Raw genomic sequence first — 57,671 nt, 5'->3', positions numbered from 1 at the left:
CAGCTCTGGAAATCACCTGCCCCGGACCCGAGGCGGCACTCGCGCTCGTCGGTTCGGCCCGCCGCCTCGGCATCTCCGCCAAGGCCCGCGAGGTGCGCGGGGTCGACCGGGTCGTCATCCGCGATGGCGAGGCGGTCGGCGACCTGCTGACGAACATGGGTGCCGAGGCCACCCGCCTGGTGTGGGAGGAGCGGCGGATGCGCCGGGAAGTGCGCGCCACCGCCAACCGGCTGGCGAACTTCGACGACGCCAACCTGCGCCGGTCGGCCCGAGCGGCGGTCGCCTCGGGCGCACGCGTCGAACGTGCCTTCCAGATCCTCGGCGACGAGATTCCCGAGCACCTCAAGTACGCCGGCGAGCTGCGGCTCAAGCACAAGCAGGCGTCGCTGGAGGAGCTCGGCCAGCAGGCCGACCCGCCGATGACCAAGGACGCGATCGCCGGGCGGATCCGCCGACTGCTCGCCACCGCCGATAAGAAGGCTGATGAGCTCGGCGTGCCCAACACCGAATCGAGCCTGACGCCGGACATGCTTGAGGATGCCTGACACAGTTCATGTGAACTTCACATCCACGCCCCGCTGAGCCTGCAGAGGCGCATGAAGCGTGACTAGGATGAATACCGGAACACTCGCCGAACCCCAGGAGGAATCGGAATGTCCATTCGTGTAGGCATCAACGGCTTCGGCCGAATCGGCCGCTCGTTCCTGCGCCAAGCATACGAAGTCGACACCGATGTCGAGATCGTTGCCATCAACGATCTGACCGACAACAAGCACCTCGCCCACATGCTGCGCTACGACTCCGTGTGGCGGAAGTTCCCCGGCACCGTCGAATACGACGACGAATCGCTCACCGTCGACGGAGACCGCATCCACGCCTCGGCGGAGAAGGACCCGCACGACATCAACTGGGGAGACCTCGGAGTCGATGTCGTCGTCGAGGCCACCGGCAAGTTCCGCACCCGCGAAGCCGCCGCAGCCCACCTCGAATCCGGTGCCGAGAAGGTCATCCTCTCGGCACCCGGCAAGGGCATTGACGGCTCGTTCGTCATGGGCGTCAACGACAGCACCTACGACCCGCAGAACCAGCACATCATCTCCAACGCCTCGTGCACGACGAACTGCCTGGCACCGCTGGCGATGGTCCTCGACGACGCCTTCGGCATCGAGGCCGGCCTCATGACGACGGTGCACGCCTACACCGGTGACCAGAACCTCGTCGACGCCAACCACAAGGACCTGCGCCGGGCGCGTGCGGCCGCGATCAACATCGTGCCGACGACCACCGGCGCCGCCAAGGCCGTCGCCGAGGTGCTGCCGCAGCTCAAGGGCCGCCTCGACGGATTCGCCGTGCGCGTGCCGGTGCCCACCGGTTCGCTCGTCGACCTGACCTTCAACCCGAAGAAGCAGGTGACCGCGGAAGAGGTCAACGCCGCGGTCAAGAAGGCCTCCGAAGGCGACCTCAAGGGCATCCTCGGCTACACCGAAGACCCGATCGTGTCCTCGGACATCGTCATGAGCGAGTACTCCTCGATCTTCGACGCCGAGCTCACCCGCGTTGTTGGCAACCAGGTCAAGGTCGTGTCCTGGTACGACAACGAGTGGGGCTACTCCCAGCGTCTGTTCGAGATGGTCGAGTTCGTCGGCAAGACCCTCTGAACCACACCAGCATCGCGCCTCGCCCGGCGGCTCAGCGACCGCCGGGCGGGGCACAGTCATAGGAAAGGTACGACAGTGAAGAAACTGGAGCAGCCGGCCGAGCTGGCCGGCAAGCGGGTGCTCGTCCGCAGCGACCTCAACGTCCCGATGGACGGCACGACGATCACCGACACCGGCCGCATCGTCGCCTCAGCACCGACGCTGCGCAGCCTCGCCGAAGCCGGCGCCAAGGTCATCGTCATGGCCCACCTCGGCCGCCCGAAGGGCACCCCTGAGGAGAAGTACTCGCTCAAGCCTGTCGTCGCCGCCCTGTCCGAAGCCGTCGGCCGCGAGGTGCAGTTCGCCTCCGACACCGTCGGTGAGGACGCCAAGACCAAGGCTGCCGCACTGGAAGACGGCCAGATCCTGCTGCTGGAGAACCTCCGATTCAACGCCGGCGAGACCTCCAAGGACGATGCCGAGCGTGGCGCATTCGCCGATGAGCTCGCAGCTCTCGCCGACGTCTATGTCTCCGACGGCTTCGGTGTCGTGCACCGCAAGCAGGCCAGCGTCTACGACATCGCCCAGCGTCTGCCGCACATGGCCGGTGGTCTCGTCGCCGCCGAAGTCGAGGTGTGCGACCGGCTCCTGCACGATCCGGCCCGCCCCTACGTCGTCGTGCTCGGCGGATCGAAGGTCTCCGACAAGCTCGGCGTCATCGCCAGCCTGCTCGAGCGCGCCGACACCCTCATCATCGGCGGCGGAATGCTCTTCACCTTCCTCAAGGCCCAGGGACACGCCATCGGCTCCAGCCTGCTTGAGGAAGACCAGCTCGACACTGTCAAGGGCTACCTCGCCGCTGCCGAGGAGCGCGGCGTCGAGATCCTGCTGCCCACCGACATCGTCATGGCCTCCTCCTTCGCCGCCGATGCCGAGCACTGGACCGTCAGCAGCGATGCCCTCGAATCCACCCCGGCCGGAGCCGACGGCATCGGCCTCGACATCGGACCGGAGACCGCACGGACCTACGCTGAGCGGATCGCGGCAGCCAAGACCGTGTTCTGGAACGGCCCGATGGGCGTCTTCGAGTTCCCTGCCTTCGCAGCCGGCACCCGGGCAGTCGCCGAAGCCCTGACCGACCAGCACGGCGGACAGGCTGAGGGCCGGCTCACCGTCGTCGGCGGTGGCGACTCCGCAGCCGCAGTGCGCAGCCTCGGATTCGCCGACGACCAGTTCGGCCACATCTCCACCGGCGGCGGCGCCAGCCTCGAATACCTCGAAGGCAAGACGCTGCCCGGCCTTGACGTACTCGCCGATTGAATAGAGGAACGATGAGCACGACTCGCACCCTGCTGCTGGCCGGGAACTGGAAGATGAACCTCGACCACCTGCAGGCGATCTCCACGGTGCAGAAGCTCGCCTGGTCGCTCAAGGACCACCGCGTCGACATCGAGAAGGCCGAGGTGGCGGTGCTGCCGCCATTCACCGACATCCGGTCGGTGCAAACCCTCATCCAGGGCGACAAGCTGCCGATCGCCTACGGCGGGCAGGATCTCTCAGCCCACGATGAAGGCGCCTACACCGGTGAGGTGTCCGGGGCGTTCCTCAACCGGTTGCGCTGCACGTACGTCATCGTCGGGCACAGCGAGCGCCGGGCCTACCACAGCGAAACCGATGAGGTCGTCGCCTCGAAGCTGCGCGCAGCGCTGCGGCACGAGCTCACCCCGATCCTGTGCGTCGGCGAGTCTCTGGAGACCCGTCAGGCCGGCGAGCACGTTCAGTTCACCCTCGGCCAGGTGGAGAAGGCTCTCGACGGGCTGAGCGCAGATGAGCTCTCCGGTCTCGTCATCGCCTACGAGCCTGTGTGGGCGATCGGCACTGGGGAGACGGCCACCGCCGGTGACGCTGCAGAGATGTGCTCGGCGATCCGCTCCCGGCTCGAAGAGCTCTACGATGCCGGATTCGCCGGCACTGTCCGGCTGCTCTACGGCGGCAGTGTCAAGACGGAGAACGTCGCTGAGATCGTCGCCCATGACGATGTCGACGGCGCACTCGTCGGCGGAGCGAGCCTCGACCCGGAGAGCTTCGCCTCTTTGTGCCACGCGGCTTCGTCGCAGTAGACTCTCTGACAGCATCTTTTCCTCAACGTACGCAAAGGCAGACAACTGTGGACTCCATCCTCACCTGGACATTGACGAGCATTCTTGTGCTCACCAGCGTGTTCCTCACCCTGCTCATCCTCCTGCACAAGGGCAAGGGCGGCGGCATGTCGGACATGTTCGGCGGCGGCATGAGCTCGAACCTCGGATCGTCAGGTGTCGCTGAGCGCAACCTCAACCGCTTCACCACGCTCGTGGCCATCGTGTGGGTGTCCTCGATCGTGCTGCTCGGACTCATGGTCCGCTTCCAGGGCTGAGGACAAGACAGACAAACGGTGTGGGGCCGGCGGATATCCGCGGCCCCACACCGTTTTCGCATCCGTCAGCAGACGGCCATCTCAGCGCGCTTGGCTCACACGTCCTCGAAGCCGAACGCAGCGAGGATGTCAGCGATGCCCTGCGCACGATCGCGCAGATGCAGACGCAGCACCGGCCGGCCGCGATCGGTGAGCACATCGGCGTCACCGGCGGCCTGCGCGGCCTGCAGCTGACCGAAGCTGTACGATTCGCCCGGAATCAGCACATCAGCCCGTGGGCTGCCGGTGATCTGCAGGAACACACCGTTGGGGCGTCCGCCCTTGTGGTACTGGCCCGTCGAGTGCAGATAGCGCGGCCCGTAGCCGAAAGTCGTCTGCAGTCCGGTGCGCAGCGCGGCCGCCTGCCGGATGAGCTCGGCACGCCGGTCGCTGATCCGGTCGAGGAAGGCCTGGACTGCCAGGTATCCGTATTCGTCAGCTGCGGCCGCCAGGGCGCGCAGCGCCTCTTCGAGCGTGTCGACACCCTCGAGCAGGTGCGGTGAGCCGTAGACCTCGACGGAGCCGACAGTGAACAGCGGCTCTTCGCTGTCGATCGGCGAATCGGATTCCAGCAGTGCGCGTGCACTGGCCTTCGCCGCCTCGACATCGGGCTGGTCGAAGGGATTGATGCCGATGCTGTAGCCGGTGATGGCGGTGGTGTACTCCCACAGCAGGAACTGCGCCCCCAGCGGATAGTCGACCGCACAGGCGAAGCCCGACGGGGGAGTGGCCTCACCGGTGACTTCACCGACGAACAGCAGCATCGCATCAGCCCGCGCGTCGGAGAAGCCGGGTGCGTCCGGTCCTTCGACGACGACCGGGAGGATGCCCTCGCCGTCCTTGCCGGTCGATTCGGCCAGCAGCTGCTCCAGCCAGGCGCCCAGACCAACGATCGAGGAGGTGGTGCGGGCGATGACGAGCTTGTCGGTCTCCCGGGCGTGGGCAACACCGAGGAACGCGCCGAGCTGGACGGCAGGGTTGTCCGGTGAGTCGTGTTCAAGCTGCGGAGCGATCTCGCGCGCCTCAGCGAGCAGTCCGGCGATGTCGGCGCCGGCCAGGCCGGCCGGCACGAGGCCGAAGGCACTGAGAGCGGAGAACCGGCCGCCGACGCGCGGATCAGCGTAGAAGACCTTGCGGTAGCCTTCCTGCTCGGCCAGCTGCGCCAGCGGCGATCCGGGATCGGTGACGACGACCATGCGGGAGGCGGCTGGAATGCCGGCGGCCTCGAACGCCTCGGCGAAGGCACGGCGCTGCGCCTCGGTCTCGATCGTCGAGCCTGACTTCGATGCCACGACGACAACACTGCGCTGCAGGTCCGTGCCGATGGCTTCGGCGATCTGGCCGGGATCGGTGGTGTCGACGACTTCGAGGAACACACCCGCGGTGGCGCAGATGACCTCAGGGGCCAGCGATGAGCCGCCCATGCCGCAGAGGGTGACATGGTCGATGCCCTCGGCGGCGAGCTCGGCGCGCAGCTTCTCGATCTCGTCGAGCAGCTCGACTGACGATTCCGGCAGGCCCACCCAGCCCAGCCGCTTGGAGGCCTCCGCCTCGGCGGCGTCGCCCCACAGCGTGGCATCACCGGAGGCGATGCGCGAGGCGGTGCGGGCGGTGACGAGATCGCGGACCTCGTCCTCGAATTCGGCGGGGGAGGGATAGCCGAATGACAGTGTCATGACTGTGCTCCTTCAAGCTGCTGGGTGACGGTCTCGACGAGTTCTGCCCAGCTGGCGTCGAACTTCTCCAGGCCCTCTCGCTCAAGGACGTCCATCACCTCGGCGTAGTCGATGCCCATGATCGCCAGCGTGTCGAAGAGCTCATCGGCCTCGGTGTGCCGATCGACGACCGTGTCGCCGTGCAGCTCACCATGGTCGGCGAAGGCCTCCAGGGTCTTCTCCGGCATCGTGTTGACCACACCCTCGGTGACGAGCTCGCTGACATAGAGCGTGTCAGGGTAGGCAGGATCCTTGGTGCCCGTCGACGCCCACAGCGGCCGCTGGCGGTGCGCACCGGCAGCCTCGAGGACGTCCCAGCGCTCACTGTCGAACAGCTGCGTGCAGATCTCGTAGGCCAGGCGGCAGTTCGCGATGCCGGCCTTGCCCTTGAGGCTCAGCGCCTTCTCCGAGCCGATGGCATCGAGGCGCTTGTCGATCTCCGAATCGACGCGGGAGACGAAGATCGAGGCGACCGAGTGGATGCGGGAGATGTCGCGGCCGGCCTCGCGGGCGCGTTCGAGACCGCTGATGAACGCCTCGACGACCTTCCGGTAGCGGTCGAGAGCGAAGATGAGGGTGACGTTGACGCTGATGCCCTCACCGAGGGTGCGGGCGATGGCGAGCATGCCCTCCTCGGTGGCGGGGATCTTGATGAGGATGTTCGGCCGGTCGATCATCTCCCACAGCTTGCGCGCACACTCGACGGTCCCCTCGGTGTCGTGCGCGAGAAGGGGAGGCACCTCGATCGACACCCGTCCGTCGACGCCGCCGGAGGCCCGGTAGATCGGTGCGAGGATGTCGGCGGCCTGCGCAACGTCGTGACAGGTGAGCGCATCGATGGCCTCGTCGACACTGGCGCCGAAGGCAGCAAGCTCGCGGACTTGCGCATCGTAGGCTTCGCCGTCGGCCAGCGCGGCGGCGAAGATCGTCGGGTTCGTCGTCACACCCACAACGCTCCTGTCGACGATGAGCGAGCCGAGCGACCCGGAGGTAATCCGGCCGCGGGACAGGTCGTCGAGCCACACCGAGACCCCGGCGCGGCTGAGCTGGGCGAGTCGATCAGTCATCATCGTCCTTCCACTGCTGAGATGCTGTCTTCTGCTGCTGCGACGACGGCTTCGGCGGTGATGCCGAACTCCTCGTACAGGCGCTTGTAGTCAGCCGAGGCGCCGAAGTGCTCCAGCGAGACAGCCCGGCCGTAGGTGCCGAGGAACTGGTGCCAGCTCTGGGCGGTACCGGCCTCGACGCTGACCCGCGCGTGGACCTCTGCCGGCAGCACCGAGTTGCGGTAGTTCTCGTCCTGGGCGGCGAACCATTCGAAGCACGGCATCGAGACGACGCGCACGGCGCGGCCCTGCTCGGCCAGCGTCTCGGCGGCAGCCAGGGCGATCTCGACCTCCGAGCCGGAGGCGAGCAGGATGACATCCGGGGTGCCGGTGCAGTCCTTGAGGATGTAGCCGCCCTTGGCCGTCTCCGAGGCGGGGGCCAGGGCGGTGCGGTCGAGCACCGGGACGGCCTGGCGGGTGAGGACGAGGCCGGAGGGCCCGTCAGCGCGTTTGAGGATCTGCTTCCACGCCTCGGCGGTCTCGTTGGCATCGGCGGGACGCACGACGTCGAGGCCGGGGATCGCGCGCAGCGAGGACAGGTGCTCGACCGGCTGGTGGGTCGGGCCGTCCTCGCCTAGGCCGATCGAGTCGTGGGTCCACACGAAGATGTTGGGCACCTGCTGCAGTGCGGCCAGGCGGACGGCCGGGCGCTGGTAGTCGGAGAAGACGAGGAAGGTGCCGTTGTACGGGCGGGTCGGGCCGTGCAGGGCGATGCCGTTGCAGATGAGGCCCGCGGCGAACTCGCGGATGCCGAAGTGCAGGTTACGTCCGTAGAGCTCGCCTGAGAACATCTCCGAGCTGCGCTCCGGCGGCAGGAAGGAGGCGGCGTCCTTGATGAGTGTGTTGTTCGAGCCGGCGAGGTCAGCCGAACCGCCCCACAGCTCCGGCAGTGCCTCGGCGATCGCGTTGAGCACCTTTCCGGAGGCCGCACGGGTGGCCACACCCTTGGCATCGGCGTCGAAGACCGGGAACAGCTCATCCAGGTTCTCCGGCAGCTCACCGGAGACCAGCCGGTCGAGCAGAGCGGCGCGATCGGGCTGCTCGCTGCGCCACTGCTCGAAGCGCTTCGACCAATCGGCGTGCGCTTCGGCTCCGCGGTCGCGGACCTGGCGGGCATGGGCGAGGACATCGTCGTCGACGGCGAAGTCGGCCTCTGGGTCGAAGCCGAGGATCTTCTTCGTCGCTGCGATCTCCTCAGCGCCGAGGGCCGCGCCGTGGGAGGCGCCGGTGCCCTGAGCGGTCGGGCTCGGCCAGGCGATGATCGTCGACAGGCGGATGAACGACGGGCGCGGATCGGCCTTGGCGGCCTCGACAGCGGCGTGCAGGGCGTCGATGTCCTCGGTGTAGTCACCGTCGTTCAGGAAGTCGACGTGCTGGACGTGCCAGCCGTAGGCCTCGTAGCGGGCGGAGACGTCCTCGGTGAAGGCGATCGAGGTGTCGTCCTCGATCGAGATGCGGTTGTCGTCCCAGATGACGATGAGGTTGCCGAGGTTCTGGGTGCCGGCCAGGGAGGATGCCTCTGAAGACACGCCCTCCTGCAGGTCGCCGTCACCGGCGATGACGAAGACGCGGTGATCGAAAACCGACTCACCGGCAGCAGTGTCAGGATCGAAGAGGCCGCGTTCGCGGCGTGCGGCCATCGCCATGCCGACTGCGGAGGCCAGTCCCGAGCCGAGCGGGCCGGTGGTGATCTCCACACCGTCGGTGTGGCCGACCTCCGGGTGGCCGGGAGTCAGGGAGCCCCACTGGCGCAGCGCCTTGAGATCGCCGAGTTCGAGGCCGTAGCCGCTGAGGTAGAGCTGGACGTACTGGGTCAGGCTGGAGTGACCGGCAGAGAGGACGAAGCGGTCACGGCCGATCCACTGCGGGTCCGCCGGGTCGTGGACCATCGCATGCTGATAGAGGTAGTAGGCGACCGGAGCCAGGCTCATCGCCGTGCCGGGATGACCGTTGCCGGCCTTCTGCACGGCATCGGCAGCGAGCAGGCGGGCAGTGTCAACTGCAGTGCGGTCCGCAGCGAACCAGGGGAGGGAGCTCATGTGAGTGAATCAATCCTTCTCATCAACGGTAATCCACCACCGACTCTACCCGCCGAGATGAGCTGCGCGGAACCGCGCAGGCCCCCTTTCGGCACCGGCTGACAGATACCTCACACACGGCGCGCGCGTACACCGGCTGACCACGCACGAAGTCTGGCAGCAGGCGGACACGGCGGCAGCGGGCGGAAGTGGAATTTAACTCGACGACGAGTAGAATAATGTCCGTTGGCTGACAGCCGCCCAAAGCGCAGCTGAACAGCCTCGCCCCTGTTCGAATGAGGAAGTGACTTGAGCGACGTGACTGCCGACCAGAACCGTGCCGCCCTCTCTGAGGAGAAGCCGCTGCAGCGGATCGCCGATGAGACGACGCGTGGGTCGAAGCCCCGCAGCCGGTTCATGGCCTTCATCGCGCTGACGAAGCCGCGCATCATCGAGTTGCTGCTCGTCACCACCGCCCCGGTGATGTTCCTCGCCGCCCAGGGCCTGCCGAGCCTGTGGCTCGTGCTCACCACCCTCATCGGCGGTTCTGCTGCCGCCGCCTCGGCGAACGTCTTCAACTGCTATCTCGACCGCGACATCGATGCGAAGATGCACCGGACCGAGAACCGCCCGCTCGTCACCGGTGAGGTCTCCGCCCGTGAGGCGCTCGTCTTCGCCTTCGCGCTCGGCATCGGCTCGATCTTCTGGATGGGCGGCTTCACCAACTGGGTCGCCGCCGGCCTGACCGCCACCGCGATCCTGCTCTACGTCGTCTTCTACACGATCATGCTCAAGCGCCACACCACCCAGAACATCGTCTGGGGCGGCGCCGCCGGCTGCATGCCGGTGCTCATCGGCTGGTCGGCTGTCACCGGTTCGGTCAGCTGGGAGCCGTTCATCCTGTTCCTCGTCGTGTTCTTCTGGACGCCGCCGCACTACTGGCCGCTGGCCATCAAGTACAAGGCCGACTACGACGCCGCCGGCGTGCCGATGCTGCCGTCGAAGGTCCCGCCGACGAGCGTGGGCCGGCAGATCATCTGGTACGGCTGGGCAATGGTCGCCGCCAGCCTCGCGCTCATCCCGGTCGCCCCGATGGGCCCGATCTACATCGCCACCGCTGTACTGGCAGGCGCCTGGTTCATGTACCAGTGCTACGCCCTCGTCAAGCGAGCGAAGAAGGGCTTCTCCGGCACCCAGCTGCGCGCCATGAAGGTCTTCCACGGCTCGATCACCTACCTGTCGGTGCTGTTCCTCGCCGTCGCCGTCGACCCGTTCTTCAACCCGTTCTTCGGCTGACGCACCACTCCAGCTCTCATCTCAGGTCCGGCTCCGATGCCGGGCCTGAGTCGTGTCCGGGGGCCGATATACTTCAAGCACCGACCGCACCGAACCCCGACGCTGCGGCGCAACGAGCACTGGAGAGTCTGTGAGCGAGCACGCTGGTTCCCCTGCCGATTCCGATGTCGCCGAGTCTGACGCCGCCGCTGGCCCCGCCGCCGAGGCGGTGGTCGCCGCTGCAGAGTCCGAACGGGTCAGCGTCGCGACCGAAGAGGAGCTGAAGTTCGCCCCGGCTCCCGAGCAGCCGATCCCCGACCTCTCCGGCCTGGCACATGAGGTCGGCGGGGAGTCGATGCAGCTTGATGCCGTGTACTTCGACTCCCCGGACTTCCAGCTCTCGCGCGCGAAGCTCACCCTGCGCCGGCGCACCGGCGGCACGGATGCCGGCTGGCACCTCAAGCTGCCGGCCGGCAGCGCCCGCACCGAGATGCACGTGGACCTGTCCGACGGCGACGAGCTCCGCGTGCCTGCCGAACTGCTCGCCGTGGTCCGTGAGGAAGTCGGGCAGGTGCCGCTCATCCCGGTCGCCCTGCTCAGCACCGCCCGCACCACCACGCTGCTGGCCGAACGCGCCGGCGACCCGGCTGTGGCTGAGCTCAGCGACGATCACGTCACCGCCGTGCGCTTCGCCCGCCCGGGTGTGGCCGCAGCCCGGTCTGAGTGGCGCGAACTCGAAGTCGAGCTCGTCGAGGCCGGCACTGGGCAGGCGCTGCTCGACGGGATCGCCGAGGTCTTCACCGCAGCCGGCATCGAACCGGCTGAGGCCCCCTCGAAGCTCGCCCGCGCGCTCGGCACAGCGCCCCAGCTGGCAGCCAAGCGGACGCTGACCCGCAAGTCACCGCTGGTCGAGACGGTGCTCGCCGCGATGGCCGAGCACATCGGCGTGCTGCAGCACCGCGAGCAGGACGTCGCCGTCGACGCCCCGGATGCCGTGCACAAGGCCCGGGTGGCCTCCCGGCGGCTGCGCAGCATCCTCAAGACCTTCGCCCCGCTCTTCGACGCCAACTCCGTCACCCGGCTGCGCGAGGAGCTCAAATGGTTCGCCACCCGGCTCGGCTACGCCCGCGATGCCGAAGTGCAGCTCGAACGGCTCCCGCGCCTTCTCGACGACCTGCCTGCCGAGGCGATCACCGACGGGGTGGCCGAGCAGATGACGCAGATGCTCACCGCCCATCACCGCAAATCGGTCTCCAACGTCAAGCGCACCCTGTCGACAGCGCGCTACCGCAAGCTGCTCGCCTCCCTCCAGCACTGGCTGGAGGACCCGCCGTTCAACCCCGGCTGGGACGCGACCGCACCGACCGGCAAGGCGTATCGGCCGATGCTCGACGAGGCGATCGCCAAGGTGCGCCGACAGCAGCGCAAGGTGCGCACCACCTCGGGCGCGGAGCAGCTCGTCCACCGGCACGAAGTGCGCAAGAAGGCCAAGGTCGTCCGCTACGTCTGCGAGGCGCTGTCACTGGCACTCGGCAAGCCTGCCGCCGAGGCGGCTGAGGCGTGGGAGGCGGTCACCGAGCACTACGGTGAGCTCAACGACGCCGCCGTCGCCCGCGAATGGATCCAGCAGCTGGGGCGCCGGGCCGAGGAGGACGGGCATCCGTCATTCACCTATGGGGTGCTGTTCGGCACTCAGCTGCACCACACGGAGGCATCGCTCAAGGACGCCGACCGGGTGCTCAAGAGGGCATTCGAGACGAAGCTGTGAGCGCTGCGTCCCGGTTCTCGGCAGCCGGTGCCGCAGGCTCGGCGTCGCGGAGTGCTGGGCGGCGGTAGAGGGAGTCGACGGCGACTGTTGTGGCGGCGACCATGAAGCACACGCCGAGCAGGTGGGCTGCGACGAGCAGCTCGGGCAGGCCGGTGAAGTACTGGATGTAGCCGATGACGCCCTGGGCGAGTTCGATGACGAGCAGCACCGTGAAGGCCTTGGCCGGGAAGGTCAGGCCCTGGCGACGGGCCATGAGCACGGCTGCGATCGTGGCCGCCACGAGGATCCAGACCGGGATCGCGTGGAGGCGGGAGATGATGACGGTGTCGAAGCCGTTGCGGGCGCTGAGCGCATCGCCGGCATGCGGGCCGGCACCGGTGACGAGCACTCCGAGGATGACGACGAGGGCGGTGAGCCCGCCGATCACCCAGCCGATCATCCACAGACCGGGTGTGCCCAGCGGTGTCGCCGGCCGGCCGGCATCACCGGTGCGCCTGAGCATGAACGCTGAGATCGCCACGGCGATCGCCGAGGGCACGAAGTGGCTGGCGACGATCCACGGATTGAGCTGCATGCGCACGCTGATGCCGCCGACGACCGCCTGCGAGACGACGATGAGGGCAAGAGCGATGACCGACCAGAAGATCTCCGGGCGGGTTCGGCGCATCCGCCACACCGCGATGAGGGTGAAGATGCAGTACAGGCCGAGGAAGATCGCCAGCACCCGGTTGCCGAACTCGATGTAACCGTGGATGCCCATCTCCGGGGTGTTCGTCAGCGAGTCCTCGGTGCAGCGCGGCCACGTCGGGCAGCCGAGCCCGGAGCCGGTGAGCCTGACCGTGCCGCCGGTCATGATGATCCCGGACTGGGCCAGCAGCATGATCCACGCAACGGCGCGGATGAATCGGTTGGGCTGGCGGGGCATGAACCGGGAGGCGAAGCTGGTGCGCTCTGCCGCCGGCTGTGAGGTCGTGGCGGTCATGTGCCGATTATCTCATTTGGCATCGAAGGAGAAGAACCGGACCCCTGTGACAATACCCACGAGTGTCCAGGCGGCCATGACCGCCAGCGCGGTGACGTCGATACCGCTGGTGAGCACGGCCGTGCGCATCGCATCGCCCAGGGCCCCGGAGGGCAGCCAGGACACGATCGCACCCCAGGTGCCGGGGTGAGTGAGCAGCAGCCCGCCGAGTGAGGCCATGAGCACCCACAGCAGGTTCGCCAGCGCCAGAGTCGCCTCCGCGCGGATGGTTCCGGCCATGACGAGTCCCCACACGAGGAACATCGCCGTGCCGAGGAACGCGGTGAGCACAACACCGAGGATGTGCACACCGCTGTCGAAGCCGAGCACGAGTGCGAGCACGGCGATGAGGACGAACTGGATGACGACGACGCAGCAGGTGGCGATGAATTTCCCGGCGATGAGCCCGCGCACACCCAGGGGAGTGGTCGCCAGCTGCCGCAGCACCCCATAGCGGCGGTCGAAAGCGGTGGCGATCGCCTGCCCGGTGAACGCACTTGAGCCGATCGCCAGGCTCAGCACCCCGGCGGTGGCGACGTCGACAGGCCGGCGGCCGCCCAGGTCGACGCCGAGCGCCTCGAGGATCGAGGTGGTCGCCAGGCCGAAGAGGATGATCGCTGGCAGGATGATCGAGACGAGCAGCTGTTCACCGTTCTGCAGGAACGTGCGGATCTCGAAAGCAGCCTGCGCCCGGACCCGCGCGCTGGCCGGTGCCGGGCCCGAGGCGGTCGTCACCGCGCCCGAGGTGGTGGTCTGGGGTGTCGGATCGGTCACCGCAGGCTCCTTCCGGTCAGGTCGAGGAAGACGTCGTTGAGGGTGCGGCCGGTGACGGCGAACTCCTCGCAGGCGACATCGTGGTCTGCCAGCAGCCTGGTGATCGCAGCGAGGTCGGCAGGTGTGATGTCCCCGCGCAGCAGCGTGGTCGCTGTATCCCCGGGAGCCTGGTCGACGGTGCCGTGGGCTGCGAGTCCGCAGCGCACCTCAGCAGGCAGGGGAGTCTCGGTGACGATGCGCAGCATCCGGTTGCCGCCGCCGTTCATGAGCTGACGCGGTGTGCCGGCGGCGATGACGCGGCCGTGGTCGATGATGGTGATCTCATCGGCCAGCTGCTGGGCGTCGTCCATGTCGTGAGTGGTGAGGACGACGCAGGCACCGGCTCGGCGCTGCTCGTCGATGACTTCGTGGACGACGAGCGCGGCCTGCGGGTCGAGGCCGGCGGTCGGCTCGTCGAGGAACAGCAGGCGCGGCCGGCCGATGAGGGCTGCGGCCAGCCCGACGCGCTGGCGCTGCCCTCCGGATAGGCGCCGGATCGACCGGTCGGAAAACGAGGTGATGCCCAGCCGCTCGGCAAGCTCTGTGACGTCGAGAGGGGAGGCGTACAGGCGTGAGAGGTGCGTGAGCACCGCCAGCGGGCGGGCGGCCATCGGCAGGCCGCCGTCTTGGAGCATGACGCCGGTCAGCCCTGCGGTGAAGGTGTGTTCGGCGACGGGATCGCGGCCGAAGATGCGCACCGTGCCGGCACTCGGCCGGTGCAGTCCGACGGCACAGGCGATGGTCGTCGACTTCCCCGCGCCGTTGGGTCCGAGGATCGCGTGGACGGTCCCGGCATCGGCACGCAGGGAGACCTCGTCGACGGCGCGCTGGCCGGTGCGGTAGGAGAAGGCCAGGCCGTCGATGGTGAGCGGTGCAGGCGATGCAGGGGTGTCAGACACGCGTACCATCGTAGCCGTGCCCGAGAGCCGACACTTTAGGGTGCCCTTTGTTTACATGGAACAATTTAGAACACAATACTGTTGTCTAAAGCAGAGTCACTGGTATCGTCGGCGGAAAGCGGGGTGAAACTCATGGCTGCCCAGCATGCTCCACAGCGCAAGTCGCGCACACACGAAGACGTCAAAACCCGGCACCGGGTGCTGGCCTCTGTCCTCGACCAGGGGCCCGTCAGCGCCTCAGCGGTGGCGAAGTCCATGGATCTCACCGCCGCCGCGATCCGCCGGCACCTCGACGCCCTGGCTGATGAGGGCCTCGTCGAGGTCCGCGACCTGGCCGGGACGAAGATCGGCCGTGGCCGGCCGGCACGCCAGTACGTGGTGACCGCCGAAGGCCACGCTGAGATCAGCCACAGCTACGACGACCTCGCCGTCGACGTGCTCGACTTCCTCGCCCGCAAGGACGGCCGTGAGGCAGTCGCCGAGTACGCCGCCGAATACGTCGAAGGGCTGCGGGCGCGTCTGCGCTCGAGGCTGTCGCAGAACGCCGAGACGATTCCCAGCCGCTCCCGCGAACTGGCCCAAGCGCTCTCCGCCGAGGGATTCGCCGCCTCGGCCACCCCGGTGGCCGTCGGCACCCCGCTGGAGGCGATGCAGCTGTGCCAGGGACACTGCCCGATCCAGAACGTCGCCGAGGCCTACCCCGAGTTCTGCGAACAGGAACTCGAGATGTTCTCCGACTACCTCGGGGTCGACGTCCGCCGCCTGTCGACACTGGCCGGCGGAGGCCACGTCTGCACGACCCACATTCCCACCTCTGTCGTCAACCGCCCGTTGATCGACCAGAACGATCGCACACAAGGAGGCTCAAGGTGACTGACACCACCGAGACCAACCCGATTCTTGAGGCCAATCCTGAGCTTCACGACATCGGCAACTACGCCTACGGCTGGCACGATGAGAACGATGCCGGCGCCACCGCCGAACGCGGCCTGAGCGAAGAGGTCGTCCGCCGGATCTCGGCTCTGAAGGAGGAGCCGGAGTGGATGCTCAACCGCCGCCTCAAGGCCCTGCGCCTGTTCGACAAGAAGCCGATGCCGCACTGGGGCGCTGACCTCACCGACATCAACTTCGACGACATCAAGTACTTCGTCCGCTCCACCGAAGGTCAGGTGCAGTCCTGGGAGGACCTGCCCGAGGACATCAAGAACACCTACGACCGCCTCGGCATCCCCGAGGCTGAGAAGCAGCGCCTGGTGGCAGGCGTGGCCGCCCAGTACGAGTCCGAGGTCGTCTACCACAAGATCAACGAGGAGCTGGAGCGCCAGGGCGTCATCTTCCTCGACACCGACACCGGCCTGCGCGAGCACCCGGAGATCTTCGAAGAGTACTTCGGCTCGGTCATCCCGGCCGGCGACAACAAGTTCTCGGCCCTCAACACCGCAGTGTGGTCCGGCGGGTCGTTCATCTACGTGCCCAAGGGCGTCCACGTCGAGATCCCGCTGCAGGCCTACTTCCGGATCAACACCGAGAACATGGGTCAGTTCGAGCGCACCCTCATCATCGCCGACGAAGGCTCCTACGTGCACTACGTCGAGGGCTGCACCGCACCGATCTACAAGTCCGACTCGCTGCACTCGGCTGTCGTCGAGATCATCGCGAAGAAGGACGCCCGCGTGCGCTACACGACCATCCAGAACTGGTCGAACAACGTGTACAACCTCGTCACCAAGCGTGCGATCGCCGAAGAGGGCGCGACGATGGAATGGGTCGACGGCAACATCGGCTCGAAGGTCACCATGAAGTACCCGGCGATCTGGCTGACCGGCCAGCACGCCCGCGGTGAGACCCTGTCGGTGGCGTTCGCCGGCGGCGGCCAGCACCAGGACACCGGTGCCAAGATGGTCCACGCCGCACCGAACACCCACTCGTCGATCGTGTCGAAGTCCGTGGCCCGCAACGGCGGCCGCGCCGGCTACCGCGGCCTCGTGCACGTCCACCCGAAGGCCAAGGGCTCATCGAACACCGTGCTGTGCGACGCCCTGCTCGTCGACAACATCTCACGCTCGGACACCTACCCCTACATCGACATCCGCGAAGACGATGTCTCCCTCGGCCACGAGGCCACCGTCTCCAAGGTCAGCGAGGATCAGCTGTTCTACCTCATGAGCCGCGGCCTCGACGAGACCGAGGCGATGGCGATGATCGTGCGCGGCTTCGTCGAGCCGATCGCCCGTGAGCTGCCGATGGAGTACGCCCTCGAGCTCAACCGCCTCATCGAGCTGCAGATGGAGGGCGCGGTCGGCTGATCGAGCCACCGCACCCATCCAGGCACCCACGTCTCACACAGGAGAGAACACTCAATGACACAGACTCTTGAGAACCCGAGCGAGGTCCAGGTTCCGGCGAAATCCCGCAGTGAACGGACCCGCAGCTTCTCAGTCGCCGACTTCCCGCAGATCACCGGACGGGAAGAGGAATGGCGCTTCACCCCGGTGCGCAAGCTCACCGACCTCCTCGACGACGCCGGCACCGGCCAGTCGCTCAACCTCAGCCAGGATCTGCCGGCAGGGGTCACCCAGGAGGTCATCGACCTGGAGGCCGCCCGCACGATGGGCGTGCTCGAGCCTGAGGATCGCCCGGCTGCGATCGCCGCGAACCAGGCACCCGGCGTGCTTCACTACGATGTGCCCGCCGGCGCCGAGCTCGACAAACCGGTCATCATCCACGCTGACGGCGTGGAAGGCCAGACCGTCCACGGCCACGTCGTCGTCACCGTCGGCGCCAACGCCAAGGCCACCATCGTCGTCGAACACGAGGGCAAGGCCCGCTACTCCGAGCTCGTCTCGCTGCTCATCGGTGAGGGTGCAGAGGTCACCTTCGCTTCCATCCAGCTGTGGGAGGACGGATCGGTCCACCTCGGCCAGCACGACGCGCTCGTCGGCAAGGACGCTCAGTTCAAGCACATCGCCATCTCGCTTGGCGGAGACATCGTGCGCCTGAACTCCAACGTCCGCTACGACGGCCCCGGCGGCGAGGCCGAGCTGCTCGGCCTGTACTTCGCCGACGCCGGCCAGCACCTGGAGCACCGCACCTACATCGACCACAACACGCCGAAGGCGACCTCCAACGTGCTGTACAAGGGCGCGCTGCAGGGCACCGACGCACACAGCGTGTGGATCGGCGATGTGCTCATCCGTCCCGAGGCCCTGGGCATCGACACCTACGAGCTCAACCGCAACCTCATCCTCACCGAGGGCGCACGAGCCGATTCGGTGCCGAACCTGGAGATCGAGACCGGTGACATCGAAGGCGCCGGCCACGCATCGTCGACTGGTCGCTTCGATGAGGAGCACCTGTTCTACCTCATGAGCCGCGGCATCCCGGAGACCGTCGCCCGACGCCTGGTGGTGCGTGGCTTCTTCAACGAGGTCATCCAGCAGATCCGCGTGCCCGAGATCGAGGAAGTCCTCACCGAGCAGATCGAGGACGAGCTGTCGCGGAGCATGATGTGAGTCTGCACGAAGCGTGCAAGGCCAGTGCTGTCCCGGCCGGCGAAGCGCTGCGCGTCGTCATCGACGAACGCGAGATCTGCATCGCCCGCACCGAGGACGGCACCGTCCACGCGATCGACGACCTGTGCACCCACGGCGAGGTCTCACTCGCCGAAGGGGAGATCATGGACTGCTCGATCGAGTGCTGGCTGCACGGCTCCGCCTTCTCACTGACCACCGGACAGCCGCTGACCCCGCCGGCCTCCGAACCGGTCGCCGTGTATCCGTGCGAAGAGCGCGACGGCGTCGTCTACGTCGACCTCACCCCGGCAGCGGCCAACTGATCCTCACCGAACGAACAACACCAAAGGACTGAAACCATGGCAACTCTTTCCATCCGCGACCTGCACGTCAGCGTCCAGACCGAATCCGGCCCCAAGGAGATCCTCAAGGGCGTCGACCTGGGGCTCAACTCCAACGAGACCCACGCGATCATGGGCCCCAACGGCTCGGGCAAGTCGACCCTGGCCTACGCCCTGGCCGGCCACCCGAAGTACGAGATCACCTCCGGCACCGTCACCCTCGACGGAGAGGACATCACCGAGATGTCCCCGGACGAGCGCGCCCGCGCCGGCCTGTTCCTGGCCATGCAGTACCCCGTCGAGGTTCCCGGCGTGACCGTGACGAACTTCCTGCGCTCGGCCAAGACCGCCATCGACGGCGAGGCCCCGAAGCTGCGCACCTGGACCAAGGAGCTCTCCGGCGCGATGAAGGACCTGCGCGTCGACCCGGCGTTCGCCGCCCGCAACGTCAACGAGGGCTTCTCCGGTGGTGAGAAGAAGCGCCACGAGATCCTCCAGATGGAGATGCTCAAGCCGCGCTTCGCGATCCTCGACGAGACCGACTCCGGCCTCGACGTCGACGCCCTGCGCATCGTCTCCGAGGGTGTCAACCGCGCCAAGGAGAAGACCGATGTCGGCATCATGCTCATCACCCACTACACCCGCATCCTGCAGTACATCACCCCGGATCGCGTGCACGTGCTCTACAACGGCCGCGTGGCTGAGTCCGGCGGACCGGAGCTGGCCGAGCGCCTCGAGAACGAGGGTTACGACCGCCTCGCCCTGCAGGACGCCTGATCACCACGCTCACCTCAATGCTCCGCCCTGCTGACATCGACCGCATCCGCAACGACTTCCCGATCCTCGATCGGGAAGTCGGCGGGCAGCGGCTGGTGTATCTCGACTCCGGTGCCACCGCGCAGAAGCCGCGCCAGGTCATCGATGCGATCGATGAGTTCTACCAGCGGCGCAACGCCGCGGTGCACCGGGGTGCGCATCAGCTGGCCGTCGAAGCCACTGATGCGTTCGAGGCCGGGCGCGAGGCGGTGGCGGCCTTCGTCGGGGCCGCCGCCGACGAGGTGTGCTGGACGAAGAACGCCACGGAGGCGCTCAACGTCGTCGCCCTCGGCATGGCGCATGCCTCAGCAGGGCTCGGGGGAGCAGAAGCGCAGCGCTTCCGGCTCGGTCCCGGCGACTCGATCGTCGTGACCGAGATGGAGCACCACGCCAACCTCATCCCGTGGCAGCAGACCGCAGCGCTCACCGGCGCCCAGCTGCGCTGGCTGCCGCTGACCGACGACGGCCAGCTCGACCTCACTGAGCTCGACACCATCGTCGATGAGACGACGAAGGTGCTGGCCTTCACCCACGTCTCGAACGTGCTCGGCACCATCAATCCCGTCGAGCGGCTCGGCGAGCGCGCCCGCGCCGTCGGCGCCTACACGGTGCTCGATGCCTGCCAGTCGGTGCCGCACCTGCCGGTCAACCTGCACGACCTCGACGTCGACTTCGCAGCCTTCTCCGGTCACAAGATGCTGGGACCCACCGGCATCGGCGCACTCTACGGCCGCTCTGAGCTGCTCAACGCTCTCCCGCCGGTCATCACCGGCGGCTCGATGATCACGACCGTCGACATGGAATCGGCTGCGTTCATGCCCGCCCCGCAGCGGTTCGAAGCCGGCACCCAGCCGATCGCCGAGATCGTCGGCCTGCATGCCGCAGTCGACTTCCTCGGCTACTACGGCATGGAAGAGCTCGCCGCCCACGAGGCGCAGATCGCCGCCCGGCTCATCGACGGCATTGCCCAGATCCCGGGAATCCGGCGGATCGGCCCGCCAGCTGACGAGGCGAGCATCGCTGCGGTGTCCTTCGACGTCGACGGCGTGCACGCCCACGACGTCGGCCAGGTGCTCGACAGCCGCGGCATCGCCGTGCGCGTCGGCCACCACTGCGCCCAGCCGCTGCACCGCCGCTACGGCCTGACCGCCACTACCCGGGCCAGCGCTTCGGTCTTCACCACGGAGGCCGACTGCGATGCCTTCCTGGCAGCGCTGGCAGAGGTGCGGCCCTTCTTCGGACTGGCATGAGAGAAGCGAGGACACCATGAGCGATCTGCAGCAGCTGTACCAAGAGGTCATTCTCGACCACGCCAAGCGCCGCTGCGGCAATCTGCCGCTGACCGGCGCACCCGAGAACGGCGACGCACTGTTCGGCTCCTCCCACCAGGTCAACCCGACCTGCGGAGACGAGATCACCGTCGAGGCGCTCTACGACCCTGCCGCCGAGAGCCTGCACATGCGCTGGGACGGCGCCGGCTGCTCGATTTCGATGGCCTCGGCCTCAGTGCTGGCCGAGATGCTCGACGAGCTGGCACCGGACCGGTTCGCCGAGGTGGAAGCCAGCTTCCACGAGCTCATGCACTCCCGTGGGCGCGGGCACGCCGACGAGGAGCTGCTCGGCGATGCTGCCGCGTTCGAGGGAGTCTCGAAGTTTCCTGCGCGCATCAAGTGCGCGCTGCTGGCCTGGATGGCATTCAAGGATGCCTTCGTGCAGGCGCAGGCGGCCGCCGAGGGCCGCTGACCCGTATGCTGACAGTACGAGGAGGACACTATGCCTGAAGTGATCGACCAACCGACTAACGCCACACCCGAAGAGGTCATCGACGCGCTCATGGACGTCGTCGACCCGGAGCTCGGCGTCAACATCGTCGACCTGGGACTCGTCTACGGCGCGTCCGTTGAGGACGACGGCACTGCCGTCGTCGAGATGACCCTGACCTCGGCGGCCTGCCCGCTGACCGACGTCATCGAGGACCAGTGCGCCCAGCAGCTCGAGGGCATCGTGCCGGCCTACCGCATCAACTGGGTGTGGATGCCGCCATGGGGCCCCGAGCGCATCACCGAGGACGGCAAGGAGCAGATGCGCGCCCTCGGCTTCAACATCTGAGCCCACCACACGCAAAAGGGGCCGGTGAGCAGTCAGACTGCTCACCGGCCCCCATTTCTGGGCTGATCAGATCCGGCCAGCGGAGAACGTATCGCACGCGGCGGGATCGCCGTCCTCATACCCGTGCATGAACCAGGTCTCGCGCTGTTCGGAGGACCCGTGTGTGAAGTTCTCCGGTGTCACCCGGCCCTGCGCCTTCTGTTGGATCCGGTCATCGCCAACCGCCTCGGCAGCCGAGACCGCCGAGCGGATGTCCGAGGCCGTCAGCGGCTGCAGGTACGGTTCACCAGTCCCGGCGTCCTTCGTCTTCGAGGCATTCGACGCCCACACTCCGGCATAGCAGTCGGCCTGCAGCTCCAGGCGCACCGCCGAGGACTGCGGGCCGGTGTCACCCTGCTGGGCACGGTTGATGTCACCGGTCAGGCGCTGGATGTGGTGGCCGAACTCATGGGCGATGACATACTCCTCAGCCAGCGGACCCTGACCGGCGCCGTACTGGCTGCGCAGCTGGTCGAAGAACCCGACGTCGAAGTAGGCTGTCTCATCAGCCGGGCAGTAGAACGGGCCCATCGCCGAACTGGCCGCGCCGCAGCCGGTCTGCCACGAACCAGACGTCAGTACCACCTCGGGCCGGTGATACCGCACCCCGAGCCGGGAGGCGCCGCCGCCCCAATAGGTGTTGAGCGAATTCACGGTGCCCACGACACGGCACTCGATGTTGCGGTTGGCGTCCTCACCGGTCTGGCACTGCTCGGCCAGTGACTGTCCGCCGTCCTGCTCACCGACCTGCGAGTAGTCGTAACTAGAGCCCTCGCCGAGGCCCTGGTTGATGAACCCGGGGCCGAAGAGAATGACGCCGAGGATGAGCACGGCGATCGAGCCGATGCCACCGCCGACCTTGATGGGACCGCCCATGCCGCCGCCGGAGCGGCGGGAGACCTGGGAGGTGTCGAGCTGACTGCCGGGATTGAAGGTCATGGCAGTAGCATAGTGTGGGCATCGCGCGCCGGGAATAGGCGCTTTCTGGCCTGACCAGCAATTTCGGAAGGACACATACGTGACGATCACTGTCGCCGTCGACGGTTCCGCCCTCGGCAACCCTGGGCCCGCTGGCTGGGCCTGGTACATCGACGACGACTGCTGGGACGCCGGCGGCTGGAAGAAGGCGACGAACAATCGCGGTGAGCTGCAGGCGGTCATCGAGATCCTCAACGCAACTGCGGATGCCGACACGCCGCTGCACATCCTGTGCGACAGCCAGTACGTCATCAACTCGGTGACGAAGTGGATGCCGAACTGGAAGCGCCGCGGCTGGAAGAAGGCCGACGGCAAGGACGTGCAGAACCGCGACCTCATGGAGGCCCTCGACGCCGCGCTGGCTGGCCGGAGTGTCGAGTTCGAATGGGTCAAAGGTCACAGCAACCACACCCTCAACGATGCCGCCGACGAGCGCGCCCGAGCTGCCGCTGCTGCGTATAAAGACGACACGCCCGTGCCCACCGGCCCCGGCTTCACCGGTGCCGCACGTAAGTCACCGGCTGCCCCTGATACTGCGCCTGCCGCTCCCGAGGCGGTGGCCGCCGCGCCTGCGACCGTCCAGGTCTCATGTGAGCTCGAGCGCGATCTCGCTGACCGCATCGTCGCCGCCGCCCGGGCAGCCGAGCGCAGCCCGCAGGACGAACTCGCCCGGCTCATCCGCTCAGGCGCCGAAGCAGCCTACGGAGAGGACACGCGATGATCTCCGTGCACGATCTTGAGGTGATGGTCGGTGCCCGCACGCTCATGACCGAGGTGAGTTTCCGGGTCGACAAGGGCGACCGTGTCGGCCTCGTCGGCCGCAACGGCGCTGGCAAAACCACCCTGACGAAGGTGCTCATGGACGAAGTGCAGCCCAGCGCCGGCACCGTCTCACGCACCGGCACCGTCGGATACCTGCCGCAGGACCCGCGCACCGGCAATCCGAAGGCCACCGCCATCGAGCGGATCCTCGCCGCCCGCGAACTCGACGTCATCGCCCGCCGGATGCGCAAAGCCGAAGCGCAGATGTCGGATCCGGACCCCGATGTCATGTCCAAGGCGATTGAGAAGTACCCGCGCATCGAAGCCGAATTCATCGCCGCCGGCGGGTACGCCGCCGAATCGGAGGCGCTGAGCATCGCCGCGAACCTCGGGCTCGAAGAGTCCACCATCCGCCAGGGGCTGCAGACACTCTCGGGCGGTCAGCGCCGCCGCGTCGAACTCGCCCGGATCCTCTTCGAGGCACCGGACACGATGATCCTCGACGAGCCGACCAACCACCTCGACGCCGAATCGGTCGCCTGGCTGCGCGGCTACCTCAAAACGTACTCCGGTGGGCTCATCATCATCTCCCACGACCTCGACCTCATCGACGAAGTCGTCAACACCGTCTTCTTCCTCGACGCCACCCGGCAGTGCATCGACATCTACTCGATGACCTACCAGCAGTACCTCAAGCAGCGCGAAGCCGATGAGCGGCGCCGGCGCCGCGAACGGGCCAATGTCGAGAAGAAAGCCGCGGCACTGTCCGCGCAGGCCGACAAGATGCGAGCCAAGGCCACGAAGGCCGTCGCCGCCCAGCAGATGGCCAAGCGCGCCGAGCGGATGCTCTCGGGTCTGGAGTCCGAACGCCAATCGGAGAAGGTCGCGCATCTGCGCTTCCCGGCACCGACTGCCTGCGGCAGGGTGCCGCTGACGGCTGAGGGACTGTCGAAGAGCTACGGATCGACCGAGGTGTTCACCGGCGTCGACCTGGCCATCGACCGCGGCTCACGGGTCGTCGTGCTCGGCTTCAACGGTGCCGGCAAGACGACCCTGCTGACCCTGCTGGCCGGGCTTGAGAAGCCGGACTCCGGTGAGGTCATCGCCGGCCACGGCCTCAAGCTCGGCTACTACGCCCAGGAGCACGAAACCCTCGATGTCAACAAGACCGTGCTGGAGAACATGGTCGCCCACGCCGATCACCTCGATGACACGGCGGTGCGCAATGTGCTCGGCTCGTTCCTGTTCTCCGGCGACGACGTCTACAAGCCGGCCGGCGTTCTCTCCGGTGGTGAGAAGACCCGCCTGGCGCTGGCCACCCTCGTCGTGTCGAGCGCGAACGTGCTGCTGCTCGATGAGCCGACGAACAACCTCGATCCGGCCAGCCGCGAGGAGATCCTCTCAGCGATCCGCCGCTATGAGGGCGCGATCGTGCTCGTCACCCACGACGTCGGCGCGGTCGAAGCGCTGAATCCCGACCGGGTGCTCCTGCTGCCCGACGGCGACGAGGACCACTGGAGCGCCGAGTACCTCGACCTCGTCACCCTCGCCTGAGGCGATCAGAACAGTCGCTCAGAAGCCCTGCTCGTCGAGCAGCGCGTCCTCAGCATCCTCTGCCGAGCCCTGCTTGCGCCGCGCTGACACAGCCGTCGCACCGGCTGTCCGGCTGGCTGCCGCTGCGCTGCGGCGGGCAGCAGTCCTGCGCGGGCCGGCGCTGCCGTACCGCGAGGCACGGCCGGCTGGGGTGCTGGCACGCCCGCGGGAACGGCCGGCGGCAATCGTGTCCTTGTCGACGACGACGTACTCCGTGCGCGGAGCCCGGCCAGCCTGCTCGGCGGCTTCGAGATCACGGCTGATGCGCTCCCGGCGGGCGGCGTAGAAGACGCCACCGAGGATCATGATCCCGAACACGATCCACTGGAACGTATACGACAGGTGGGAACCGGGATCGGTGCTCGGCGGCGGCAGGGATGTCAGGCGCTCAGCCGGGGCCGGGTCCTCGCCTTCGAGCTGCGCGTAGGTCCCGGTATACGGAGCGCTCATGCCCGGCACGATCGCCGGGTCGATGCTGCGGATGGTGTTCTCAGAGGCCGTCTCTCCCGAGGCCTCCTGCGGTGTGCGCAGCCAGCCAGTGATGCTGACCTCCCCAGCCGGGGGAGCAGGAAGAGCGGAGACGTCCGGGGCCTCACCCATCTGGCCGGTGGGCACCCAGCCGCGCACGACAGCCAGCTCGCCTCCGGCCTCGGTGACCAGCGGCACGAGCACATAGAAACCGGCCTGCCCATCGAGGCTGCGGTTGCGCACGAGGATCGTCGAGGAGGCATCGTAGGTGCCGCGGGTCTCAAAGCGCTTCCAGTCGAGCTCATCGGGCAGCGCGGCATCACGCTGAGGCAGGATCGCTGAGAGCGGTTCGGCCTCGCCGTGGTAGTTCGCATTGATGTGGGCGATCTCAGCGTCGCGGGCCTCACGGCGGTTGTTCTGCCAGTTGGCGAGGAATCCGCAGGCGATCGCAGCGACAACCGCCAAGGCGATGTAGCGCAGCCAGCGGGAGGAGAGGATGAAGCGGTAGGAGCTAGCAGCCATCAGCCAGCCCCTGCTGGGATCTCATCGACCGGCACGTCGTCCTTAAGCAGGCCGCGCAGCTGCAGGTACTCGTGCAGGTAGGTCCGGTGATCATCACAGGCCAACCATACTTTTCGCCTCTCCGGGGTGTGAACCCGGGGGTTGTTCCACAGCATCGCGAAGGCCGCCGGGCGACTGCAGGCCCGGGCAGAGCAGCGCAGCTCACTCACGGGTCTCACCGTCCTCCTCACCGGCAGGCGGAGGAGTACCATCCGCATCGGGTTCGACCACGGTGCCCTCTACAACATCGTGCGTTTCCTCGTCGTCGACCTGCCTGCTGTCATGAGCCGGTGTGGAGGCGCTGCCGGGAGAGACCGTGTATCCGCCGATCACCTCCGCGTCGACCACGTCGGACTCGGCACTCGAGGCGCCGCCCGCCTCGGGACCGGAACCGGCACCAGCATCGCTGCGGCCTGCCTGCAGCTCCGGCAGCGGCGGCCCGTCGATCTGCGCGGTCTTGGTCCGGGTGATGTTCTCCTTGCCAGCATTGGCGATCTGTACAGCGATCCACGGGAGGAACACCGCACCGGCCACACACGCCCAGCGCACCCAGCCGGTCGTGACGATGGCCAGGACAAAGCAGGTGATGCGGATGGCCATGGACAGCAGGTAGCGGCGGGAACGGGCGCGGGTGTCGGCTTCGTGAGACTCGTCGGCATCCGTGATGTGCGTGCGTGGTCTCTTCTGTGCCATAGCCTTCCATGACTCGTGCTTTCAGATACAAAAGCCTACCGCCCTATTGTCTCCCAGATACTTAAGGACTTCATCTGTACGTTAGGTTGGAGACATCACACTGCCCGCGCCGTTCCCACGCGGCGATCGCACGAAGAAGGAGCCCCCACACGTGTCTGAATCACGCGTCGTCCTCGTCACCGGCGGCAACCGCGGCATCGGCCGCACCATCGCCGAGGAATTCATCGCCGCAGGCCACAAGGTCGCCGTGACCTCCCGCAACGGCGAGGCACCCGAAGGTGCGCTGGCCGTTGCCGCCGATGTCACCGACACCGCCTCGATCGACGCGGCGTTCACCCAGGTCGAAGACGAGCTCGGCCCGGTCGAGATCGTCGTCGCCAACGCCGGCATCACCAAGGACAACCTGCTCATGCGCATGGACGACGAGGAGTTCGGCGCCGTCATCGACACCAACCTCACCGGCGCCTTCCGCACCGTCAAGCGCGGTATCACCTCGATGATCCGCGCGAAGTACGGCCGCATCGTGCTCATCTCCTCGGTCTCCGGTCTCCTCGGTGTGGCCGGGCAGGCGAACTACTCGTCGTCGAAGGCCGGCCTGGTGGGCCTGGCGCGGTCGATCACCCGCGAGCTCGGTTCGCGCGGCATCACCGCCAATGTCGTGGCACCGGGCTTCATCCGCACCGATATGACCGATGAGCTGCCGGAGAAACAGCAGAAGGAATACCTTGCTCAGATCCCGGCCAAGCGGTTCGCCGAAGCCGAGGAGGTCGCTCGCGTGGTGCGCTGGGTCGCCTCCGATGAGGCCGCCTACATCTCCGGGGCCGTCATTCCGGTTGACGGCGGCCTGGGTATGGGACACTGAACAACGGACTGACCACGGCAGCCTGGCGGCAGGACGCCGGCTGCGAGATCTTGAGAAGGATTGGGGAACATGGGAATTCTTGACGGCAAGCGCATTCTCGTCACCGGCGTGCTGACGGAGGCGTCGATCGCCTTCGCCGCCGCCCGCCTGGCACAGGAGCAGGGCGCAGAGGTCATCCTGTCGTCGTTCGGACGGCAGATGAAGATCACCTCGATCATCGCCGAACGGCTGCCGAAGCCCGCTGAGGTCATCGAACTCGATGCCACCAACGACGAGGACCTGGCCGCACTGCCCGAGCGCCTCGGCGGCAACATCGACGGCATCGTCCACGCGATCGCCTTCGCCCCGAAGGACGCCCTCGGCGGTGTCTTCCTCGACACCCCGTTCGAGTCGGTCGCCAACGCCATGCAGGTCTCGGCGTTCTCGCTGAAGTCGATCGTCATGGCCGCCAAGCCGGTCATGAACCCCGGCGCCGGCGTCGTCGGCCTGACCTTCGATGCAACCGTCGCCTGGCCGGCCTACGACTGGATGGGCGTGTGCAAGGCAGCACTCGAATCGACCAACCGGTATCTCGCCAAGTACCTCGGCAAGGACCAGATCCGCTGCAACCTCGTCTCGGCAGGCCCGCTCAAGACGACGGCTGCCAAGTCGATCCCCGGCTTCGACGCCTTCGAAGACGTCTGGGGCGACCGGGCACCGCTCGGCTGGGACCAGACCGACACCGAACCGGCCGGCAAGGCGATCGTCGCCCTCATGTCGGACTGGTTCCCGGCGACAACCGGTGAGATGGTCCACGTCGACGGCGGTCTCCACTCGACCGGCGCCTGATAGGCCAACCGCCCGCCGGTCGGCGCTCGTCGACCCGCCGGGATCACACGCGCCCGGAAAGCTCGTGCTTTCCGGGCGCTTCTGCGTGCATGGGCGAGGAGAACTCGCGTACCGTAGGAGTCACCTGTTCGTCTGTGAAAGGACACCATGCCGTATCTGGTGATCGGCCGACATGCCAAGGCCGACCGGCCGCCGGTGGACGACTTCGACCGCCCGCTGACCGACGGAGGCTTCGCCGAAGCCGCCCGACTCGGTGAGTTCCTCACCGACTACCCGCTCGACTGCCTCATCAGCTCCGCTGCTCTGCGCACCATGCAGACTGCTCAGGGCGTCGCCGATGCCTTCGCGAAGGCCGGCACCGAGCTGGAGGTGCGTGCCGACGGGGCGCTGTACGACTCCGACGTCGATGACTGGGTGGAGGTCATCAGCACGATTCCGGCTGATTCGACCGGTGCCTACATCGTCGGGCACGAGCCGACGGTCTCGGAGGTCATCACCGAACTGTGCGCCGACTTCGAACTGAACACGAAGTTCAGGCCGTCGTCGATCGCGATCTTCGACCTCCCGGCCTGGGGAGTGGCCGCCGGCGGCTTCCCTCAACCTGAGATCCACTGTTTCCGCGAGTGAGCGGGGCCTCGCTCAGTTCATGCGGCCGGTGACCGCTGCCCAGACGGCGTCGAGCCGGCGGACGGACACTGTCGCATCGGCCACCTCGGCCAGGGCCGGCTTGGGACAGAACGCGATGCCCAGGCCGGCCTCCTGGACCATGAGGGCGTCGTTGGCGCCGTCGCCGATCGCCACCGCCGCCTCAACAGGCATCCCGGCATCTTCGCACAGCTGCCGGAGGAACCGGCGTTTGAACTTCGCGTCGACGACTCGTCCCTCGACCTTGCCGGTGACCTTGCCGCCGGAGATCTCCAGAGTGTTGGCCGCATAGTCGGTGATCCCGAACTGCTCGGCCAGCGGCGCGAGGATCTGGGTGAAGCCCCCGGAGACCAGACCGACCCGGCCGCCGTTCGACTGCACGAGGCTCACGAGTTCGGCCGCCCCGCCGGTTGGGGTCACGGCTGCACGGACATCGTCGAGGACCTTCTCCGGCAGGCCCTTGAGCGTCTTCACCCGGGCGCGCAGGCTCTCTTCGAAGTCGAGTTCGCCGCGCATCGCCTTCTCGGTGACCTTGGCGACCTTCTTCGCCGCACCGGCCTCGGCGGCCAGCAGATCGATGACCTCGTCTTCGATGAAGGTCGAGTCGACGTCCATGACGACGATCTTGGGTGTGGTGCGGGCCAGGGGAGCCGGGACGACGACGACATCAGCGCCCTCGGCGATCTCATGTGCGCGGCTGAGCTGGGCCGGCAGCTGGTCGTCGGTCACAAGCTTGGAGGCAACGGAGAAGGCCGGCTGTGTGCCGCCTGCGACCGTGCGCACGATGCTGATCCTGTGCATGCGCACCAGTCTACGCACGCCGGCATCCGCGCTGTCAGGGAGCCGAGCCTTGCCTGGGTGCAGGGGCCTCGGCGGTCACCGCAGTGACAACCTCGATAGCGGCGGCGTGGACGCGGGCCAGCGCGGCTCCGAGCTGCGCGGGCTGCACGGCTGCCGGGACGAGCACGCTGCGCATCGCCTCGTGGATCTCGAGCGCGGTGATGAGCTGCTGGGCATCGGCCGGGTCGGGTAAGAACGCGGCCACCGCCTCGGCGGCGGCCGGTGGGCCAGTGAGCTCGGCCTGCCAGTCCCGCCACTGCCAGTCGCCAATCCCAGCCGGCACCTCGGGTAAGGCCTCGACAGTCGCCAGCGCCTCCATCGTCGCCTGGCGCAGCTCACGCGACGCCTCGGCGGCACTGACCGCCCCGAGGCCGGCTGAACGCACCGGGGCGCACGGGATGAAGCGCATCGCCGCCTCGGCGTCGATGACGATGAGCGCACGCGCCTGGCCACCTGCTTCGGCGACCGCGACCGACTGGGCGCCGGCCAGCAGCCGGCGGTGGGCCCGGTCGACCTTCGGCACGGTGATCGGCAGGCTCGGATGGATGAGCACACAGCGGATCCGGTCGATGCCAGCCGCCCACAGCCTGGGCAGGGACAGCAGCATCCCAGCCGGCACCTCGGCGGCGGGATCGAGGGCATCATCGGCCATCAGCAGCGGCACCGGGTGCCCGGATGTGAGATACGCCTCAGCGCAGTCATCAGGGCTCGCCCGGCCGGCCAGCCACGCGCTGGCGGTGAGCGCGAACAGCAGGCTCGGCAGGGTCGCATCGAGTTCGGTGCGGGGGTGAGCGGACATTGTGCACACTGTAGAACATGCCCCTGGAGGGGCGAGGAACGGCAGTCTGTTCTGTACTAAGGTTTGGTCTATGAGCGATGTTCTGGTCCTTGACGATGTCCGTGTCCGCCGTGGGGAGAACCTCCTTCTTAACGGTCTGTCCCTGCAGGTGAGCGAAGGGCAGCATTGGACGATCCTGGGTCCCAACGGAGCCGGCAAGACCACGCTGCTCGAACTGGCCTCCGGGCGCATGCACCCCAGCTCCGGCTCCGTCGACATCCTCAGCCACCGCCTCGGGCGCGTCGACGTCTTCGAACTGCGCCCGCGCATCGGGTATGCCTCCCAGCATCTGGCTGCGCGCATGCCGAACTCCGAGAAGGTCATCGACATCATCCTCACCGCCGCCTACGGCGTGCTCGGCCGCTGGACCGAGGCCTATGACGAGGTCGACACCTCCCGGGCCGAGGACCTGCTGGCAGCCTTCGGGATGGAGAAGATGAGCGAACGCCGCTTCGGCAGCCTGTCCGAAGGTGAGCGCAAGCGCGTGCAGATCGCCCGCGCACTCATGACCGACCCTGAGCTGCTGCTGCTCGACGAGCCGGCCAGCGGACTCGACCTCGGCGGGCGCGAAGAGCTGCTGCAGGCGCTGACCGAGATCCTCTCCGCCCGCTACGCACCGACAACCCTCATGGTCACCCACCACGTCGAGGAGATCCCGCAGGGCATCACGCATGCGCTCCTGCTTAAGGACGGCGACGCCGTGGCCGCCGGGCCGATCGAGGAGACCCTGACGGCAGAGAACCTCTCGGAGACGTTCTCGGTGCCTGTCCGCATCGGAGTGGAGGACGGCCGCTACCACGCCCAGGCACGGTACTGAGCCGCCGGCATGGAACTGCATCACATCCTGCTGACGCTGCTCGCCGGCGTCGGCGCCGGAGGGATCAACGCGATCGTCGGCTCCGGCACCCTCATCACCTTCCCGGCTCTCGTCGCCTTCGGCGTGCCGCCGGTTACGGCGACGATGAGCAATGCCGTGGGCCTCATCCCCGGCAACATCGCCTCCTCGTTCGGCTACCGCACGGAGCTGGCCGGGCAGAAGAAGCGGATGCTCCAGCTCATCCCCGCCAGCCTGCTCGGCGCGCTCACCGGTGCGTATCTGCTGCTGCACCTGCCCGAGGATGCGTTCATCACGATCGTGCCGGTGCTGCTCGTGCTCGCCCTGCTGCTCGTGATCTTCCAGCCGATGCTCCAACGACTGCTGCGCGACCGGGCGATGCGCTCAGCCGACCAAGCCGCACCGGCACTCGACGATGCCGGGCCAGCCGGACCGCCGTCGATGTCGATCGGTCGGCACATCGCCGTGTTCATCGCCGTCTACGCCACAGCCGTCTACGGCGGATACTTCGCCGCCGCCCAGGGCATCATCCTCATCGCGCTGCTCGGCATGCTGCTGCCGGAGACCCTGCAGCGCATCAACGGCGCGAAGAACGTGCTCGTCCTGGTTGTCAACACGGTCGCGGCCAGCATCTACGTCATCGTCGGCTTCGACCGCATCAACTGGATGGCCGCCGGTCTCATCGCTGCCGGCTCGCTCATCGGCGGCTACCTCGGAGCGCGGGTGGGCCGGAAGTTCTCACCGGTGCTGCTGCGCAGCGTCATCGTCATCCTCGGCCTGGTGGCACTGTGGAACATCCTGCAGATGTGAGCCAGAAACGACGAACCCCATCATGAACACCCCGCGCAAGGCCGAACCCACCGAAGCTGAGATCCGTGCGCTGGCCGACGAATGCGGCATCAATGCCGACCGGCTGCGCTTCTTCGATGATCTCGACGCCCCGGAGCTGGCCGCCTACACGCAGCTGACTGATGTTCGGCTGCGCTCAGCGGCCGAACCCGAATGGGGCATCTACCTGGCCGAGAGCACGAAGATCATCCGCCGTGCCCTGGCCGCCGGACATGAGCCGCAGTCCTTCCTCATGAGCCGCAAGTGGTTCGCCGGCATGACCGACATCCTCACCGAGACGACCGGGCCGATCTACATCGGCACCGAAGCCCGGATCGAAGAACTCACCGGCTTCCACCTGCACCGCGGGGCGCTGGCGGCGATGGCCCGGCCGGCACCGCGCACCGCCGCCGAGGTGGTCGCTGAGGTGCTCGACGCTGGTGCGCCCCGGTGCCGGATCGCAGTGTTCGAAGGATTGGTCGATCACACCAACGTCGGGGCCGCCTTCCGGTCAGCTGCGGCACTCGGAGTCGATGCCGTGCTGGTGACACCGGAGTGTGCCGATCCGATGTACCGGCGGTCGATCCGCGTGTCGATGGGCACGGTCTTCCAGATCCCGTGGACGCGCATCGACCCGTGGCCAGCCGGCATCGACCTGCTCAAAGACGCAGGCTTCTACGTCGCTGGCATGTCACTGGGTGAAGGCGCGATCACCCTCGATGAGCTCGTGGCTGCCGAGCATCAGCGGCTGGCGCTCGTCTTCGGCACCGAAGGCGATGGCCTCAAGCGCGGCACGGACAGCCGTCTTGATGCACGGGTGACGATCCCGATGATGCACGGTGTGGACTCGCTCAACGTCGCAGCGAGTTCAGCGGTAGCGTTCTACGCGACGCGGTGACCGAGATCGCAATAGCTTCGGTGTCAGGGCAAGGCGCGGGCGGCGACTATTCAGTTCATCCGCGTTCGGCGCGAACCGTGCGCGTCGAACACGGGCCCCAACCTTCCGTCGGATGTCCGTGGTGCCCGGTAGGGTAAGAGCAAACAACGGAACATTGTTATTGCGCTGTGGCGCGGAGGAGAGAGCCCGTGGCACCGACCACCAAAGAGGCGCAGCGTACCGAGCTGCACAAGACCATCTGGCGCATCGCTAACGACCTGCGCGGAAGCGTAGACGGGTGGGACTTCAAGTCCTACGTGCTGGGGATGCTGTTCTATCGGTTCATCTCAGAGAACCTCACCGCCTACATCAACAGTGGCGAGCACGAAGCAGGGGACGCTTCGTTCGACTACACCAGGATGTCTGACTCGGAGGCGGAATTCGCGCGCGACGAAGTTGTCGCGGAGAAGGGGTTCTACATTCTGCCGTCCGACCTGTTTGTCAACGTCCGGGCGCGCGCGGCGCGGGATGAGAACCTCAATGAGACGCTCGAGCGGGTCTTCAAGAACATCGAGGCGTCGGCGCTGGGTACAGACAGTGAGGACGACATCAAGGGACTGTTCGACGACCTGGATGTGAACAGCAGCAAGCTCGGCTCAACTGTTGCCAAGCGCAATCAGAAGCTGGTGAAGTTGCTCGACGCGATCGGCGATCTGCCGCTGGGGCGGTGGGAGGACAACTCGATCGACCTGTTTGGCGATGCCTACGAGTACCTGATGCAGATGTACGCCGCCAATGCGGGAAAGTCCGGTGGTGAGTATTACACGCCGCAAGAGGTCTCCGAGCTGCTGGCGCGCATCACGGTCGTCGGCAAGGAGCAGGTCAATAAGGTCTACGACCCGGCCGTCGGCTCGGGTTCGCTGCTGCTGAAGTTCGACAAGGTGCTCGGCAAGAACAACGTCCCCCAGGGGTTCTACGGTCAGGAGATCAACCTGACCACGTACAACCTCGCGCGGATCAACATGTTCCTGCACGACGTGAACTATGCCGACTTCAACCTCGCCCATGGTGACACGCTCCTCGACCCCGCCCACTGGGACGATGAGCCGTTCGAGGCGATCGTTTCCAACCCGCCCTACTCCATCAAGTGGGAGGGCGATGCCAACCCGCTCTTGATCAACGACGAGCGGTTCGCGCCGGCTGGTGTCCTCGCGCCGAAGTCGAAGGCCGACTTGGCATTCACGATGCACATGCTCAGCTGGCTCGCCGTCAACGGCACGGCCGCGATCGTTGAGTTCCCTGGCGTTCTGTACCGCGGGGGAGCGGAGAAGAAGATTCGCCAGTACCTCGTCGACAACAACTACATTGATGCCGTCATCCAGCTGCCGCCGGACCTGTTCTTTGGTACAACGATCGCGACCTGCATCCTCGTGCTGAAGAAGTCGAAGAAGACCAGCGACGTACTGTTCATCGACGCGTCAGCCGAGTTCAAACGCGTCGGCAACAAGAACAAGCTGCTCGAGGAGCACCGGGGGCGGATCCTCGAAGCGTTCACGACGCGCGAGCCGCAGGACCACTTCGCCACCATCGTGGGCAACGAAGACATCGCAGCCAATGACTACAACATCGCGGTGTCGTCGTACGTGGAGGCGGAGGATACACGCGAGGAGGTCGACATCGTCGAGCTGAACGCCGAGATCGCGCGCATCGTCGCGCGCCAGGCCGAGCTCCGTGTAGCGATCGACGATATCGTGGCAGATCTGGAGGGCTCCAAGTGAGCGGCATCGATGACCTGATCCAGGAACTTTGCCCGGACGGGGTGGAGCATACTGGCGTTCTCGATATCGCCGACTACGTGCGTGGCATCACTTACAGCAAGAACGACGAGGATTCGGCAGGGGAGATTCAGGTGCTCCGCGCCAACAACATCACGCTCGCCTCCAACACGCTCAACTTTGAGGACGTGAAGCGTGTCTCAAGTCATGTTCGTGTTCGCGACGCACAGCGCCTGCGAGCTGGCGACACACTCATCTGTGCTGGTAGCGGTAGCCGCGATCACATAGGCAAGGTCGCATACATTCGCGAGGAGATCGGGCAGACGTTTGGTGGCTTCATGGCGGTCCTTCGCACGACTGATGCGCGTGTGGAAAGTCGATTTCTGTTCCATCTTCTCACGGGTAAGCGATTCAAAACTCACCTCGATCGCTCGCTCTCGACCTCGACGATCAATAACTTGAACGCCAGCGTCATGCGTGGGTTCCGCGTCCCCTTGCCGCCTCTCGAGGTGCAGCGCGAGATCGTGCGAGTATTGGATAAGTTCACTCAGCTGGAAGCGGAGCTGGAAGCGGAGCTGAAAGCGGAGCTGGAAGCCCGGCGCGCCCAATATTTGTACTACACATCGTCTCTCTTCGAAGGTGTGGTATCTGACGGTGCACGAATGGTCTCGATGCGTGACCTTGGACGCTGGTATGGTGGCGGTACGCCTTCGAAGAGCAAGCCAGAGTACTGGATCGATGGCACGGTCCCATGGGTATCGCCGAAGGACATGGGAAATTCGACCATATCCGACACGGAGGATCACATTACGGAAGCAGCAGTGGCGGGCTCATCAACGAAGCTCGTTCCAAGGCACGCCGTGGTGATTGTGACCCGATCCAGCATTCTTGATCACACACTTCCAGTCTCGTTTCTCACACGTCCTGCTGCTTTGAACCAGGATTTGAAAGCGGTGGTGGCTGCGGACGGAGTTCTTCCGCGCTATCTGTTCCACGCCATCCGGGGACAGCGCGCCGAGATGCTCCGTCGCGTCCGGCGTATCGGCGGATCTGTGGCGTCGCTTGACAGTAGGAAGCTCTGGGAGTTCGAGGTCCCAGTTCCCAGCGTTAGTGACCAAGAACGAGTCGTTCACATCATGGATCGCTTCGATGCTCTCACCAACGACATCAGTATCGGTCTCCCTGCCGAGCTTGCCGCCCGTCGCAAGCAGTACGAGTACTACCGCGACCGTCTGCTGGCCTTCAAGGAGCTACCGTCGTGAGCGATGCACCGGCGCGCACGTACGATCCGATTGCTGTCTCGTCGGAGAGCACGGTCGTCGCTGAGTATGTGCACGATCCGTTGCAGGCTGATGCGTATCAGTCGGAGTCCGCGCTCGAGAAGGAGATGGTTCGGCTCCTCCGAGGGCAAGCATACGACTACTTGCCGATCACGTCCGAGGCTGAGCTGGTCGCGAACCTGCGCAGGCAGCTGGAGAAGGTCAATAGAATGACCTTCTCGGATGCTGAGTGGGAGCAGTTCTTCACGACGAAGATCGCAGGTGCGAACGACGGCATCGTCGAGAAGACCGCGCGCGTGCAGGAGGATCACGTCCAGATCCTCAGGCGCGATGACGGGACGACGAAGAACGTCACGCTGGTCGACAAGACGAATATCCACAACAATCGGCTGCAGGTCATCAATCAGTACGAGATCGGTCGGGGCGAGGGTGACGCTGGCGAGGGTGGGGCGAGGTACGCCAATCGCTACGACGTGACCGTGCTGGTCAACGGGCTGCCGATGGTGCACATTGAGTTGAAGCGTCGCGGGGTGGACATCCGGGAGGCTTTCAACCAGATCAACCGGTACCAGCGCGACAGCTTTTGGGCGGGCTCGGGCCTGTTCGAGTACGTGCAATTGTTCGTGATCAGTAACGGCACGCTCACGAAGTACTACTCCAACAGCACTCGCAACAGGCACCTGGCCGAGCAGAAGAAGTCTGGCGGTGCCGGCAAGGGCAGGAAGACGAGTAACTCGTTCGAGTTCACCAGCTGGTGGGCCGATGCGAACAACAAGCCGATCACCGAGCTGACAGCGTTCGTGAAGACGTTCTTCGCGAAGCACTCGCTGTTGAACATCCTGACGAAGTACTGCGTGCTCACCGCGGACCGCGACCTGCTGGTGATGCGGCCATACCAGATCGTCGCGACCGAGCGGATGCTGCAGAAGATCCAGATCTCGACGAACTACAAGACGCTCGGCACACTCGACGCCGGAGGATACGTCTGGCACACCACCGGCTCGGGCAAGACGCTCACCTCGTTCAAGGCAGCGCAGCTCGCATCGAAGATGCCGAGTGTGGACAAGGTGCTGTTCGTCGTTGACCGCAAGGACCTCGACTACCAAACGATGCGAGAGTACGACCGGTTCGAGAAGGGCGCGGCGAACTCGAACACGTCGACGGCGGTGTTGAAGAAGCAGCTCGAGGACCCCGGTGCGCGGATCATCATCACAACGATCCAGAAGCTGTCGACGTTCATCAAGGCGAACAAGGGTCACGCGGTATTCTCGGGCCACGCGGTGATCATCTTCGATGAGTGCCACCGGTCGCAGTTCGGCGACATGCACACCGACATCACACGCGCGTTCAAGAAGTACAACCTGTTCGGGTTCACCGGCACGCCGATCTTCGCCGCCAACGCCGGCAGCGGCGGCAACCCTCAGTTGCGCACGACTGAGCAGGCGTTCGGCGACAAGTTGCACACGTACACGATCGTCGACGCCATCACAGACAAGAACGTGCTGCCGTTCCGGATCGACTACATCAACACCATTAAGGTCGGGAACCCCGACGACTCACAGGTGTCAGCGATCGACCGTGAGCGAGCTCTTCTGGATGTGCGCCGGATCCGGCAAGTCGTGGCTTACATTCTGGAGCACTTCGATCAGAAGACGAAGCGCGCATCGAGCTACGAACACGGCGTCGTGACGAACGTTGCCGACTCGGTGCGGGGCCGGCGTCAGGCGGAGGCACTCACGGAGCGGAAGCGGGTTCGCGGATTCAACGCGCTGTTCGCTACCGCGTCGATCGATGCCGCACGCCGCTACTACAACCAGTTTCAGCTGCAGATGGAGGAGCTGCCACCGGACAAGCGGCTGAAGATCGGGCTGATCTTCAGCTACGGCGCGAACGAGGCCGAAGCCGACGGAATCCTCGATGATGAAGCTTTCGACACCGATGCGCTCGACCTCGACACGCGCTCGTTCCTGGAAGACGCGATTCAGGACTACAACGACATGTTCGGGACCAGCTACGACACGAGCGCCGACCGGTTCCAGAACTACTACAAGGACCTGTCGCAGCGGATGAAGAACCGCGAGATCGACCTGGTGATCGTGGTGAACATGTTCCTCACCGGCTTCGACGCGACCACACTGAACACGCTGTTCGTCGACAAGAACCTGCGCGCCCACGGCCTGATCCAGGCGTACTCGCGCACGAATCGCATCCTCAACTCGGTGAAGACCTATGGCAACATCGTCGCCTTCCGCGACCTCGAGGAAGAAACGAACGCCGCGCTGGAACTGTTCGGCAACAAGGACGCCCGCGGCGTCGTCCTGCTGAAACCGTACGGGGATTACTACGGCGAGTATGCCGACAAGGTCACCGAACTGCTCACGTACTTCCCGATCGGGCAGCAGATCGTAGGGGAGCAGGCGCAGAAGGGCTTCATCCAGCTTTTCGGCGCGATCCTGCGGCTGCGGAATATCCTCAGCTCGTTCGACGACTTCTGTGGCAACGACCCACTCACTGAGCGACGTCGTCAGGACTACACCAGCATCTACCTGCGCCTCCGCGACGAGTACACGCGAGACCGCGACGGCGACAGAGAAGTCATCAATGATGACGTGGTGTTCGAGATCGAGCTCGTCAAGCAGGTAGAGATCAACGTCGACTACATCCTCATGCTCGTCGAAAAGCTCCGTACCGAAAAGGGCGACGGTGACGACAAGGAAGTCCGTGCCGAGATCACGCGCGCTGTCGATGCGAGCCCGACCCTGCGCAGTAAGCGCGACCTCGTGGAGGACTTCGTCGAGTCGGTATCGCTGCAGGGCGCGGTCGATGAGCAGTGGCAGGCGTACATCGCCGCGAAGCGCGAGTCTGAGCTTCAAGACCTCATCGAAGCGCACAAGCTTAAGCGGGAGGAGACGCAGTCGTTCGTGGATGCGGCGTTCCGAGACGGACATTTGCGCACGACAGGCACCGAGATCATCCGCATCCTGCCGCCCGTGTCACGATTCAACCGCGAGTCCAACCACGGCGACAAAAAGAAACGAGTCATCAATGCGCTCTCCGGATTCATTGAGCGATTCCGGGGACTTACCGCAGGGAATGGCGAGTCTGGAGACTGAGGTCAGCACGTAGAGTGCTGACGGTACAGTCGCTATTGGGCCACAGCGCCAAGCTGGTAGCGCTCTGTTTCGATAGGCTGACCTCTGGCATTGCTGACAAAAAAGGGAGACGTCTGTGACCGAGGAGCAGAGTGTGCCGGCAGCCACCGGAAACGTACCCGGACCGCTGTGCGAGGAGCACCCGGAGCTGGCTGCGGCCCTGGAGGCCGGGCGGATCACCGGCGAGGTCGGCACTCCGCGGGAGAACAACCTCTCCCACATCCACCGGTTCCTCGATCAGGAGCGGCAGTTCGACTTCGGTGTCGAGCTGACCCAGGAATGGGATTACGAGAAGGTCTTCGCGCTCATGGTGGAGAAGGTCGGTCTGCGTCCGGATCCGGAATTCACCGAAGGTGTCGACACAATCTCCACCGAACGCTGCATCGAAGCGCTGATGCGCTTTGGTGATGTCCTCGGTTCGGCGGTCGCGGCTGAGGCCCAAATCCTCTTCGCCACTGGACATCCCGGCGGGATGCTGCCGGTGCACATGGCCTTCGCCGCGTGGGCAGCCGAAAACGGTGCCCAGGTGATCTCACCTGACGGGTACATCGCAGTCCCGGACATCGGCGGGGACCTGCGGCGCATCAGCGGCGTGTGGGTATGGCACCAGCACGGCGGCGTGCCGCATACACACCTAGCCGAACCGATGGCAGCGCTGCTCGATGAGCTGAAGACCAGGGGAGAAGAGGCACCGGACCTCGTCGTCGCCGATCACGGGTGGGCCGGCTGTGCCGGCACCCGCGGGTTGCGTTCGATCGGGTTCGCCGACTGCAACGACCCTGCCCTCTTCGTCGCCGAGGCGCAGGGCCAGGTCGACGTCAGTGTGCCGCTCGATGACGATGTCGTCCCGCAGCTGTACCAGCCACTCATCGACTTCGTCCTGACCACCGCTGCCAGGCAGCTCGACGGCTGAGCTCCCGCGGAGCCCGGCTTGCCGCGGGTGGTCAGACCTCGATCGCGAGGTCCTCGACCACCTCGGCGCCGGGGATTGCTGCCAGTGTTTCACCGGAGAGGATGATCTTCGAGCCGCGGATGCCCGAGCCGATCACCACCTCGGGTTCGGTGACGATGCGTGAGTCGATGAGGATCCGGTAGCCGGCCGGCAGACCGAAGGGTCCGATGCCGCCGTACTCCATACCCGATTCGGCACACGCCCGCTCCTGGTCCATGAACGAGGCCTTGCGCACATCGAGCAGCTTGCGCACCCGCTTGTTGACATCAGCGCGAGTGTGGGCGAGGACCATGCAAGCGGCGATGCGCTCCTCACCGGCCCGGGAACCTGCGACGATGACGCAGTTGGCCGAATGCTGGTCCTTGAGCCCATATGCTTCGGTCAGCGCGGCAGTGTCAGCCAGGTCCGGATCGATGGCGAACACGTCGACCGGATGCTCGGCCGGGAACCCGGCCACCGCCTCGGCGGTGGGAGCGGCGAGCAGCTCGGGGTGCTCGCGGGCTGGAACCGTCTCGACGGGGGCAGGGGCATGGGAGAGGATCGTCCAGGATGACATGGCTTCATGACAGCACACCGCCGGCGGGGGCCGGATCGCCGACCGCAGTGCGGACACCCTGCTTCTGCGGGGCCGAATCGCGTCCGGTGGCCGCGACCTGTATAGTTGGCTGGTGGCTCATTTCGGAGTCGCACGTGAATTTGGGCACTGGCAGGCGGGGGAGGCTTCCGCATCAGGCGCCCTGACGAATTCAAACAAAGGACATTTCATGAAGAAGGACATCCACCCGGAGTACCGCACGGTCGTCTTCAACGACCTTGCCTCGGGCACCAAGTTCGTCACTCGCTCCACCGTTGAGAGCGAGAAGACCATCGAGTGGGAAGACGGCAACACCTACCCGCTCATCGACGTCGAGATCTCCTCGGCCTCGCACCCGTTCTACACCGGCAAGCAGCGCATCCTCGACTCCGCCGGCCGCGTGGAGAAGTTCAAGGACCGCTACAAGGGCTTCGGCAAGCGCCGCTGAGTGCGCGATGCGCTTCAACGCGCATCCTGCAGCACCCCGGCGATTGCGCCGCAGACTTCTGGCTCGTGACGATCTGTCACGGGCCAGAAGTGTTTTCAGAGGCTTTCAGCCGGGCTGGGAGCCGGCAGGCATGCGCAAGGCGGGCCGTCAGTGACTGACGGCCCGCCCTTTGCAGTGCTTTATAGAGTTTTTACTAACTCAGTGCTGTTCGACGACGATGCCCTCATGCCGGTAGCAGCGGGCGGCCGGGTGCAGCAGTGAGCCGACGCCGGTGGCGTTCGGAACGGCGGCACCGATGCCGTGGGCGACGGTCTCCTTGGACTTGCGCACCGCCTCGGGCACGGACAAGCCGGTCGCCAGGCCAGCGGCGATCGCTGCGGCGAAGGAGCAGCCGGCACCGTTGACGAGGTCGTTGGTGATCTTCTTGCTGCTGAAGGTCGTCAGGGTCTGCCCGTCGTAGAGGACGTCGATGGCCTCGTCGGTGTCCAGACGCGCCCCGCCCTTGACGACGACGTTGTCAGCGCCCATCGCGTGGATCGCCTTGGCCGCCTCTGCCATCTCATCGACGTTCGTAAGCTCGGCGGCCCCGACGAGGGTTGCGGCCTCTTCGAGGTTCGGGGTGATGACGGTGGCCAGGGGCACGAGGTTCTCGATGAACAGGTCCTTGAGGTCGACCATCGAGCCCGTTCCCTTGCACACGAGCACGGGATCGAAGACGTAGGGCAGGTGGTTGTTCTTCAGCCGGTCGGCGAGCACGAGGGCGGAGTCGACGGAGCCGACCATGCCGGACTTGATGACGTCGTAGTCGTGGATCGTCAGGGTCGAGTCGAGCTGCTGGCGGATGAAGTCGGCGTCCTGGAACTCAGCGGAGTGGTAGAAGCCGTTGTCCGGATCGAAGGTCACCACGCAGGTGATGACCGCTGCGCTGAAGACGCCGTACTCCTCGAACATCTTCATATCGGCGCCGAGGCCGGCGCCGCCGGAGACATCGAGTCCGGCCACCGTCAGGCCGCGAGGTGCTGTCATTGGGGTTCCTTTCCATCGGCCGCAGCCCCTGCCATGGCGGCTCCGGCGTATTCGTGCTGTCTCCATGCCTCGTACATCGCAATCGAAGCCGAGTTCGCCAGGTTGAGCGACCGGCGCGCCGGCAGCATCGGGATTCTGACCTGCTGTGCGATATGCGGATCGGCCAGCACATCGTCATCGAGGCCGGTCGACTCCTTGCCGAACAGGAGCACATCGCCGTCAGTGTAGGCGATCTCACCGAAACCGGTCTGTGCGTGCGTGGTGAAGGCGATGACCCGGCGGTCGCCGAGGTGCTCCCACAGGTGCGCGAGATCCGGGTGGACGGTGACGTGCGCGAGGTCGTGGTAGTCGAGTCCGGCCCGGCGCAGCTTGGCATCGGAGAGGTCGAATCCGAGGGGTTCGACCAGGTGCAGATGCGCTCCGGTGACCGCTGCCAGGCGGATGGCGTTTCCCGTGTTTCCCGGGATCTCCGGGGTGTGGAAGACGATGTCGATGTTCATGGCGTTCTAAGCTTAGCGGCTCAGCAGGCCGGTGCTGTGCACCCGTTCGAACAGCATTGCTCACATTCGAATAGGTGTTCTATAGTTATGGGTATGTCCGTCCACCATGCCGTCGCCGCCGACCCGCAGACGCTGAGAGAGCAGCTCAGCCGTCTCCCGGGTGTCACGACTGCGCGCGAGCTCTTCACCGGTCCCGAACCGCTGCCTGTGGACGGCATGCTGGCCCCGGTCTTCACCCGCGGTGGACTGCCGCGCGGGGAGATCCTCAGCGTCACCGGCACGCTCGCGCTGTCCTTCGCGTGTGCGGCTGCAGCGAAGTCCACCCGCGAACAGCACTGGTGCGCAGCCGTCGACACCCCGGAGCTGGCGGTCGCCGGACTGGCTGAGCTCGGCATCGACCTGGAGCACTTCGTGCATGTGCGCACCCCGCCTGCGGACTGGCAGCGGGTCGTGTCGATCCTGCTGGAGACCTTCGATCTGCTCATCATCGCCCCGCCGGCTGCCCCGAGTCCACAGGAGCGTCAGCGCTTAGCCGCCAAGGTTCGCGAACGCCGCGCCAGCCTCATCGCCCTCGGCCCGATGCCCGGCAGCAGCGAAAGCTGCGAGGTCTCCGTCGCCGGCTGGGACGGCCTGCACGCAGGCACCGGACGGCTGCGGGCCTGCACCGTACGGGTGCGGCATCCGCGCACCGGCGAGCATCTGCTCACCTGGCCGCTCACCCCCGGTGCACCCAGCGTGCAGCAGCTGCCCACCGCCTCGGGCGCGGAGGCTGTGGCCAGCCGGCCGGCACACCCGCAGATCCAGGTGATCGACGGTGCCGGCTGAGACCCAGCGGACCCTCGTGCTCACGGTCCCGGACTGGTCGGCGACCGCTGCAGCCGAAGCGCACGGCTGGGCGGCCCACGAACCGGTCGCCGTGCTGCGCGGCGGGCGGATCGTCTCCTGCAATGCCGCCGCCCGGGCCGTCGGCATCACCACCGGGATCAACAAGCGCGCCGCTCAGCTGCGCTGCCCGCAGGTGCGCATCACCGGCTGGGACGAGGACCTCGACCAGCGGATCTTCGCCACCGGCCTCGATGTGCTCGAAACCAGCCTCGCCCGCTTCACCGTGCTCGCCCCGGGGGAGGTGAGCATCCCGCTGACCGCACTCGCGCGCACCTACCCCAGTGAGGACGCCGCGGTCGAGGAGCTGCTCACCACCGTCACCGACGCCACCGGCTGGGAGTTCTTCGCCGGCATCGCCGATTCGGTCTTCGCCGCGATGCTCGCCGCCCGCACCGCCACCCGGGTGCTGCCCGGGCAGACCGCCGACTTCCTCGCCACCCAGCCGACGACCGCGCTGGCCTATGCCGATGCCCACACCTACGGTGAGCTCGTCACCGTCTTCGAACGCCTCGGACTCGACACCCTCGGGGCGCTGGCGCAGCTGAGCGAAGGGCAGATGCGCACCCGCTTCGGCACCCTCGGCGTGCAGGCCCACCGACTGGCCCGCGGGCTGCCGGTCCACCGGCCGGTCGACCACGTCCGCCAGCGCGAGCACCTCATCGAGGTGCCGATCAGCCCACCGAGCACACGCGGCGACGAGCTGTCCTTCCACGCCCGTGCCGCTGCCGCTGAGCTGTTCACCGGGATCCGGTCAGCCGGGCTCGTGTGCCCGAGCCTGACGATCGAGCTCGTCGCCGCCGGCGGGCAGCGCAGCCAGCGGACCTGGCGGCTGGAGCTCATGGACGAGAACCTCGTCGCCGACCGGGTGCGCTGGCAGGCCGAAGGCTGGCTGGCCGGACAGTCAGCACCCGCCGCTGCCGAACCGGTCGATGAGGGGCTGGCGGAAGCCGATGGTGTCTGCGCGCTGGCGCTGACCGCGGCTGAGCTGCTCGCCCCGCTGGAGGCCCACACCTCGCTGTTCGCCCAGCGCTCGGGCTATGTCACCCACACCCTGGAGCGGCTGCAGGGCCTCTACGGGCCCGAGGCGGTGCGCGTGCCCCAGCTGCAGGGCGGCCGGGAGCCTGCGGAGACGAATCTGTGGACGCCGTGGCAGCAGCAGCCCCGCCCTGAGCGCAGCGCGTCGGCCCCGTGGCCGGGCCGGCTGCCGGCCCCGCACCCGATGATCGTCGACCGCGCGCCTGTCGAGCTGCTCGATCGGCAGGGGATGAGCGTCATCGCCCGGCCCAGCGGGCTCGACAGCACCCCGGTGCTCCTACGGCTGGAGTCCGGCGCCGAGTTCAGCATCGTCGATCACTCCTCGGCCTGGCCGGTCGAGGCCGGCTGGTGGGATCCGGCCCGGGCCCAGTACCGAGTGCGGCTGCAGGTCCTCACCGACTGCGGGCAGGCCTTCCTGCTGTGCAAGGAGCACGGCCGCTGGCACATCACCGGACGCTACGCCTAGAAGGAGGACCTGATGGGATACTGCAATCCGCCGATCCCGTGGTCGGAGCTCGAACGCCGCCTGTCCTCCCGCACCGCCGCCGAGGCGGTTCCCGAACCGCTGCAGCTGCGTCCCCCCGACCTGCGGGCCGGTGGGACAGGTGCCGGTGACGCTGGGAGGCAAGCGCCACCTCGGCGCCGGGGCCGGCCGTGGGCAGAGCTGCACGTGCATTCGACGATGAGCTTCCTCGACGGAGCCTCAGAACCCGAAGAGCTCATCGACGCTGCCGTCGACGCCGGGCTCGAGGCGATCGCGCTGACCGATCACAACGGCCTCTACGGGGCCGCCCGCTTCGCCCAGGCAGCCGCCGGGCGGGGGATCGGCACCGTGTACGGGGCGGAGATCTCCCTGGGCTTGAGAGCGAAGATCCCCGGCCAGATCGACCCGGAGGCCGCCCACGCCCTCGTCCTCGCCCGCGGGGTGCCCGGCTACCGGCACCTCTCGGCCACACTGACGCAGGCGCATATGACCGGGACGAAGAACAAACCGGTCATCGACCTCGAAGGCCTGGCCGCGGCGGCCGAGCAGGGCGGCGGCGACTGGTATGTGCTCACCGGCTGCCGCAAGGGACTGCTCATCCCGCACCTGAGCGATCCCGACGGCGGACTGGGCCGGCTGCGCCGGCTGGTGGCGATGTTCGGCCGCGAGAGGCTCGTCGTCGAGCTCACCCGCACCGGGCTGCCCGAAGACGATGAGCGCATCCGCCATCTGTGCGAACTCGCTGCGCGGGCTGGGGTGCGCACGGCGGCGACGAACCAGGTCCACTATGCCAGCCGGGAGCAGTTCCATGATGCGCAGGTGCGGGCGGCGGTGCGTGCGAACTCCAGCCTCGACGAGGTCGCCGGCTGGCTGCCTCCTGCAGCCCTGCAGCGCATCCACACCGGGGCGGAGATGGCTGGCCGGTTCCCAGCTGAGGCACTCGATACGGCCGTCGAGATCGCCGCTGACTGCGCCTTCGAGCTGCGTGCCGCCCGGGCCGGTCTGCCGCAGGCACCCGTGCCTGCCGGGCTGAGCGATGCCGAATTTCTGCGTCAGCTCGTCACCGCCGGCGGGCTCAGGCTCTACGGCACCCGCGAGCAGCGCCCGGATGCCTGGGAGCTGCTGGATCGCGAGCTGGCCACGATCGAGCAGATGGGCTTCTGCGGGTACTTCCTCATCGTCTACGACATCGCCCGGTTCTGCCGGGATAACGACATCTTCTGCCAGGGCCGGGGGTCGGCTGCGAACTCCGCGGTCTGCTACGTCCTCGGCATCACCGCCGTCGATGCGGTGCGCTTCGGGCTGCTGTTCGACAGGTTCCTCGCCCCTGAGCGCGAGGGCTATCCCGATATCGACGTCGACATCGAATCCGGCCGCCGCGAGGAGGTCATCCAGTACGTCTACGACCACTACGGCCGCGATCGGGCCGCCCAGGTCGCCAATGTCATCACCTACCGGGCCAAGTCCGCCGTCCGCGATGCCGCAGCCGCCCTCGGCTACGAGCCCGGCCAGCAGGACGCGTTCTCCAAAGGACTCGAGCGCTGGTCGCGGCTGCCCGAAGACGACGATGACGACGACAGCAGTGGGGGAGCAGGCGGTCAGCAGGGGGTGCCCGGCCCGGTCATCATCGCCGCCCGCGGGCTGCTCGGCACACCCCGCCACCTGGGCATCCACTCCGGGGGCATGATCTTAGCCGACCGGCCGATCGGCGAGGTCGTGCCGATCGAACCGGCGACGATGGAGCGGCGCACCGTCGTGCAGTGGGACAAGGATGACTGCGCGCATATGGATCTGGTGAAGTTCGATCTGCTCGGCCTGGGCATGCTCACCGCCCTGCACGAGATGGTCGACCTCATCGCCGTCCACACCGGTGAGCGCATCGAGCGGGCGCTGCTGCCGCAGGAGGACCCGGAGGTCTTCGACATGCTGTGCGCAGGCGATGCGATCGGCGTCTTTCAGGTCGAGTCCCGCGCCCAGATGGCCACCCTGCCGCGGATGCTGCCGCGCTGCTTCTACGATCTGGCCGTCCAGGTCGCACTCATCCGGCCTGGGCCCATCCAGGGCGGGTCGGTCCATCCCTACATCCGCCGCCGGCAGGGACTCGAAGCCCCGGACTACCTGCATCCGCTGACCCGCTCGGCACTGGAGAAGACGCTGGGGGTACCGCTGTTCCAGGAACAGCTCATGCAGCTGGCCATCGATGTTGCCGGGTTCTCCGGCGGCGATGCCGACCAGCTGCGCCGGGCGATGGGGGCCAAGCGGTCGAAGGAGCGGATGCGTCAGCTGGCCGACCGGTTCCATGCCGGGGCGGCGGCCCGCGGGGTCGATGCGCAGACCTCGCAGGTGATCTTCGACAAGATCGCCGCCTTCGCCAACTACGGGTTCCCCGAAAGCCACGCGATCAGCTTCGCCAACCTCGTCTACGACTCCGCCTGGTTCAAGCGCTACCACCATGCCGCGTTCACCGCCGGGCTGCTGCGCGCCCAGCCGATGGGCTTCTACTCCGCTCAGTCGCTCATCGCCGATGCCCGCAGGCATGGGGTGCGGATCTTGCCGGTCGATGTGCAGGCCTCCAGCGCGCAGGCTGACCTGGAGGCTGATGCGGATTCGACTGGCGGGTTCGCCGTCCGCATCGGGCTCTCAACGGTCCGCGGGGCCGATTCCGCTGCCGAGGCGATCGTCGCCGCGCGCGAGGCCGACGGCCCCTTCACCTCGGTCGGGGACCTCGCCCAGCGCACCGGCGTCGATGTCACCGTGCTCGAAAGCCTCGCCACCGCAGGCGCGTTCGCCTGCTTCGGCCTCGACCGTCGGCAGGCGCTGTGGGTCGCCGGCTCCCAGGGCGGGTCAGGCCCGGGCATGCTGCCGGGCACCGCCCCGGTCGCCGAGGCCCCGGCTCTGCCGCTCATGAACAGCTTCGACATCACCCTTGCCGAACTGTTCTCCACCGGCCTGACCGTCGACGGCTACCCGACCGAGCAGCTGCGCGGCAGGCTGCGCGAACGCGGCTACGCCTCGACCGCCGATGCCCAGCAGGCCGTCGACGGCCAGACGATCACCGTCGCCGGGCTGGTGACGCACCGGCAGCGGCCCGGCACCGCCTCAGGTGTGACGTTCATGAACCTCGAAGACGAGTTCGGAATGCTCAACATCGCCTGCTCACCAGGACTCATGCGCCGCTACCGGCCGATCTCCTACAGCCACAACGTCCTCGTCATCCGCGGCCGGGTGCAGCGGGCCGGCACGGTCGTCAGCGTCACAGCCGACAAGCTCATCCCACTCGACGTCAAGATGCCGGTGAAGTCACGGAACTTCCAGTGAGACAGGCGCTGCATGCCCCCTGTATGACGTCATGTGACGGCACGTGACAGACAGATGACGAAAGGGGCCCGCCCGGTGAGGCCGGCTCCCTAGCGTGGACGACATCACAACCGACCTGCACCAGCTTGAAGGAGCACCCCATGAGCGAACTGAGCTTCGAGACCCGACAGATCCACGCCGGACAGTCACCGGATACGGCCACCGGCGCCCGCGCCCTGCCGATCTACCAGACCACCTCGTATGTCTTCGACAGCGCCGAGACCGCCGCCAACCGCTTCGCGCTGGCCGACCTCGGCCCGATCTACACCCGCATCGGCAACCCGACGGTCGCCGCCGTCGAAGACCGCATCGCCGACCTCGAGGGCGGCGTGCAGGGTGTGCTCGTGGCCTCCGGCCAGTCCGCGGAGTTCCTGGCCATCATCAACATCGTTGAAGCCGGCGATCACGTCGTGGCCAGCCCCAGCTTGTACGGCGGCACCTACAACCTCCTCGACGTCACCCTGCGCAAGCTCGGCATCGAGACGACCTTCGTCTCCGATCCCGGTGACGTCGAGGCCTGGAAGGCAGCCGTCAAACCCAACACCAAGCTGTTCTTCGCCGAATCCGTGGCCAACCCCCGCTCCGACGTCCTCGACATCGCCGCGGTGGCAGAGACCGCGCACGCCGCCGGGGTGCCGCTCATCATCGACAACACCCTCGCGACTCCTTACCTCGTCCGCCCGATCGAGCACGGTGCTGATGTCGTCATCCACTCAGCGACGAAGTACCTCGGCGGCCACGGCACCTCGATCGCCGGGATCATCGTCGACAGCGGCAACTTCGACTACAGTGCCGAGCCTGAGCGCTTCCCCGGCTTCAACCAGCCCGACGACTCCTACAACGGTCTCGTCTACGCCCGCGACCTCGGCCCGGATTCGGCGTTCGGCGCGAACGTCTCCTATGGCATCAAGGCCCGCGTGCAGCTGCTGCGCGATCTCGGACCGGCCGCCTCGCCGTTCAACGCCTTCCTCATCGCCCAGGGCCTGGAGACCCTCAGCCTGCGCATCGAACGCCATGTTGCCAATGCCCAGCGGGTCGCTGAGTTCCTGGAGAGCCACGCCCAGGTCGACAAGGTCCACTTCGCCGGCCTGCCCTCAAGCCCGTGGTACGAGCTCGGCCAGAAGTACCTGCCTAAGGGTGTCGGCTCCGTGCTCGGCTTCGAGATCGCAGACGGCTACGACGCTGCTGTGAAGTTCGTCGACGCCCTCGAGCTGCACTCGCATGTCGCCAACATCGGCGATGTCCGCTCGCTGGTCATCCACCCGGCCTCGACGACGCATGCGCAGCTCGACGAGGACGCCCAGCGCGCCGCCGGAGTCAGCCCGGCCTTCGTCCGCCTGGCCGTCGGCATCGAGGGCATCGATGACATCATCGCCGATCTGGAGAAGGGATTCGCCGCCGCCCGCGGCTGATGCACGATGCAGGTCGCCAGCCGTACAGCCGTCGCCGAGTTCCACGATGTCGTGCTCGAATCCGGGTACGTCTTCGAGCAGCTGCACATCGCCTATGAGACCTATGGGCAGCTGAACGCGGAGAAGTCCAACGCCGTGCTCATCGAGCATGCGCTCACCGGGGATCCGCATGTCAGCTCCGGAGTGGCCAACCCGGCGGCGGCTGAGTCACCGCGGTCCTTCGCCCCCGGCTGGTGGGAAGACGTCGTCGGGCCGGGCAAGGCGATCGACACGAACGAGTTCTTCGTCGTGTGCGCCAATGCCATCGGCGGCTGCAACGGCTCGACGGGCCCGACCTCCCCGTCAGCCGCTGGGCTGGCGCACGGCTCCCGGTTCCCGGCCGTGTCGATCCGCGATATGGCCGCAGCCGAGGTGCTGCTGAGCGACCGGCTCGGCATCCCGGCCTGGCACGCGGTCATCGGCGGGTCGATGGGCGGGGCGCGGGCGCTTGAGTTCGCGCTCGTGGCTCCCGAGCGGGTCAATCGCGCCACGATCCTGGCCGCGCCGGCGTTCTCGGATGCCGACCAGATCGCCTGGGCCCACACCCAGATCCAGGCGATCGAGCTCGATCCGGACTTCTGCGGCGGGGACTATGCCGTCATCGGCCGGTTCCCGCGCCGCGGCCTCGGTCTGGCCCGGCAGATCGCCCACCTGACCTACCGGGCGGACTCCGAGCTCAACGAACGCTTCGCCAACACCCGCCAGGAGCAGTGGCCCGACCTCGCCCACCGGCCGCGGCCGGCCTCGGCAGGCGATGCCTACTACGCCATCCAGAGCTATCTCGACTACCAGGCGACCAAGCTCGTCGACCGGTTCGATGCGCAGTCCTACCGGATACTGACGCAGGCGCTGCGCGATCACGATGTGCGCCGCGGCCGCTCGACGAACCTCGCCGAGGCGCTGTCGGCAGCGCAGGCGAAGTTCCAGGTCATCAGCGTCTCCAGCGACCGTCTCTACCCGCCGGCCCAGGTGGCCCAGCTCGCCGCCGCGCTGCCGGGCGACGTCGAGACCCATGTGCTCGACTCGTGGGCAGGTCACGACGGGTTCCTCACCGAAGGCGCCCAGCTCTCACCGCACCTGCGCCGCTTCCTCACGTGATCAGCCGGCCACCCCATGCGGGGCGGCCGGCTGATCCGGTGCTCTCACCGGGCCCGAGGCGGTGGGCCCGCTGGCATCAACCGCGCTTGGCCTTCTTCTCCTTGGCCTTGCGCTGCTTGTACAGGTGCCGCTCATCGACCGGGAAGTCGCGCTGGGCGCGGGCATTGCGGTAGTAGTCCATCGCCTCCTGCTGACGCTTCGCCTCGATGCCCTCGGCGATCGTGGCCCTGCGGTGCTTGGGCCCGTATCCGAAGGACTCGCAGATATCACCGGCGTTGGCAGCCAGCTTCGCACACAGGCTGTCGATGGTCGGCCCGATCTGGCGGGCCCGCGACATCGACAGGCGGCCGTACATGATGTGCCAGCCGATGTTGTCCTCGATGAGGCTCAGGCCGTAGAGGTCGCGGATGCGGCGTAGCAGCTTGGCCTCCTCCTCATGACCGGAGCGCTTCTGCACCTCGTGCATCGCATCGTTGAGAGCCTCCCACTTGAGCGCCTCGATGTAGGCACGAGCGGCCTCGATGAGCTGATGCTGCACACTGTTGAACACCTCGGCGGCCTTCGCCGGGGGCATCGAGGCGGCCGGGCGCAGGGTGCCGGCGAGGTCGGCGACCATGACCTCGACGCGATTGTGCAGCATCGCCTGCTGCACATGGCCTGAGCGCACCCGCTTGTTATTCAGCGCCGGAGTGAAGATGTCGCCGATGGTGCGCCCGACGTTGGCCAGACCGGAGCGGTACAGCGAGTGCTCGGCGGCCTGGGTGCCGATGTAGCGGGCAACACCGCCGAGGTCGATGTCCTTGAGTTCGGCGGCGTAGTCGCTCAGCAGGCGCTTGGCGACCAGCTGCAGCAGGACGGTGTTGTCGCCTTCGAACGTGACGTAGACGTCGAGGTCGCCGTAGAGGCCGACGAGTCGGTTCTCCCACATGTAGCCGGCGCCGCCGCAGGCCTCACGGCATTCCTGGATCGTGCACAGCGCATCCCAGGTGGTGATCGCCTTGAAACCGGCGGCCTGGGTCTCGAGTCGCTGGCGGGCCTCATCGGAGTCGTCCTCGCCGCCGAATACCAGCTGGAAGGACTCCAGCAGCTGATCGTGGGCCACCGCATTGGCGAACACGCGGGCGACCAGGGGCATGAGGCGGCGCTGGTGCTGCTGGTAGTCCATCAGCACCTCCTCGACGGCGTCGTCCCCACCGGTGAACTGGCGGCGCTGAAGCCCGTAGCGCATGGCGATGTCGAGAGCGAGCTTCGCTGCAGTGACACCGGAGCCGTCGAGTGAGACACGGCCCTGGACGAGGGTGCCGAGCATCGTGAAGAAGCGCCGGCCCGGGGATTCGATGTCCGAGGAGTAGGTGCCGTCGGCTGCGACGTCGCCGTAGCGGTTGAGCAGGTTGGTGCGCGGCACGCGCACGTTGTCGAAGGACAGGCGGCCGTTGTCGATGCCGAGCAGTCCGCCCTTGCGGCCGTCGTCCTCCGGGGTGACGCCGGGCAGCGGCTCACCCGCAGCGCCGTCGCGGATCGGGACGAAGAAGCAGTGCACGCCGTGGTTGACGCCGTTGGTGATGAGCTGGGCGAACACGACGGCGGCCTCACCGTGGACGGCGGCATTGCCGAGGTATTCCTTCGTCGCTGCCCGGAAGGGGGTGTTGATGACGAAGGTCTCATCGGATGGATCGTAGGTGGCCGTGGTGCCGATCGAGGCGACGTCGGAGCCGTGGCCGATCTCGGTCATCGCGAAGGCGCCGAGCAGCTCGCCGCGGACGGCGGGCTTGAGCCACTTGTCATGCTGTTCGGCATTGCCCAGATGCTGGATCGCCCCGGCGAAGAGCCCGAACTGCACACCAGCCTTGATCTGGATGCTCGGCTCTGCGGTCACGAGCTCCTCGAACGCGGCGACGTAGCCTGCGTGGTTGTTCTGACCGCCTTCGGATTCGGGCAGCGGCAGACCGGAGATGCCGGTGTCGATGAGCGCCTTGACTCCGGCGAGGGTCTCCTCGCGCAGCTGCTCGAGGTCACCGGTCTCGCTGAGCACGGCGTGTTCGCTGTCGATGAAGCTGCGGCCGATGTAGCGCTGCTCGGCCCACCGCCCGTCGAGGACGGCGCCGATGCGGGCGGGATCGATGGACAGCTGGTGCTTCTTGCTCATGGTCACTCCTTGGTCTCGGAATTCGGTGCGGGTGGAGTCGTGCGGGCGGACGCGCCCGAGGTGGTCTGGGATCGCTCGGCGATGCCGGTCAGGGCAGTGCTGCGGGAGCTCCACAGCCAGGTGGTCAGCTGGTCGACGAATGCCTCCTGGTCAGTCGGCCGCAGCAGCCAGCGCTCGGTGCTGGCGCGGACGAATCCGATGGCCCCGTAGGCCCACTGCACTTCGGCATCGCCGGAGAGCTGGAGCCTGCGGCACAGCAGCGCGGTGATGCCCTGGAAGAAGGTGTCGTAGTCGTTGTCGGCCTTCGGATCTGCGGTGCTGGTCACCGCGGCGTCGCAGAACCGGTAGACATTCGGGGCGCGCGCGGCGAGGTCGACGAACGCTGAGATCATCGCGCGCAGCGACTCGCGCGGGGTGTGCGGGCTGTAGTCAGCCCGGTCAAGCGAGCGTGTGATGACTTTCATCGCCCATTCGCCCATGGCGCGCTGCAACCCGCCCCGGTCGCCGAAGTACCGGTACAGCACCGTCTTCGTCGTCTGCGCCTGCACCGAAAGCTGCTCCATGGAGATCTCGGGTCCGTGGTCGGTCACGGCATGGCGCACAGTGCGCAGGAGCATCTTGCGACGCTCGCGGCGGTGGGCGTCCCAGCGTGCGCTTCGGCCATCCTGAGTGACGGGTTTCATATGACGAACAGTATCAGGTACTGTCAGTAACAGGTATTCACGGTGCGCTCGCATCGACCTGACAACTACGACCCCCGGAGGAATCACATGACGCAGCGCAGAGCCGCAGTCCTGGGAGGCAACCGCATCCCGTTCGCCCGCAGCAACAAGCAGTACGCCCACGCCTCGAACCAGGACATGCTCACCAGCGCACTCGACGGTCTCGTCGCCCGCTACGGCATGGCCGGCGAACTCCTCGGCGAGGTCGCAGGCGGCGCCGTGCTCAAACACAGCAAGGACATCAACCTCACCCGCGAGGCGGTCCTCGGCTCCGCACTCGACCCCCACACCCCGGCTTTCGACATCGGACAGGCCTGCGCCACCGGCCTGGAGACTGTCGTATCGATCAGCCACAAGGTCATGCACGGCCAGATCGAATCCGGCATCGCCTGCGGTGTCGACTCCGCATCCGATGCCCCGATCGTCGTGACCGAAGAGCTGCGTTCGATCCTGCTGGACCTCTCGCGCGCGAAGTCGAACGGTCAGCGCCTCAAGACTCTGGCTCGGCTGCGGCCGCAGCACCTGGCTCCGCAGGCGCCGAGCACCGGCGAGGCCCGCACCGGCATGTCGATGGGCGATCACCAGGCCATCAGCACCGCAGTCTGGGGCATCAGCCGCGAAGACCAGGACGCACTGGCTGTGGAGTCGCACCGCAACCTCGCTGCCGCCTGGGACCGAGGATTCTTCGACGACCTCGTCACCTCCTACCAGGGTGTGAGCGTCGATACGAACCTGCGCCCGGACTCGACGATGGAGAAGCTCGCCGAGCTCAAGCCGGTCTTCGGCCGCAACCTGCCGGAGCCTGCCACGATGACGGCAGGCAATTCGACTCCGCTCACCGACGGCGCGTCTGCCGTGCTCATCGGCAGCGACGAGTACGCCGCCGCCCACGGTCTGGAGCCGCTGGCATACTTCCGCGACGCTGAGGCGGCCGCCGTTGACTTCGTCCACGGGGGAGAGGGACTGCTCATGGCTCCGGCCTACGCCGTTCCGCGTCTGCTGGCCCGCAACGGCCTGACGTTTGCCGACTTCGACTTCTTCGAGATCCACGAGGCCTTCGCATCGACCGTGCTGTGCCACCTGGCGGCATGGGAATCAGAGGAGTTCTGCCGTGAGCGCCTCGGCCTCGACGGCGCACTCGGCTCGATCGACCGCACCAAGCTCAACCCCAACGGCTCGTCGCTGGCAGCCGGGCACCCGTTCGCCGCAACCGGCGGGCGCATCATCGCCACCGCAGCCAAGCACCTGAAGGAGACCGGCGGCACGCGCGCACTCATCTCGATCTGCGCTGCCGGCGGTCAGGGACTCACCGCGATCCTGGAGGCATGACCATGAACGACAAGTACATCTCGCTGGCCAACGGGCCGCTGAAGAAGATCGTCAAGACCCTCGGACTGCCGGCACCTGTGCCGCTGCGCCGCTTCGACCCGGCCGACAGCTCCCACGGCTACCTCAGCGAGCCGATCCTCGTGCTCGGTGAGACCAACGGGGCCGACGCACTCAGCCAGCTGCTGCTCGACAACGGCTTCAGCGTCCACCGCACCCCGAACCCGGGTCTGCGCTACCAGGCGATCATCGCCGCCTACGACGGCCTGACCCACCCCGACCAGCTGCAGGACACGACCCTGGCCATCGGCTCGGCGCTGCGCCAGCTGACGAAATGCGGTCGGGTCATCACCGTCGCCGACGCCGGCGTCGTCTTCCCGCACACCACCGATGCCGACCCGGCGCTCAACGCCGTCCGCAACGCCGTCACCGGCATCACCCGCTCGCTTGCACACGAGATGCGCGCCGGCTCGACCGCCAACGGCATCGTCCTCGACGGCGTGCAGGCCACCGCTCCATCGGCTGTAGCCGCCCTGTGGTTCCTGCTTTCGGCGAAGTCCGCTTACGTCTCCGGGCAGTTCCTCACCGTCTCCAGCGACCGCGGAACCACCACCTCGGCCGCGGAGTTCGCCGCCACCGGCCAGACCGGACCGCTCAACGGTGCAGTCGCTGTCGTCACCGGTGCCGCCCGCGGCATCGGCGCAGAGATCGCCCGTGTGCTCCACCGGGATGGGGCACAGGTCTACGGTGTCGATGTTCCGCAGGCCGGGCAGGCCCTGGCGCAGACGATGAACAGCATCGGCGGTGTCGCCATCCAGCTCGACATCACCGCCGAGGACGCCGGCCAGCAGATCATGGAGCGCGTCGGTGCCCCGATCGACATCCTCATTCACAACGCCGGCATCACACGCGACAAGCTGCTGGCGAACATGGACGAATCCCGCTGGGCCTCAGCCATCGCTGTCAACATCTCCTCCCAGCTGCGCATCAACGAGACGATCACCGCTGCCAACGGCTGGGGTGAGGCTCCTCGTGTCGTGTCGCTGGCCTCGATCGCCGGTCTTGCCGGCAACCGCGGACAGACGAACTACTCGGCTTCGAAGGCCGCTGTCGTGGGAATGGTCGCGGCTGCCGCAGAGGACTTCGCTGCGCGCAGCGGCACGATCAACGCCGTGGCACCGGGCTTCATCGAAACGGATATGACGGCTGCGATGCCGATGGTCCCGCGTGAGCTCGGCCGGCGCCTGTCGAGCCTGCAGCAGGGTGGCAAGCCGCGCGACGTCGCCGAGGCGATCGCGTTCTTCGCTCAGCCGGCCGCCGGCGGCATCAACGGCAAGACGCTGCGCGTATGCGGCCAGAGCCTGCTGGGGGCGTGATGCCGAAATTCACTCGCGGCGTACCGCAGCCCATCAACACCGGTGCAGTGCTCGGCAAGACCCTGCTGCGCCAGTTCAAGAAGCGCCCCCACAGCTATGCTCATATGCCGACCCGCTCGGTGGAATCGACCACCACGCTCGATCCCGTCGAGGTGGCAGCGTTCCACCGCGTCGTTGAGGCACCGGTGACCGATGCGGTGCATCCGGGATACCTGCACAAGCTCGGCTTCCCGCTGGCGATGCAGCTCATGACCGACCCGGGCTTCCCGCTGCCCCTGCTGGGCCTGGTGCACATCGTCAACCGGTTCAGCCTGCACCGGCCGGTCCTCATCGGAGAAACCGTGACGACCTCGGTGCGGATCGGGCAGGCACGCAAGCACCGCAAGGGCACCGAGTTCGACGTGCTCGTCACGGGGGACGTCGACGGTGGTACGGTCTTCGAGGAGACCGCCACGTATCTGGCCGTCGGCAAGCACCTCAGCAGCGCCGAGGCCGAGCGCGAGGAGGCGCGCAGCGAGTTCGAGGCGCCTGGAGTGCCGTCTTCGATCTGGAAGCTGCCGCGCTCGATCGGCCCGACGTATGCGAAGGTCTCAGGGGACTACAACCCGATCCACCTGAATCCGCTGGCCGCCAAGGCCTTCGGGTTCCCGGCATCGATCGCCCACGGCATGTACACCGCCTCGCGTGCGCTCTCGGCCGCCCAGGCCCCGGCCGGCGGCTACGTGTGGGGGGCGCAGTTCGCCAAGCCGGTCATCCTGCCGGCGCGAGTGGGCTTCGGTGTCTTCGACGATCACGAAGGCGCTGCTCGCCGCTATGCGGTGTGGAGCGTCAAGAACGGCAAGCCGCACGTGCTCGGAAGCATCGCGCCGCTGTCGTGAATGGAGTGTCTGAACGCCGCCTGACCTGCGTGGATGCCCGCATTCACGCAGGTTGGTGCGGCGTTCGTCACAGA

52 protein-coding genes (1 of these 52 only partly in view) are annotated in these 57,671 nt (G+C 66.9%); 36 read left to right on the top strand and 16 right to left on the bottom strand.

The window, feature by feature from the left end; translation table 11 throughout:
• From whiA to secG, 5 genes are all read left to right on the top strand, one after another.
• Positions 1-545: the 3' portion of a DNA-binding protein WhiA gene (gene whiA / locus HLA91_RS07355; protein WP_170274143.1), read on the top strand. The gene continues 439 nt to the left of window position 1, outside the view; only the last 545 of its 984 coding nucleotides appear in the window; its start codon lies off the left edge, out of view; its stop codon occupies positions 543-545.
• 108 nt (positions 546-653) lie between these two features.
• A complete protein-coding gene (gene gap / locus HLA91_RS07350; RefSeq protein WP_170274142.1) occupies positions 654-1,658 on the top strand; it encodes a type I glyceraldehyde-3-phosphate dehydrogenase in 1,005 nt (334 codons plus the stop codon).
• Between the two features lie 75 nt (positions 1,659-1,733).
• A complete protein-coding gene (locus HLA91_RS07345; RefSeq protein WP_170274141.1) occupies positions 1,734-2,957 on the top strand; it encodes a phosphoglycerate kinase in 1,224 nt (407 codons plus the stop codon).
• A gap of 11 nt (positions 2,958-2,968) precedes the next feature.
• Complete coding sequence (tpiA, locus tag HLA91_RS07340; protein WP_102160220.1) at positions 2,969-3,757, top strand: triose-phosphate isomerase; 789 nt, start codon at positions 2,969-2,971, stop codon at positions 3,755-3,757.
• Positions 3,758-3,804: 47 nt separating this feature from the next.
• Positions 3,805-4,053, top strand: coding sequence for a preprotein translocase subunit SecG (secG, locus tag HLA91_RS07335; protein ID WP_243743525.1), 249 nt, complete (start codon positions 3,805-3,807; stop codon positions 4,051-4,053).
• Between the two features lie 95 nt (positions 4,054-4,148).
• Here secG and HLA91_RS07330 read toward each other — a convergent pair whose 3' ends face one another.
• The 3 genes from HLA91_RS07330 to tkt are packed head-to-tail and all read right to left on the bottom strand — an operon-like array spanning position 4,149 to position 8,952.
• Positions 4,149-5,768 (bottom strand): glucose-6-phosphate isomerase, encoded by a 1,620-nt coding sequence (locus HLA91_RS07330; protein WP_170274140.1) that lies wholly within the window; start codon positions 5,766-5,768, stop codon positions 4,149-4,151.
• Positions 5,765-6,874, bottom strand: a complete 1,110-nt coding sequence (tal, locus tag HLA91_RS07325; RefSeq protein ID WP_170274139.1) for a transaldolase — start codon at positions 6,872-6,874, stop codon at positions 5,765-5,767. Before tal ends, HLA91_RS07330 begins: the two co-directional genes overlap by 4 nt.
• Positions 6,874-8,952: a transketolase gene (tkt, locus tag HLA91_RS07320; protein ID WP_170274138.1), complete on the bottom strand. Its 2,079-nt coding sequence runs from the start codon at positions 8,950-8,952 to the stop codon at positions 6,874-6,876. The genes tal and tkt overlap by 1 nt, the downstream gene beginning before the upstream one ends.
• Before the next feature lie 342 nt (positions 8,953-9,294).
• On the opposite strand from tkt, the gene HLA91_RS07315 reads away from it, so the two are divergent.
• Together HLA91_RS07315 and HLA91_RS07310 are read left to right on the top strand one after the other, a co-directional pair.
• Positions 9,295-10,227, top strand: a complete 933-nt coding sequence (locus tag HLA91_RS07315) for a heme o synthase (RefSeq protein ID WP_257995016.1) — start codon at positions 9,295-9,297, stop codon at positions 10,225-10,227.
• A gap of 130 nt (positions 10,228-10,357) precedes the next feature.
• The gene (locus tag HLA91_RS07310) at positions 10,358-11,974 is read left to right on the top strand and encodes a CHAD domain-containing protein (protein WP_170274137.1); all 1,617 of its coding nucleotides are present in this window, start codon (positions 10,358-10,360) and stop codon (positions 11,972-11,974) included.
• Here the strand turns inward: HLA91_RS07310 and HLA91_RS07305 are convergent.
• From HLA91_RS07305 to HLA91_RS07295, 3 genes are read right to left on the bottom strand one after another with little or no spacing between them, the layout of a single operon-like run.
• Positions 11,946-12,956, bottom strand: a complete 1,011-nt coding sequence (locus tag HLA91_RS07305; RefSeq protein WP_239557043.1) for a COX15/CtaA family protein — start codon at positions 12,954-12,956, stop codon at positions 11,946-11,948. The genes HLA91_RS07310 and HLA91_RS07305 overlap by 29 nt on opposite strands.
• Positions 12,957-12,968: 12 nt before the next feature.
• Complete coding sequence (locus tag HLA91_RS07300) at positions 12,969-13,769, bottom strand: ABC transporter permease (RefSeq protein WP_338076731.1); 801 nt, start codon at positions 13,767-13,769, stop codon at positions 12,969-12,971.
• Positions 13,766-14,707, bottom strand: coding sequence for an ABC transporter ATP-binding protein (locus tag HLA91_RS07295; RefSeq protein WP_257994987.1), 942 nt, complete (start codon positions 14,705-14,707; stop codon positions 13,766-13,768). The genes HLA91_RS07300 and HLA91_RS07295 overlap by 4 nt, the downstream gene beginning before the upstream one ends.
• Before the next feature lie 132 nt (positions 14,708-14,839).
• On the opposite strand from HLA91_RS07295, the gene HLA91_RS07290 reads away from it, so the two are divergent.
• The 8 genes from HLA91_RS07290 to HLA91_RS07255 are packed head-to-tail and all read left to right on the top strand — an operon-like array spanning position 14,840 to position 21,485.
• The gene (locus tag HLA91_RS07290; RefSeq protein ID WP_170274136.1) at positions 14,840-15,580 is read left to right on the top strand and encodes a helix-turn-helix transcriptional regulator; all 741 of its coding nucleotides are present in this window, start codon (positions 14,840-14,842) and stop codon (positions 15,578-15,580) included.
• Positions 15,577-17,013: a Fe-S cluster assembly protein SufB gene (gene sufB, locus HLA91_RS07285; protein ID WP_102160206.1), complete on the top strand. Its 1,437-nt coding sequence runs from the start codon at positions 15,577-15,579 to the stop codon at positions 17,011-17,013. Before HLA91_RS07290 ends, sufB begins: the two co-directional genes overlap by 4 nt.
• 54 nt (positions 17,014-17,067) lie before the next feature.
• Positions 17,068-18,219 (top strand): Fe-S cluster assembly protein SufD, encoded by a 1,152-nt coding sequence (sufD, locus tag HLA91_RS07280; RefSeq protein ID WP_170274135.1) that lies wholly within the window; start codon positions 17,068-17,070, stop codon positions 18,217-18,219.
• Positions 18,216-18,542 carry a non-heme iron oxygenase ferredoxin subunit gene (locus tag HLA91_RS07275; protein ID WP_170274134.1) on the top strand — a complete coding sequence of 109 codons (327 nt, stop codon included), beginning with the start codon at positions 18,216-18,218 and terminating at the stop codon, positions 18,540-18,542. Before sufD ends, HLA91_RS07275 begins: the two co-directional genes overlap by 4 nt.
• Before the next feature lie 36 nt (positions 18,543-18,578).
• On the top strand, positions 18,579-19,337 hold the full coding sequence (gene sufC / locus HLA91_RS07270; RefSeq protein ID WP_170274133.1) for a Fe-S cluster assembly ATPase SufC: 759 nt from the start codon (positions 18,579-18,581) through the stop codon (positions 19,335-19,337).
• Positions 19,338-19,354: 17 nt separating this feature from the next.
• Positions 19,355-20,626 carry a SufS family cysteine desulfurase gene (locus HLA91_RS07265; RefSeq protein ID WP_170274132.1) on the top strand — a complete coding sequence of 424 codons (1,272 nt, stop codon included), beginning with the start codon at positions 19,355-19,357 and terminating at the stop codon, positions 20,624-20,626.
• 16 nt (positions 20,627-20,642) lie between these two features.
• A complete protein-coding gene (sufU, locus tag HLA91_RS07260) occupies positions 20,643-21,119 on the top strand; it encodes a Fe-S cluster assembly sulfur transfer protein SufU (RefSeq protein WP_170274131.1) in 477 nt (158 codons plus the stop codon).
• A 30-nt stretch (positions 21,120-21,149) separates the two neighbouring features.
• Positions 21,150-21,485 (top strand): metal-sulfur cluster assembly factor, encoded by a 336-nt coding sequence (locus tag HLA91_RS07255; RefSeq protein WP_102160193.1) that lies wholly within the window; start codon positions 21,150-21,152, stop codon positions 21,483-21,485.
• A 66-nt stretch (positions 21,486-21,551) separates the two neighbouring features.
• Here the strand turns inward: HLA91_RS07255 and ypfJ are convergent, their stop codons facing one another.
• Positions 21,552-22,463 carry a KPN_02809 family neutral zinc metallopeptidase gene (ypfJ, locus tag HLA91_RS07250; protein ID WP_170274130.1) on the bottom strand — a complete coding sequence of 304 codons (912 nt, stop codon included), beginning with the start codon at positions 22,461-22,463 and terminating at the stop codon, positions 21,552-21,554.
• Between the two features lie 79 nt (positions 22,464-22,542).
• Here ypfJ and HLA91_RS14195 point away from each other — a divergent pair, with 79 nt between their 5' ends.
• Both HLA91_RS14195 and HLA91_RS07240 read left to right on the top strand, forming a co-directional pair.
• Positions 22,543-23,223, top strand: coding sequence for a ribonuclease H family protein (locus HLA91_RS14195; RefSeq protein ID WP_102160189.1), 681 nt, complete (start codon positions 22,543-22,545; stop codon positions 23,221-23,223).
• Complete coding sequence (locus tag HLA91_RS07240; RefSeq protein WP_170274129.1) at positions 23,220-24,818, top strand: ABC-F family ATP-binding cassette domain-containing protein; 1,599 nt, start codon at positions 23,220-23,222, stop codon at positions 24,816-24,818. The genes HLA91_RS14195 and HLA91_RS07240 overlap by 4 nt, the downstream gene beginning before the upstream one ends.
• 18 nt (positions 24,819-24,836) lie before the next feature.
• Here HLA91_RS07240 and HLA91_RS07235 read toward each other — a convergent pair whose 3' ends face one another.
• Both HLA91_RS07235 and HLA91_RS07225 read right to left on the bottom strand, forming a co-directional pair.
• Complete coding sequence (locus HLA91_RS07235) at positions 24,837-25,847, bottom strand: SURF1 family cytochrome oxidase biogenesis protein (RefSeq protein ID WP_170274128.1); 1,011 nt, start codon at positions 25,845-25,847, stop codon at positions 24,837-24,839.
• A 201-nt stretch (positions 25,848-26,048) separates the two neighbouring features.
• Positions 26,049-26,579: a DUF3099 domain-containing protein gene (locus HLA91_RS07225; RefSeq protein WP_170274127.1), complete on the bottom strand. Its 531-nt coding sequence runs from the start codon at positions 26,577-26,579 to the stop codon at positions 26,049-26,051.
• Positions 26,580-26,730: 151 nt separating this feature from the next.
• Between HLA91_RS07225 and HLA91_RS07220 the strand changes: the two genes are divergently transcribed.
• From HLA91_RS07220 to HLA91_RS07210, 3 genes are all read left to right on the top strand, one after another.
• The gene (locus tag HLA91_RS07220) at positions 26,731-27,441 is read left to right on the top strand and encodes a beta-ketoacyl-ACP reductase (RefSeq protein WP_165882910.1); all 711 of its coding nucleotides are present in this window, start codon (positions 26,731-26,733) and stop codon (positions 27,439-27,441) included.
• Positions 27,442-27,510: 69 nt separating this feature from the next.
• Complete coding sequence (fabI, locus tag HLA91_RS07215; RefSeq protein WP_165882911.1) at positions 27,511-28,269, top strand: enoyl-ACP reductase FabI; 759 nt, start codon at positions 27,511-27,513, stop codon at positions 28,267-28,269.
• 147 nt (positions 28,270-28,416) lie between these two features.
• The gene (locus HLA91_RS07210) at positions 28,417-28,896 is read left to right on the top strand and encodes a SixA phosphatase family protein (RefSeq protein WP_102160175.1); all 480 of its coding nucleotides are present in this window, start codon (positions 28,417-28,419) and stop codon (positions 28,894-28,896) included.
• A 12-nt stretch (positions 28,897-28,908) separates the two neighbouring features.
• On the opposite strand, the gene serB is transcribed toward HLA91_RS07210, so the two are convergent.
• Together serB and HLA91_RS07200 are read right to left on the bottom strand one after the other, a co-directional pair.
• Positions 28,909-29,715, bottom strand: coding sequence for a phosphoserine phosphatase SerB (gene serB / locus HLA91_RS07205; RefSeq protein ID WP_170274126.1), 807 nt, complete (start codon positions 29,713-29,715; stop codon positions 28,909-28,911).
• 34 nt (positions 29,716-29,749) lie between these two features.
• Positions 29,750-30,553, bottom strand: a complete 804-nt coding sequence (locus tag HLA91_RS07200; protein WP_170274125.1) for a hypothetical protein — start codon at positions 30,551-30,553, stop codon at positions 29,750-29,752.
• A 70-nt stretch (positions 30,554-30,623) separates the two neighbouring features.
• Between HLA91_RS07200 and HLA91_RS07195 the strand changes: the two genes are divergently transcribed.
• The 7 genes from HLA91_RS07195 (at position 30,624) to HLA91_RS07165 (ending at position 40,252) form a co-directional block, all read left to right on the top strand.
• Positions 30,624-31,409, top strand: a complete 786-nt coding sequence (locus HLA91_RS07195) for an ABC transporter ATP-binding protein (RefSeq protein WP_170274124.1) — start codon at positions 30,624-30,626, stop codon at positions 31,407-31,409.
• A 9-nt stretch (positions 31,410-31,418) separates the two neighbouring features.
• Complete coding sequence (locus tag HLA91_RS07190; RefSeq protein WP_170274123.1) at positions 31,419-32,237, top strand: sulfite exporter TauE/SafE family protein; 819 nt, start codon at positions 31,419-31,421, stop codon at positions 32,235-32,237.
• A 22-nt stretch (positions 32,238-32,259) separates the two neighbouring features.
• Entirely contained in the window at positions 32,260-33,153 is an 894-nt protein-coding gene (locus HLA91_RS07185) for a TrmH family RNA methyltransferase (RefSeq protein ID WP_170274122.1), read from the top strand.
• Between the two features lie 188 nt (positions 33,154-33,341).
• The gene (locus HLA91_RS07180) at positions 33,342-34,910 is read left to right on the top strand and encodes a type I restriction-modification system subunit M (protein ID WP_170274121.1); all 1,569 of its coding nucleotides are present in this window, start codon (positions 33,342-33,344) and stop codon (positions 34,908-34,910) included.
• Positions 34,907-36,169, top strand: coding sequence for a restriction endonuclease subunit S (locus HLA91_RS07175; protein WP_170274120.1), 1,263 nt, complete (start codon positions 34,907-34,909; stop codon positions 36,167-36,169). Before HLA91_RS07180 ends, HLA91_RS07175 begins: the two co-directional genes overlap by 4 nt.
• Positions 36,166-39,300 carry a type I restriction endonuclease subunit R, EcoR124 family gene (locus tag HLA91_RS07170; protein ID WP_170274119.1) on the top strand — a complete coding sequence of 1,045 codons (3,135 nt, stop codon included), beginning with the start codon at positions 36,166-36,168 and terminating at the stop codon, positions 39,298-39,300. The genes HLA91_RS07175 and HLA91_RS07170 overlap by 4 nt, the downstream gene beginning before the upstream one ends.
• 115 nt (positions 39,301-39,415) lie before the next feature.
• Positions 39,416-40,252 (top strand): phosphatase, encoded by an 837-nt coding sequence (locus HLA91_RS07165; protein ID WP_338076732.1) that lies wholly within the window; start codon positions 39,416-39,418, stop codon positions 40,250-40,252.
• Between the two features lie 31 nt (positions 40,253-40,283).
• Here the strand turns inward: HLA91_RS07165 and HLA91_RS07160 are convergent, their stop codons facing one another.
• Positions 40,284-40,847 carry a YbaK/EbsC family protein gene (locus HLA91_RS07160; RefSeq protein ID WP_170274118.1) on the bottom strand — a complete coding sequence of 188 codons (564 nt, stop codon included), beginning with the start codon at positions 40,845-40,847 and terminating at the stop codon, positions 40,284-40,286.
• Between the two features lie 208 nt (positions 40,848-41,055).
• Between HLA91_RS07160 and HLA91_RS07155 the strand changes: the two genes are divergently transcribed.
• Complete coding sequence (locus tag HLA91_RS07155; protein ID WP_102160149.1) at positions 41,056-41,313, top strand: type B 50S ribosomal protein L31; 258 nt, start codon at positions 41,056-41,058, stop codon at positions 41,311-41,313.
• Positions 41,314-41,511: 198 nt separating this feature from the next.
• Here HLA91_RS07155 and HLA91_RS07150 read toward each other — a convergent pair whose 3' ends face one another.
• Together HLA91_RS07150 and HLA91_RS07145 are read right to left on the bottom strand one after the other, a co-directional pair.
• Positions 41,512-42,339, bottom strand: a complete 828-nt coding sequence (locus HLA91_RS07150) for a PfkB family carbohydrate kinase (RefSeq protein WP_170274117.1) — start codon at positions 42,337-42,339, stop codon at positions 41,512-41,514.
• Positions 42,336-42,839 carry a tRNA (cytidine(34)-2'-O)-methyltransferase gene (locus HLA91_RS07145; protein ID WP_170274116.1) on the bottom strand — a complete coding sequence of 168 codons (504 nt, stop codon included), beginning with the start codon at positions 42,837-42,839 and terminating at the stop codon, positions 42,336-42,338. Before HLA91_RS07145 ends, HLA91_RS07150 begins: the two co-directional genes overlap by 4 nt.
• Positions 42,840-42,932: 93 nt before the next feature.
• Between HLA91_RS07145 and HLA91_RS07140 the strand changes: the two genes are divergently transcribed.
• From HLA91_RS07140 to metX, 5 genes are all read left to right on the top strand, one after another.
• The gene (locus HLA91_RS07140; RefSeq protein WP_170274115.1) at positions 42,933-43,664 is read left to right on the top strand and encodes a porin; all 732 of its coding nucleotides are present in this window, start codon (positions 42,933-42,935) and stop codon (positions 43,662-43,664) included.
• Positions 43,654-45,225 carry a Y-family DNA polymerase gene (locus tag HLA91_RS07135; RefSeq protein ID WP_170274114.1) on the top strand — a complete coding sequence of 524 codons (1,572 nt, stop codon included), beginning with the start codon at positions 43,654-43,656 and terminating at the stop codon, positions 45,223-45,225. The genes HLA91_RS07140 and HLA91_RS07135 overlap by 11 nt, the downstream gene beginning before the upstream one ends.
• 12 nt (positions 45,226-45,237) lie before the next feature.
• Positions 45,238-48,561, top strand: coding sequence for an error-prone DNA polymerase (locus HLA91_RS07130; RefSeq protein ID WP_170274113.1), 3,324 nt, complete (start codon positions 45,238-45,240; stop codon positions 48,559-48,561).
• A 140-nt stretch (positions 48,562-48,701) separates the two neighbouring features.
• Complete coding sequence (locus tag HLA91_RS07125) at positions 48,702-50,012, top strand: bifunctional o-acetylhomoserine/o-acetylserine sulfhydrylase (RefSeq protein ID WP_170274112.1); 1,311 nt, start codon at positions 48,702-48,704, stop codon at positions 50,010-50,012.
• Positions 50,013-50,018: 6 nt separating this feature from the next.
• Positions 50,019-51,149 (top strand): homoserine O-acetyltransferase MetX, encoded by a 1,131-nt coding sequence (gene metX / locus HLA91_RS07120; RefSeq protein ID WP_170274111.1) that lies wholly within the window; start codon positions 50,019-50,021, stop codon positions 51,147-51,149.
• A 76-nt stretch (positions 51,150-51,225) separates the two neighbouring features.
• Here the strand turns inward: metX and HLA91_RS07115 are convergent, their stop codons facing one another.
• Complete coding sequence (locus HLA91_RS07115) at positions 51,226-53,295, bottom strand: acyl-CoA dehydrogenase family protein (protein ID WP_170274110.1); 2,070 nt, start codon at positions 53,293-53,295, stop codon at positions 51,226-51,228.
• A 2-nt stretch (positions 53,296-53,297) separates the two neighbouring features.
• Complete coding sequence (locus HLA91_RS07110; protein ID WP_204514186.1) at positions 53,298-53,978, bottom strand: TetR/AcrR family transcriptional regulator; 681 nt, start codon at positions 53,976-53,978, stop codon at positions 53,298-53,300.
• An 87-nt stretch (positions 53,979-54,065) separates the two neighbouring features.
• Between HLA91_RS07110 and HLA91_RS07105 the strand changes: the two genes are divergently transcribed.
• The 3 genes from HLA91_RS07105 to HLA91_RS07095 are packed head-to-tail and all read left to right on the top strand — an operon-like array spanning position 54,066 to position 57,597.
• A complete protein-coding gene (locus HLA91_RS07105) occupies positions 54,066-55,346 on the top strand; it encodes an acetyl-CoA C-acetyltransferase (protein WP_165882928.1) in 1,281 nt (426 codons plus the stop codon).
• 2 nt (positions 55,347-55,348) lie between these two features.
• The gene (locus HLA91_RS07100; protein ID WP_170274174.1) at positions 55,349-56,719 is read left to right on the top strand and encodes a 3-oxoacyl-ACP reductase; all 1,371 of its coding nucleotides are present in this window, start codon (positions 55,349-55,351) and stop codon (positions 56,717-56,719) included.
• Positions 56,719-57,597 (top strand): MaoC/PaaZ C-terminal domain-containing protein, encoded by an 879-nt coding sequence (locus HLA91_RS07095; RefSeq protein ID WP_170274109.1) that lies wholly within the window; start codon positions 56,719-56,721, stop codon positions 57,595-57,597. Before HLA91_RS07100 ends, HLA91_RS07095 begins: the two co-directional genes overlap by 1 nt.
• The last annotated feature ends 74 nt before the right edge of the window (positions 57,598-57,671 follow it).

This window comes from Brevibacterium luteolum, assembly GCF_013004595.1.
Lineage (GTDB): Bacteria > Actinomycetota > Actinomycetes > Actinomycetales > Brevibacteriaceae > Brevibacterium > Brevibacterium luteolum.
The sequence above is the reverse complement of the archived record's forward strand: the minus strand, read 5'-3'. Positions and strand labels throughout refer to the sequence as shown.

Coding starts and splice junctions, on each gene's coding strand:
- gap (WP_170274142.1), top strand. CDS start 654: ATGTCCATTCGTGTAGGCATCAACGGCTTCGGCCGAATCGGCCGCTCG.
- HLA91_RS07330 (WP_170274140.1), bottom strand. CDS start 5,768: ATGACACTGTCATTCGGCTATCCCTCCCCCGCCGAATTCGAGGACGAG.
- HLA91_RS07240 (WP_170274129.1), top strand. CDS start 23,220: ATGATCTCCGTGCACGATCTTGAGGTGATGGTCGGTGCCCGCACGCTC.
- tal (WP_170274139.1), bottom strand. CDS start 6,874: ATGACTGATCGACTCGCCCAGCTCAGCCGCGCCGGGGTCTCGGTGTGG.
- HLA91_RS07110 (WP_204514186.1), bottom strand. CDS start 53,978: ATGAAACCCGTCACTCAGGATGGCCGAAGCGCACGCTGGGACGCCCAC.
- HLA91_RS07190 (WP_170274123.1), top strand. CDS start 31,419: ATGGAACTGCATCACATCCTGCTGACGCTGCTCGCCGGCGTCGGCGCC.
- HLA91_RS07305 (WP_239557043.1), bottom strand. CDS start 12,956: ATGACCGCCACGACCTCACAGCCGGCGGCAGAGCGCACCAGCTTCGCC.
- HLA91_RS07130 (WP_170274113.1), top strand. CDS start 45,238: ATGGGATACTGCAATCCGCCGATCCCGTGGTCGGAGCTCGAACGCCGC.
- tkt (WP_170274138.1), bottom strand. CDS start 8,952: ATGAGCTCCCTCCCCTGGTTCGCTGCGGACCGCACTGCAGTTGACACT.
- HLA91_RS07225 (WP_170274127.1), bottom strand. CDS start 26,579: ATGGCACAGAAGAGACCACGCACGCACATCACGGATGCCGACGAGTCT.
- sufU (WP_170274131.1), top strand. CDS start 20,643: ATGAGCGATCTGCAGCAGCTGTACCAAGAGGTCATTCTCGACCACGCC.
- HLA91_RS07210 (WP_102160175.1), top strand. CDS start 28,417: ATGCCGTATCTGGTGATCGGCCGACATGCCAAGGCCGACCGGCCGCCG.
- serB (WP_170274126.1), bottom strand. CDS start 29,715: ATGCACAGGATCAGCATCGTGCGCACGGTCGCAGGCGGCACACAGCCG.
- HLA91_RS07195 (WP_170274124.1), top strand. CDS start 30,624: ATGAGCGATGTTCTGGTCCTTGACGATGTCCGTGTCCGCCGTGGGGAG.
- HLA91_RS07160 (WP_170274118.1), bottom strand. CDS start 40,847: ATGTCATCCTGGACGATCCTCTCCCATGCCCCTGCCCCCGTCGAGACG.
- HLA91_RS07100 (WP_170274174.1), top strand. CDS start 55,349: ATGAACGACAAGTACATCTCGCTGGCCAACGGGCCGCTGAAGAAGATC.
- metX (WP_170274111.1), top strand. CDS start 50,019: ATGCAGGTCGCCAGCCGTACAGCCGTCGCCGAGTTCCACGATGTCGTG.
- sufD (WP_170274135.1), top strand. CDS start 17,068: ATGACACAGACTCTTGAGAACCCGAGCGAGGTCCAGGTTCCGGCGAAA.
- HLA91_RS07095 (WP_170274109.1), top strand. CDS start 56,719: ATGCCGAAATTCACTCGCGGCGTACCGCAGCCCATCAACACCGGTGCA.
- HLA91_RS07235 (WP_170274128.1), bottom strand. CDS start 25,847: ATGGCTGCTAGCTCCTACCGCTTCATCCTCTCCTCCCGCTGGCTGCGC.
- fabI (WP_165882911.1), top strand. CDS start 27,511: ATGGGAATTCTTGACGGCAAGCGCATTCTCGTCACCGGCGTGCTGACG.
- HLA91_RS07145 (WP_170274116.1), bottom strand. CDS start 42,839: ATGAACATCGACATCGTCTTCCACACCCCGGAGATCCCGGGAAACACG.
- HLA91_RS07185 (WP_170274122.1), top strand. CDS start 32,260: ATGAACACCCCGCGCAAGGCCGAACCCACCGAAGCTGAGATCCGTGCG.
- HLA91_RS07265 (WP_170274132.1), top strand. CDS start 19,355: ATGCTCCGCCCTGCTGACATCGACCGCATCCGCAACGACTTCCCGATC.
- HLA91_RS07155 (WP_102160149.1), top strand. CDS start 41,056: ATGAAGAAGGACATCCACCCGGAGTACCGCACGGTCGTCTTCAACGAC.
- HLA91_RS07105 (WP_165882928.1), top strand. CDS start 54,066: ATGACGCAGCGCAGAGCCGCAGTCCTGGGAGGCAACCGCATCCCGTTC.
- HLA91_RS07200 (WP_170274125.1), bottom strand. CDS start 30,553: ATGTCCGCTCACCCCCGCACCGAACTCGATGCGACCCTGCCGAGCCTG.
- HLA91_RS07125 (WP_170274112.1), top strand. CDS start 48,702: ATGAGCGAACTGAGCTTCGAGACCCGACAGATCCACGCCGGACAGTCA.
- ypfJ (WP_170274130.1), bottom strand. CDS start 22,463: ATGACCTTCAATCCCGGCAGTCAGCTCGACACCTCCCAGGTCTCCCGC.
- sufC (WP_170274133.1), top strand. CDS start 18,579: ATGGCAACTCTTTCCATCCGCGACCTGCACGTCAGCGTCCAGACCGAA.
- HLA91_RS07290 (WP_170274136.1), top strand. CDS start 14,840: ATGGCTGCCCAGCATGCTCCACAGCGCAAGTCGCGCACACACGAAGAC.
- HLA91_RS07150 (WP_170274117.1), bottom strand. CDS start 42,339: ATGACAGCACCTCGCGGCCTGACGGTGGCCGGACTCGATGTCTCCGGC.
- HLA91_RS07255 (WP_102160193.1), top strand. CDS start 21,150: ATGCCTGAAGTGATCGACCAACCGACTAACGCCACACCCGAAGAGGTC.
- tpiA (WP_102160220.1), top strand. CDS start 2,969: ATGAGCACGACTCGCACCCTGCTGCTGGCCGGGAACTGGAAGATGAAC.
- HLA91_RS07115 (WP_170274110.1), bottom strand. CDS start 53,295: ATGAGCAAGAAGCACCAGCTGTCCATCGATCCCGCCCGCATCGGCGCC.
- HLA91_RS07140 (WP_170274115.1), top strand. CDS start 42,933: ATGTCCGTCCACCATGCCGTCGCCGCCGACCCGCAGACGCTGAGAGAG.